A 57,671-nucleotide genomic window follows, 5' to 3' on the forward strand; every position below is an offset into this window, starting at 1 on the left:
AAATCAAAAGACAACCGAGAACACTGGTTTACCTTAGCATACTGGTATCTTTAACATGAGGAGCCGTGTACGGATCCGTACGCACGGTTCTGTGGGCAGTCGGGGCTAACCGCCCCACTGACCCGATGCATCTTATTTCTTATCTATCTTTATCTTAATCGCAATGAAAGCTACCCCAGTATTAATAAGAATAAAAGCACACGACAAAATGTTTTTATTTGGCTTGCCAGTCAATACAAAGCCGTGATTGCTGTGAGCCTTCTCACAACCATGGCGGCATCACTGTATTATATTGTCTTTACCTATTTAGTGAACTATCAAATTACTGAGCTTAATATATCTGAACAAACCGCCTTTTTAATTAATAGCCTCACTTTAGTATTAGCCTGTATTTTCTATCCTATCTTTGGACAACATGCTGATAAAATTGGCGCTAAACGACTTTTTTATATCGCTGCAATTTTGTTTTTCCTTTTGACCATTCCAATAATTTATTTGATTCAAACAAAGTCTCCAACATGGGTGTTTTTGGCAATCACCATCTTAACTCTGCTGATGGCAGCCATTCAAGGTGCTATCTCACCATTGTTTGCTGAAGCATTTGATAGTCAATGGCAAACAACAGGGTGCGCACTTTCCTATAGCATTGGCAATGGCATCAGTGGTGCCGCCCCTCTTGTAGCACTATCACTTGTACACATTCATCCAGTATACGGTTTAAGCATTCTCATTATGGGATTACTCTTTCTTGGCGGTATTGGACTATTGCTCATTGGACGCATTAAACATTTGAAAAAGCAATTAAGTTATCCAGTGAGCGTTAATTAACTAAGCGCTTGTGCAAGATCATCAATAATATCCTGTGGATGCTCACCACCCACACTTAAGCGAATAAGGTTTACTGGAATATCAGCAATATCACGTCCAGACTCTCCTTGCTGTTGATGCGTTGATATCGCAGGAATCGTTGCCACTGATTTAATGCGTCCTAAGTCCGTTGCTCTAAAGATCATTTGCAAACGACTTAATAGTGATTTAGTTTTCTCCAAATCACCTTTGACTAAAAAGGATAATAAGTGCCCATAGCGATTTACATGCTTATCTGCATCCACCAAAGTAAAATATGACCGCGCTAAATCATGCTGAGGGTGATTTTTAAGTCCTGGGTAAATCACCTTTTCAACCATCTTATGATCGTTTAAAAAATTCGCCACCGTAAGTGCTGTTTGCGACAACTGATCTACACGCATACGCAAAGTGCGCAGTTCAGACAAAGTAAGAAGCGAACTCATTGCTGACAAACACGCACCATTATCACGATTTGGTAATAGCTTAAGATATGATGCAAAGTCTTCTCTCATCTCATCAAGCAAATAAGCTCCGCGCATATTCGCTCGACTAATAACTGCACCTCCTATCACCATTCCAGAAGCACTTATAATTTTTGACAGCGAATGAATGACAATATCAGCGCCATATTGTAAGGGTCTTAATAAGGCAGGTGTTGCCAAAGTTGCATCAACAATTAATGGAATATCATAACTTTGGGCAAGATTGGCTAAAGATTTAATATCGCAAATGGTTAAGCTAGGATTTGAGGGAATTTCAATATAGATAAAACGTGTTTGCTCATCAATTGCCGCCTGCCATATATCAAGTGCCGAAGATGCTGCCACCCAACGAACCTCGCGCCCCTTTTCAAGCTGACGTACGCTAAATTGTTGAAATGTTCCAACATATACTTGGGAGCATGCAACAAAATTGGCGTTTTTTGCATTTGCCAGCAATGCATCCGCCACTGCCGTAATAGCTGCCATCCCTGAGCTCATCACACAACAAGAAGCCTCTTGTGATGTTTGATAGGACTCTAATAAAGCAAGCGTTGATTCTAAATAATAAACACTTGGGTTATGAATGCGTGAATATGCCCAACTTGGAATTTCATAGGCTAGCGCTTTTTGTAACTCGTCAGCACTGGAAAATGCCTGCGCTGTGGTCATATAAACCGGCTCAATAATTGATCCTTGATTTAACATCGCTTCATGTAAATCATAGATACCATGCGTAGCAATCGTATCAAATGACTTGGTTGAAATTGTTTTATAGGCTTTCTCTCGTGCGTTGATAAGCGCGGCTATTTTATCCCTATCCACAAACTGATCTCCTTATATATTGATTATTAAAGCGTCTCCTGCTTAATAATTTTAGGTGTAATAAAAATCAACAATTCTTTGTTTTCAGAGCTATTACTAACACTACTAAATAGCCAACCAAGTAATGGAATATCACCTAAGAAAGGGACTTTGCTTTTTGAGTGTGCAACTGTCTTCTCGTAAATACCACCCAAGACGACAGTCTGACCATTCTTAACCATAAGTTTTGTCTCGATTTCACGCTTATCAAGCGCGGGCTCGCCAGAAGATCCCGTTGTGCCATCAGTTGATGGCGCATCTTTTTTGACTGTAACATCTAAGACCACATGACCATTTGGCGCCACTTGTGGTTTTACTTTAAGCTCAAGTACCGCTTCTTTAAAAGCAATGCTGGCAGCCCCTGAGGCACTGCTCTCATTATAAGGGATCTCTTTACCTTGTTTGATATAGGCCTCTGTATTCTCAGCAACGACCAAATGAGGCGAGGATACAATCTTAGCATCGCCTTCGGTTTCAAGTGCTGATAACTCTAGACTCAAATCAATACCGCCAAACAAGCCACTAAATGCTAAAGTGGCATTGGTTGAGCCTTTCTTCTCATCAGATGGTCTTAAGTAATTCGGCAAAATGCTAATCGTACTGCCTTTTTTATTGTCTGCAGTATAACCAAGCCCTAAATCAAACGCTGACTTTCTAGAGACTTCAACAATACGCGCTTCAATGAGCACTTGATCGACCGGCTCATCTAAACTTTCAATCATCGAGCGCACCGAGCTAATATAATCTTTGGTATCAGTAATCACAATGGTATTAGTGCGCTCATCAGTAGCAATTGATCCACGTGATGATAAAAATCCAGACTTCCCTGCTTCAATTACTTTCATCACCTCTTCTGCTTTAGCATAGTTAAGATGAATATACTCGGTAACAAGTGGTGCTGCTGCCTGATTCGCTTTTTGCGCTGCAGCCGCTTCTTGATCTTGCGCTGCAATTTCTGAATTAGACGCGATATATAAAATATTACCCATCAAACGCTTTCCAAGACCTTTGGACACAAGAATAATATTTAGCGCCTCTTCCCATGGCACTTGAGTCAAATTTAATGAAACATTCCCCTCAACCCCCTCACTAACGACAAGGTTAAGACCTGCAAACTGCGCCATTGTTTGCAATAACGCGCGCACAGAAACATCCTGAAACTTTAACGATATCTTCTTATTAACATTAAAACCATCGACCTCTGTTTGTTGATTGGTTAAATCAACTTCAAGCATCTTATCCGTCGTTTTACGGGTGAAGTTAAACGGCACTGCTGTATGAATAACAATAACGACATTATTGCCTTCTTGTGACAAATCAATCGAGTTGACAATCGTATTAAACACGGTTGTATCAATATTATGCAACCAGTAATCAGCAATGCGAGTATTTTTCAAAGTAATCAATAATGCGTTTTTATGCTCTGAGAACTCGACATGTTGTGGTTGTTTTTTCCAAAGAAGCTTCAACACACCGCCATTATTTAATGAACGCTGATAGCGAATATCATCAATATAAGCTTCTGAACTATTTAAATTAACTTTACCTGCTTCTTTAATTGATGCTAGTACGTCTTTCTCAACAACTGCTTTTTTGGCAATTGCTGTAGATAAATTGCTAGGTGAAGCAACCTTAGTTGCAGCAGAAATTTTAGCGGCATTTTCTAAGTAATGCGCCATATCCAAATCAAGCGTAACTTTACCAAAATGCAACGTATCCGCCGCAACAGGTGCCGCTATCGCACATGCTAAGACACATGCGGTTAACCTTAAGACGCTTGCCTTTAATAACATATCATTCCGCCTGATCTAACTTTAATACGGTATTTACTTTGAGCCATTGCCCCTCTTTTCCTTTCTTCCTTTCATCAATCTCCACATACTTTGCCGTAATTTTATCAACGCGTCCATAATCGCGACCAATATAATCGCCAACTTGAACGATATTTGCATGTCGATTTTTTACATTGGTTATAATAGCCCAAAAATGTCCACTTTGCTCGATAACACCGGAAAATTTAAGGTTTTCTAATGGAATTTTCTCTAGCGGGGTCTTGCGACGTGCTAAATCTGGCTCATATTGTTTATCATCAGCGATCTGCGTTGGCGTCTCTTTTACTCTAAGCTTTGCTGGCGTGTCAAATGGATTACGCAATCCCTTTGTATTCATGGCTTGAGTTTTAACCATTTTAAGCTCTGGCAGCGGCTGTATTTTATCAGCCAAGGTTTGCGCATTAGCCTTCTCAACAAAAAGTACCAAATCTTTTGGCGCGGCTAAGGCTGAATTTGCTACGCCAAAAGCAACAATAAAGAATACAGCACGAGCCAACATTTACGCACCCTCCTTGCCCGGTTTCGCTTTTAGGCTAAAGGTTTGTAAATTCATACTCATCTGCAAAATGCCATTTTCACTCACAGTGTTATAAGGAACAATACGATAGTTTTCAATCAAAATAATTCGTGGTAATGTTTCAAGCTTATTAACAAAATTCGTTAGCTGCTCAAAAGTTCCATCACACGCAAGTTGAATATTCAGCACGGCATAATTATCTTTATAATCCAGCGGTTGCGGGTTTAGCACTTTTACACGTAAGCCATTTTGAAATGCCAAATCCGATAATTGCTCGATCAATTGTGGCAATTCACTATCGGTTGGTAAGGCTTGCAATGATGCATTGAATTTATTTTGCAAGATCTCTACTTGTTGCTGTAAAACAGGTAATGATTTACTGCGCGCAATATTTTTAACCAGCTCATTTTTATATTGTTCTTCCAAGGCAAAAGCATTTGTTCTTTCCTGATAACGCATACTCACAACCGTTGAGTATCCCAAGAGCACAACCAAAAGCAAAACAATCGCTGATATAATCAACTTCAACCATAAGGGTTGCATGCTGAGTTTATCTAGCAACAAAATGAGCTTTTTTTTCATTTTGGCACCTCCTGCTTAACACTTATTTTAAAAGCATTCTCAGCACCAAAACCAGGCTTGCCAATTAAACTGATATTCGCCAAAGTAGGTCGATCAAACTCAGGTGAATCTTCCAAAGCACGCATAAACTGCGCCACTGATTTACTATTCTCAGCACGCCCTTCTAATACCAGTTCGTCTTTATTTTTTTCGATACTAATTAAGTAAGCAGTATCTGGCAAGGTTTGCGATAACCCAAACCACACACCTAACACTTTTTGCCGTTCTTTTTCTAAATTATTCAACAGCTCAATTTTGCGAATGAGCTCTAGCTTTTCTTTTTCAAATTTTACCAACTCAGCATTGCTCTTCAAAAAATTGATATTCTGTGTCCGCAAATACTCATTACGTTCGTATTGGTTAGACAAACCCTCTGATGCAATAACAAGCCAAATAAACGTAATGATCACACCAATAAGCACGACAAAACCAAAATCAAGTGCCAAAGATTTTAAATGCTTTTTCTGACGCATTTCACGCCATGGTAAAAGATTAAAATGATGCATCAATTCACCTCCGGTCGCGTTGCCAGAGCAATGGTTAATAGATATGATGCTTTGTGTGTGATATTCGCTGCTGCTTGTGGGTTCCCTAAATGTGCAAATGGATCTAATACCATCACATCTAATTGCATCATATCTTTAAAGCTGGCAATGATATTATCTATCTCAACACGATCACCATATAACACAATTTTTTGCGGCTTTTTACCACGGTTAGATACTTCAAACATCTGCATATTGCGCATTAACCAAGCATTTAATGCATTTAAGTACTCTGCTTCACTTAAGCCCGCTGAAATTGTTTTCTGCTCAGAAAGGTAAATTTGATTTTCATCTAGAATGTGTAATTTAAAACGTTTAAAGTTCAAGCAAATCAGTGCCCAACAGTCTTGTTTTTCTTCCGGATAAAAAATCTCAACAAAACGCTGCAACACGTAATTATCAATATCGATAATCTCAAGATGTAACCGACATATTTTCGCTAATTGCTCATATTGTCCAATTTGATCTTTATGTGCCGCGATAAACAATACTTCTTGTTTGCTAGAATTAGTATTTTCTTCTTTTTTTTGCACCTCAAAATCATAAAAAGTTTCTTCCGGTGGGTAGGAAACGTGCTTGTTAAAATCTATCACGATCTCATCATGAATTTGTGCCTCAGTTAGTCCCTCATCAAAGCGCAAACGCTTACTAATAACATTCGCACCATTAATGACAAAGGCTGCTTGTTTATGCTTAATCTTATTGCGTTTTAAAAGTCCTAGTAAGCTCTCTGCCACCTCAGCAAAGTCAACGATCTGTCCATTTTCAATCATACCATGCTCAAGCTCAGCACTATCAGCTGCAATCAATTCATAACCTTGATTTTTTTTTCTTAAGACAACAATCCGCAGGAAATAATCTGACCAATCAATGGCGACCAATCCTTTGCTTTTCAAGCGTGTCATCATATAAGAAAGCGGCATGCTCATTCGTCCTTTTAACTTCAACTTCTGACAGTATAGCCAAGCTTAAAGCAAAAAACAGCGTCAATACTATATTTTGTAGGGTTTTAAAAGATATTCACCACTTTCATAACCCGACAATTCAACCAGGTCTGTAATTTTACGCTTACCCGCTTTATCTCGCGCAATAAATACAATCAGATCAAGTGCTTGTAAAATAAGCGTTCTAGGTACTGTAACCACCGCCTCCTGAATCAAGTCTTCAAAACGATAAGGTGCTGACTCAACGCTATTGGCGTGAATCGTGCACACCCCGCCAGGATGCCCTGTATTCCAGGCTTTCAACAAATCAAGCGCTGAACCATCTCTTACCTCACCGATAACAATTCTATCTGGGCGCATCCTTAATGAGCCTTTAACTAGGTCACGCATTGTTACTGATGTTGTCGTTGTCATCGTCACCAAATCATCAACTTCCACTTGAAGTTCAGGCAAATCCTCAATCACTAAAATACGATCTTGACTGCCTTGCAGCTCTGCTAATAACGCATTACAAAAAGTTGTTTTACCAGAACCTGTGCCGCCAACAACGACGATATTTTTGCGCTCAATAACCGCACGCCTTAAGCCTTCTGCTTGCTCGTGTGTTAAAGCGCCTTGCTCGACATATTGATCTAAAGTAAAAATCGCAATGGCACGTCTACGAATTGAAAAACATGCACGATTCACTACTGGCGGTAACCAACCTTGGAAGCGTGCTCCTTGAAAGGGAAGCTCTGCTGAGACTTCAGGATGCTCATCATTCGCAACATGATTCTTAAAAGATGCAACAAGTTTGACAATATTCTCACTTTGCTCCGCCGGAATATAAATATCAGTTGCCACTTTACCTTCACCGATACGCTCATAATGCAAGCGACCATCTGGATTTAGCATAATCTCAATGATTTTTTCATCATAAAGATATTCCATCACCTCTTTACCAAAGGCAGTTTTTAACATATTTAACTGCCGCTCTTCAATCAATGCTCTTTGTATCATAATTTTACTGCCTTACTCATAATCTGTGACTTATTAACCAGTCCATAGTAGCGACTATCGAATGAATGAGGATTTGCAACACCTTGCATAAAGTAGTTATCTTTAGGTATTTTTCCACAAAAATCAAATACCGGCAGTGTGTTTCCTTTACCATCTGTTTGATAGATTTTGCCAATCCACTGTTCATTAATATAGACATTTTGTGCTTTTGTGCATAAGAAATCCCCTGGAACACCGACTATTTTCTTTAAAAGCGGAACATCCTTAGGTAACCATTCTCTTGCCAAAATATAATCTTCCGTTTGCGCATTAGGAGTAAACACCACATTGTCGCCTTTGTGATAGCCTGATACCGGATAGGTAAAATACCAGCCTTCGGGCATGCTTGGCGTCAATTGTTGAATAAACCCAATATGTAAGGCTTTTAACAGCCACAATAAAGCATAAAATATCGCTAAAACAGCAAGAATCTTATATAAAAATGTAAGCCTTGCCACAGTGTTATCAATCTTCTTTTATTTTGCGAATGGTGCTATCAGAAATACTCTTATTAACATTGGAGGCATCAGAAACCTTATCTTGTTTCTTACCAGCCATAGCCCCGCCTTGCACCGTTGTTGAGACGTTGACATTAGTACTTCCTCCACCTACTGAGCCTCCGCCAGTAACAACTGTGGCACCTGATTGGACGGATCCACCCATTGCCGTGCTCGATCCGGCAACACCATGCATTGAAGAAGCAGCTCCGACCGATGAGACGGATACGGAAGTTGATTGCGCAGGCTGATTAACCACAACATGCGCTGCTGCAGGGGATGACATATTCTGGAAGATATTACCACCTGGCTTACCAACGGCTTTAGCAAGATAATTTGGCAAGGTATAAATCAAGATCAACAAAATAAAGGAAGTAAAGAATAATGCCAATGGTTTTTCTAGACTTGTGGAATCACTAATCGCTGTTATTTTTAAGCTTTGGAATAATGTAAATGCTACACCCAGAATAAATATCACAGCAAGCAACCTCACTCCCGCTCTTAATAAATGTTGTATTGACTTATAAAATAAATCCTGTATTGGCTTAAATACACCAAGCGGCACAACAATAAGCGACAATACTGCCACGAAATAAAATAGCACGACTGAAATAATAATCTGCGCACCAATGGCAGCAAAGATAAGTAAAAGCCCCATGCCCAACACCAGATAAAGCATGGACAGTCCCATGTTAAATGTCCCATATTGCACAGAAATCTTAAGCATCGACACGCCCGCTTTAAAACCGATCCCCCACAACTTTCCTGGACTATATAACAAGGCTTGGGATTTCTCAGGTGCTACGATATAACCCACCTTTATAAAGGTTGCCAAGATCATTTGCAGCAGTTCAGGGAAATATTTGACAATGGTAAAAAACAAGCCAATTTTAATAATCTTAACAATAAGATTACCGACACCTTCATCTTGCTTAATAATCCAAACAAGTCCAAAAATCACAAGCTCAAGACTGGCAACAATTGCCAAAAGTGCTAATGCAGAACCTTGCAATGCACTAAATTTCGCATTGATTTGCTCGATAAAGCCAAACTGGATTTTATCAAGTAGCTGTGTTCCTAACACACTGGTTACATCTGCCATATCTTACCTATTGGTTACCTTGGGCATCATTGCCTAAAATTTTCGCAAATGGATTCTCAACTGGGCCACCACTGCCATCACCACCTTCAAACTGGTCTGCCGTTGGGTTTTGACCAACATCTGCAAAGAAATCTTGTTTTGATTGCCCATCATCTTGCAACAACTTATCAAACACCTTAAGCCCTTTAGATGTTTTTTTGTTCATATCCTGTAATAGGCCTTGATTACTATTGTTTGTACTATTATTTGTTGAATTGGTTGTATTATTAGTATCACTATTTGAGCTATAGGGATTATTGTAATTATTACTACTATCCGACGAGCTATCATAGGCAAAGACATGCGCACACAAAGCCATTGACATCAAAACAACGCACAAAAAACGCATTATTCACTCTGCCCGTATGGTGGTAAATAAGTATCTTTAGTGACTAATACTGAGAACTCTTTACCGGAGTTAATGGTAATTGTCGGTTTTAAATTCATTGCCCTATCGGTAATCTTACCACCCACTTGTGTTGCAGTTTGTCCTAAACTTTGCAATACAGAGTTCTGCGCCACATTACTATAGTTTGGAACAAATTGACCATCAACATACTGCCCTGTTTGACCCTGAGAAGCCACTTGAGCCGCCACCGCAGGCACATTAAAGACGGTTGACAAGGCTGCAGCACCAATTAACTGACCCCAGTGATTATTAACTTCATCTGTCAACCCTGAAACGCCTGAGTCATCCATACCTTGCTGGTTTGGTAAGATAATGGATGTACCATCTGGGCGAATTAAACGAATAAACTTAACCTGCACACTGGTATCACCATAAACCGTACTTGAATTATACTGCCCAATCAACGAGCTTCCTCTTGGAATTAACAGTACCGAACCTGTTAATGTATCATAAACATCTTTCGCAACACGCGCGACAATAGTCCCTGGCAGATCCGATACAATTTTCGTCTGCAAAATGGCAGGAATGGAATTGCCAGCCATAATTACATTATCTGAAATCGGCTTTTGAATGGTATTCTCATTGGTAATGTCTTTTGCCGTTAAGCCACCTTTCATAAAGTTTTCACGCTGTTCTTCAGGTGTTTTAGCCGCCTGCTGTCCATCTTGCTTGGCTTTATCTTTATCCTGTCCATCTTGAGGAATTGGACGCGGCGCACCACCACCAAAGAAAATTGGCGCATTCATCGCCTCGCGATCCATGGGTGAGTAACTTGGTTCTGCTGGCTTTTGCACAGATCTTGGCTGATTTTTCAAACTATTAATTTGTGTTTGCAACTCTTGTAGTTGCGAGCGCTGTTGATTAATCATACGCTGTAGTTCTGGGTTTTCTTGTTGCACCACTTTAACAGGCTGATCCATCCCTAAACGCTTACGAATCGCTTGTGCATCTTTATAACTGGATAGTTCATCAGAGACTTTGAGGCTTGCTCCTGAAGCATTCGCGCTAAGATCAGAACTATTCATGCCAGTCGAGCTTTTCTTTGGTGCATTAATCGAAAAAATAAATGCCACAATAATAATTAAAAGCAACCCGCCACCAACAATAGTGATTAACTTTTTGTTTAGCTCTGATGATTTTGGCGGTGACGCCCTTAATCCCAGTTTATCTTGTTCTTTCTTAGCCATAATAACCCTTGATTATGCTTACTTTTGTGAAATCTCAACAACTGTTTCACCTGACTGCTTAGTGCCTACTTTTAAATAGGCATTTTTAATAACCGTGTCAATCACCATATAGTCACCCTTCATGCGCCAGTTAAAGTTTGCTGTGCCATATTCACCATCATTTGATTGAACAAATGGCACTGGCATTGTTGCATTACTAACTACCACCTCATGCGGAAACTTAATAAAGGTCTGATGTCCTGAGCTAAATATCTGCTCTGGATACCATTTTGGTGTGTCACCTTTTAACATACTCCAATTATAGTTGAAATTCATATTAGATAAACTCAAGTCAAGACCGCCATCTTGCTGTGGTGGTGGCAATAATTTGCTATCGCCATCGGACGCATTCATATCACCTAGATTACCACCATTAAATCCTTGAACCATCGCGCTTGGATATTGCCATTTAACCGATACCATTGCTTGATCTTGATCCACTGATTTTAAAATCAAATGATAGGTGCGTTTATTCGTTGTGATAATCATTGAGTTAGTTAGATCTGATTTTTGCGGCTTAATCAAAATATGCCAACGTAAGTCTTTACCTTCACCACTATAGGTTGAAGCGATCTGCCAACGAAGCGTATCACCAGCTGCTTGTGAGATAATTTTCTCACCCAGCTCAAACACCACATCAGTAATATTCAAAGGCGCGGTATAAATCGTATACATCGCCCCTGGCATGTAGCTATAAGTCATCATCGCATTAAAAAAGTCGCTTTGATCAGGGAATTGCTGAGCATCTTTGTTAGCTTCAGCAACTGCTGCTTCTTTGGTCAAAACTGGCTTTTGCGCTGCTTTCTCAGCTTTACTATTTGGCACAGGACGAAGTTGCCCTGGCATTGGTACTGGAATATACTCACGCACTACCTTGGTCCCTGCGGCATCTGCAGGTTTTGCTTGCACAAATTTACCTGAGTCAATGTCACCTTGATAACTATTTGTCGCACAGCCTGCCATTGCAATTGCAGTAAGTGGTAATAAACGGCTAATTTTATTTAATTTCATTGACTTGATCCTTTTTCGCTAAATGAGAAGAAACCTATTTTTAAACCCAGTGGGTTAATGACCATTTGATTTAATGTCTTAGGCGGGAAGCTTGGTGAGAAAGTGAATATACCACTATATGTTTTCACACTCTCGACACCGCCATCTTTATTGTATGTCGTTGACTGGAAGGTCACCTCAAAGCTATTATTGCTCGCCTCATTGGCATTGGTTACCACCGTCGTAATTGTTTTATCACCAACAAGCTTTAATGGGTTAATCGCTTGATAAACCTGCTTTAATTGGTCTTCTGCCCGACCTGATACCGCAAGTAATGCTGACTGCCACTGACGATTAAGAACGACTGGATCCAAAGGAATCTCAGTAATATTTTTAATAAAATCACTGACAAATGCAATTTTTTGCGCGACCGTCGGCGTATAGCTCTGTGATGCAGTTTGCACGTTTACTACACTTTCCTGCGGCTTAACCTCAGCAACATAAACGTACATTTGCTGGCGGTTTGCTTCAATAATAATCGCAAGCAATAATAAGATACAAACGATCAAAATAGCAATTGCTGCCATCATCCAATTGCGCGCTTGTTTTTTAGCACTACCAATGCGCAGCTCCCACTCTTCATAGGCTTTCTGATAGTCTGTTTTCTGCACTTTTTGTGCCTTTTGCGCTTTTTGCGTTTCTTGTATTTCTTTTTCCATCTACAATAACCTTTCAATTGCTAGATTTTGAATATAGATTCCTAAAGGATTAATTTTCACCTGCTCTTTCGTTGTCAACGGTTGATGCCCAAACTGTCCAGAAACAACTAGTATTGCCGTACCTTTTTTATCAACCAACTCACCGCTGAAATTTAAATCATTCATCGTAAATTTATCAAATGTTGCTGCTTTGAGCTCACTCTGTGAGATTCCAGCAACACCTTGCTTTAATGCAAGCTGTGAGGCTTCATCTAGGAAATTGTTATAAATACCACCTGATTGATCGCTGATTAAAAGTGATTGAATAAACCCCTCTAACACTGTTTGACTAACGGTATAATTAGGACTCAAAAACTCAGGCGGGGACTTTAAAAAACCTTTACTTGTGACCTGTTCAACCAATATTTTATACGGGATTGAGTTTAAGTAACCCACTAAAATCAGTGATAAAAAAAAGCTTAATCCCGCCCCACTAAAAAAGACAACACGCCAAATATACGCTTTATAAATCAGCTGTCCAATCGGTTTGTCAAACAACTGATTTTGCTTCTGAAAGGGTGTAACCACTTCAGTTTGACGATAAGACTGAACTTCTTTACCAAAAGGGAAACCACTAGGTTGCATCTACGTCCCCCTTATAGTGTTCTTTGACAATGTCATATGCCCAATCAAGACCTCTGCCATGCAAGTAACTTTTTAGGAAATAATCATAACCCTTATGTTGCGCCAAAATCTCTCTAATGTGCTTACGATCCTCAGGGCGACTCACTGCACAAAAAGTCAGAGCTATAGGCCCTAAGCCTAGATCAAATAAGCAATTACCTTTATGTGACTGGAAATAATACTGCCGCTTTGGCATTGCATGAGCCAGAATTTGCACTTGCCTTAAGTTAAGTCCAAGCGACTCATAGCCTTGTGAAACCGCAGGTTCCATCGCGCGATCATTTGGTAAGAAAATACGTGATGGGCAAGACTCATTAAGCGCTGACACTAAGGGTGATTTCACCGCATCATCGACTGATTGTGTTGCAAAAATCACTGACACATTAAGCTTTCTTAATGTCTTTAACCATTCTTTAATTTTTGAGGCAAAAATTGGATGATCTAAAAATAGCCACGCCTCATCAAGGATCATTAAACTAGGTCGACCATCAAAGCGCTTCTCGAGAATATGGAAAATATAAGCTAGCACAGGGGCGATAATATTTGGCATTGCCATCAAGCGCTCCATCTCAAAACACTGCCAATTAGCATCACTGAAGTGCTCTTCATCACAATCGAGTATCTCACCATATGGACCACCCAACACATAGGAGTCAAGTGCCATTCTTAACGCTCTATCCTGCACAAAAGAACGAAGACCTGTCAGTGTGCGCTGCTCTTTTGGCACCTCAGATAAGTTCATCAAAGCAAGCCAAACGGTTTCTTTAACCTCAGGTGTAATTTCCACCTTTTCATTTTCTAAAAGTCCAAGCACCCAATCATGTGCCCAAACTCGTTCAGTGGTTTCATCAATCTCGGCTAATGGCTGGAATACCAAACCGCCTTTACCGACATCACCTACTTCATAGAAATGACCTTTAACCCCTTGCGTTAATGCAAAGAAACTACCGCCTTTATCAAAAATAAATACTTGCGCGTTATCATAACGCAAAAATTGCGCTGCCATTACGTTCAACAATACGGATTTACCCGCACCAGTTGGCCCTAAAATCATTTGATGCCCAACATCACCAATATGATTAGACAATCTAAATGGCGTATTACCGGCTGTACGCGCATATAACAATGGTGGCGCTTTTAAATGCGCATTAATCTCAGGTCCTGCCCACACTGCTGAAAATGGCAATAAATGCGCCAAGTTTAAACTATGCATCAATGGCGTACGCACATTGGCATTTGCTTGCCCAGGAATCGATGATAACCATGCTTCAACTGAGTTAATCGTCTCTGACACAGTGACAAAACCAAGGCCGTTGACAACCCGCTCTACTTCACGCTGCTTCTCATACACTTTATCTTTATCGGTATCCCATACGGTCACTGTTGCCGTGTAGTAACCAAATGACACTAAGTCATCAGAAAGCTCAGATAGCGCCTCATCGGCATCATTGGATTTTTGTACAGCAGCACTATCGACCATCGCACTTTCGCTTTTTGACATCACTTCTTTTAAAATTGTCAATCCGCCTTTGCGCTTAGCAAACCATTGACGCTTATAACTTTTAAGCACTTTTTCGGCATCGGTTTTATCCAATGGCAAAAATCGTGTCACCCAACGGTATTGTAAAGGTAAATGATTTAAGCCATCTAAAATCGCAGGCACTGACGTTGTTGGAAACCCTAAAATAGAAATCGTTTTCAGATAATACTTACCCAACTTTGGCTCAAGTCCACCAAGAAGTGGTGTATCCGCTAACACCCCATCTAAATAGCTTGGATTATCCGGTACATTGACTTTATGTGCGCGCTCTGAAACGCAATTATGTAAGTAACTTAATGTTTCTTCATCACTTAGCTCAGCAATTTCATACATGTAATCCTGCATGATGTCATACAGTTGATTAACCGTTGCTGAGAAATAGTTCATAAGCTTCTTATAACCGGCATCATGCTCATCATCACCCTTCTTCTCTTTAACAAAAAGACCTGAAAGCTTAGAAACCGATTCTTTTTGCGGCAAATATTGAAAGGTTAAAAAATATTCACTCTCATAGTTCTCGCCTTTGCGTTCAAAAAGATCCTTGCGCTCAACATCGATTAGCCAACTCACTGGATCAGGGAAATAGTTCTCTGAAGGGTAGCTCATTGCTGCTTTGCGTCGCGCCTCAACATATAGCGCCCAACCAGAGCCTAAGCGCTTTAAGGTATTATTAAGTCGCGCGGTAATGGATACCAATTGTGACTGCGTTGAAGATTCAAGATCGGGTCCTCTAAACGCAAATGTTTTTTGAAACGAACCATCTTTATTCAATATCACGCCTTTATCGACAAGCACAGCCCAAGGCAATAAATCACTTATTCTGTCAGGCTTCTTTCTATACTCTGCGATATTGAACATATTAGCTATACACCATAATAATTTCGTTGTTTAACATGACGCACCATGACTTGGAAAAACTGCGGGTCTTTTTTGGTCATCAATACGGCAACAGTATGCATAATAATAAAGATAGGAATGCCATACCAAGACTGCATACCAAGAACAATAGCCGCTCCCAAAGTACCATTTAAAATAAAAAACTGTCTGGGCACACCTGCCGTTAAAAGCGGTGTTGTTAGAGAGTTGTGTATCTTTATCACAAATCCAGGCACTGCCATTGTTACGCATCCTTTTTTAGTTGTTGAGTTTTGTATTTTTTAGCTATTAAAAAATATTAGAAAATCAACCCTGATCCACGGTTAAATAATCCAGAAATCAAGCTGGCTGCAGTAAAGGCAATTGCAAGCCCCATCACCACTTGAAATAGACGTCTAACACCACTACCACCTTCACCAAAGGCGATACCCAAGCCTGCAATTACGATACAGATCACACCTGCCATTTGCGCAATCGGCCCTGAAATTACATCCATAATCTGTTGTAAAGGTCCTGTCATCGCCGAAAATGCATTATTCTGCGTATCGGTTGCAAAACTCACTGCCACAGTTAACGGCAACATTGATAATGCAAATAGTGCACGCTTTAAAAACTCAAGATAATGCTTCATTCTTTATTTCTCCTTTTAAAAGGGTTCCTGACTAAATGTTTAAGGTTATATTAGTCAAATATATTGGCAAATCAAGAATTGGATGCTGCAAAATAGGATAAATATCTGATTAAGTAATGTTAGAAACACGCCCATAAATGACGGTTAAAGATATTATTAAAACATTAAATGTATATTATTTTCTCTTAAGACTTTTGCCTGCGTCCCCAAAAGATAAGCATCAAGCAGCATCTTTTGTGCAGAAAGCGTGACATCGTAATCATCAGACTGGATATACAACTCGACACTTTTAAGTTCCGCCTCATTAGATGATGCCACTAACTCTGTAAGCAGGGTCTGCACTGTTGCTATTTGTTGTTGTGAAAAAGACAATTTCAATGACTTAATATTTTTATCAACATACTTAGCAATCGGTTCAATTGATAACGCATTAATTCGTAGCTGATCATTGTAGGCATCGATACTTGCCTCACCTTCAACAATCACTGTTTCATCAACAGAGATCAAATGCTTAACCGCGTCATATAATTCACTAAAGATCACCAACTCTAGGCGCTCACAACCATCATCAATCTGCAAAACCCCCATTAGTTTTCCTGACTTCGTTTTACGCTGCGCCATCGCGACGACAACACCCGCAAGCAAAATCGACTCTTTACGCGTTGTTGCAGTAATACGACTTAATGATTGCACTTTAAAGTGGTTAAGCCACATTCTATCTTCATCGATAATATGCCCTGATAAGAACATGCCCAATACCGATTTTTCAAAAATCAACTTATCCTTAGTACTCCAGCTTGGCACATTGATATGTGATATGTCACGCGCTGTGTCATTTGAGGACTCAGGTTCACTAAAGCCGAATAAATCAAGCTGCCCGCTATTTTGCATCTGGCTTTTTTGTTCAGCTGCCTTCATAGCATCTTCAATCGTTGCCACAAGCGTTTGCCTGTTTTTGGCAAAACCATCCATTGCACCTGCGTAAATAAGTGCCTCACAGACACGTTTATTGGCTTTACGCGTATCAACACGCGCACAGAAATCATATAAATCCTTAAATACCCCATTTTGCTGGCGCTCCGCCAAAATCCCTTCAATTGCTGCAAGACCAACGCCTTTGATCGCACCAAGACCATAGACAAGCTCCGTCTGTTGATTGACGGTAAAGTAATAATCACTGACATTGATATGTGGCAAAATGAGCTTTAATTGCATCTTTTGGCATTCTGAAATGAAGTTCACCACCTTATCCGTGTTATCCATATCCGACGATAATACCGCTGCCATAAAGGCTTCTGGATAGTGCGCCTTTAAAAAGGCAGTTTGATAAGATACCAAAGCATATGCCGCAGAATGTGATTTATTAAAGCCATATTTTGCAAACTCTTCCATCAAATCGAAAATTGAACTTGCAAGCTTGGCGTCAATGCCATTTTCAGCCGCCCCTTTTTCAAAGGTCTCACGCTGCTTTGCCATCTCTTCAGGGATTTTTTTACCCATCGCCCTGCGCAATAAATCTGCACCTCCTAGCGAGTAATTCGCTAGAATCTGCGCAATCTGCATCACTTGCTCTTGATATAAAATCGTCCCATAGGTTTCTTCCAATACATCTTTCAAATCAGGATGCGGATAGCTTACTTCTTGTCTGCCGTGCTTACGATTAACAAAGTCATCTACCATGCCCGAGCCTAAAGGTCCAGGGCGATACAACGCCACCAAAGCGATAATATCTTCAAAGCAATCCGGTCTTAGGCGTTTGATCAACTCCTTCATACCGCGTGACTCCAGCTGAAAGACACCGGTTGTCTCGCCATTTTGCAAGAGCTGAAAGGTTTTTTTATCGGTCATTGGAATCAGCGCGATATCAAGTGCAGACTCATTTTGTAAGTGTCTTTGTTTATTAACAATTTTTAAAGCATTATCAATGATGGTTAAATTTCTTAAACCCAAAAAGTCAAACTTAACCAAGCCAACTTCTTCAACGTCTTTTTTATCAAACTGTGTGACCAGTTGCTTGGTACCTTCTTCACAATAAACCGGAGAAAAATCCGTGACTTTTGAGGGTGATATTACAACCCCTGCAGCATGCTTTCCAACACTGCGCGTCAAACCCTCAAGCTTTAGCGCAATCTTAATAATCTCACTTGCTGTTTCATCTTGTTGGCATAAATCATGCAGTGGCGTTTCAGGTGCACAAGCCTCTTTAAGCTTAATCCCAAGATCATTGGGAATTAACTTGGCAATCCTATCAACAAAACCATAAGGCTGCCCAAGCACACGCCCAACATCACGCACTACGGCTTTGGCTGCCATCGATCCATAGGTAATGATTTGTGAGACGCTCTCACTACCATATTTTTGCGCAACATACTCAATCACGCGATCACGACCATCCATACAAAAATCAATATCAAAATCGGGCATAGATACCCTCTCAGGATTTAGAAAGCGCTCAAATAGCAAACCATAAGGAATCGGATCAATATCGGTAATCTTAAGCGCATAAGCAACTAACGATCCCGCACCTGAACCTCGCCCTGGACCTACAGGAATATCATGATCTTTTGACCATTGAATAAAATCTGCAACGATTAGAAAATACCCTGGGAACCCCATCTGACAAATTACATCAATTTCAACTTGCAAGCGTGCTTTATAACTTTCGATAATGGCGGCTCTATCTTCATCTTGTTTGCCCATTAGGACAAAATCAAAGCGCTCATCCAGACCTTTAAAAGACACTTCAGCAAAATATTCCGCTTCAGTCATACCTTGTGGGATATCAAAACGTGGTAACACCGCATCACCCAAATTAAATGTGACATTGGCATTTTGTGCGATATATACACTATTACTTAAACTTTGCGGGATATCCGCAAATAGCTCGCACATCTCATCGGCTGAGCGCAAGTATTGCTTAGGCGTGTATTGACTTTTACGCGCTTGATCTAACAAGGTATAACCTTGGTAAATACCGACACGCACCTCGTGATCCGAGTACTCATCTTCATTTAAAAAACGCACATCATTGGTTGCTACCACCGCCACTTGATGATCCTGCGCTAAAGCAACTGCCTTTTGAATATAATCCTCTTCACCGTCATAACCAATGCGCTGAAGCTCGATAAAGAAGTTTTCTTTTGGAATAATTTTAAGGTATGCCTCTAAAACACTTTCTGCTTCAGCATCTTTTTGCGCTAAATAACTCTGCGCAATTTCACCTTTAACGCCACCGCTTAATACAAAAACATGTGTGAAATCAAAGCTTGCTAATGTGCTTTTTGGCAACACCGGAATGCCATTGACTCTATTGGCATAAAGATAAGCATGTGAAATCAAATCAACAATGACTTGATAGCCTTGATTATCTTTAGCAATTAACGTTAACGGATAATGCGCACCATCAACCTCAATCCATATTTCACTGCCAAATATCGGCTTAACACCACTGGCAAGTGCCTCCTTATAAAACTTCACTGCGGCAAACATATTGCACATATCGGTTAACGCAACCGCTGCTAATTCGCGCTTAACACATTCCTCAAGCAATGGCTTAATGCGGATAATGCTATCCATCAACGAGTACTCGCTGTGCAGTTTCAAATGAACATAACGTGCCGACATAATCTTACTCTCTACTGATTTTCAAATACACTACCAATGGTATCAAATTTAACAGGGACAGGCTTATCTTTAAGCGCTTTAATTTTTGACGCATAAGCTGGCATGACTAACCGCTGCCAATTATCATTAAAAAATGTTAATTCTTTGTACCTAGATAATACTTCGTCAATATAATGCATCACACGTGGCAAATAACACAGGTAATTTTTACGTTTGTTTTGAATGTCTTGCCGCGTGAAAATCCCCAAACATTTTAAGTGTCGCTGCAGCCCCATAAGATCAAACCAGTATCTAAACTTATCCAAGGTGATTTCTTGATTTAATAAGCCTTGCGCTTGCGCCCTGTGATAACATGAGCTTACACCTTGATCGATAATCGACTTTGGCAGGGTTAAATAACAATCTTTTAATACCGATACCAAATCATAGGTAATTGGACCATTCACTGCATCTTGAAAATCAATTAACCCTAATGTTTGATTCGGCAAACACATCATGTTTTTACTATGGAAATCTCTAAACACAAACACATTGGGCTGCTCAAGTGCGTTAACAACAAGAAGCGACTGCAATTGATGATAAGGCGCCTCCAATAGATGCAAGGTCTCTGCATCAAGTCCCAACCATTGCCAAAACCAAAGCTTCATCACATCAAGTTCAGAGGCAAATTTTGTTTTTTCATAATTAGGGAAAAGCGCTTTATCAATCTGCCAAAACTTTGGAATCAACGCCAACACCTGTTCATATTGCTTAATATTTTTTTCAGCATGCACCGCATGATAAAGTTGAGTATCGCCAAAATCATCTAATAATAAAAAACCACTTTCTTGATCATAGGCATAGCATTCTGGCGTCTGTAAATTAAAGTAATGCAAAAGGCGCGTAACCCTAAAAAACACATCAGGTTTCTCTCGATCCAATGGCGCATCCATCACAACATAACTTTTATTGTCAAGATTAACGCGATAATACTGACGGAAACTGGCATCACCAACAATTGGCACCAAGGTAGGCTCCGTGTTGGGGAACAGCGTTTTTAGCCATTCGATAATTTGCAAAAACCTAGATTGCACGACTTTTTCCTAGAAATCTAACAACAACGCGATAGAATAGCAGTAGTTTTGGTTTGATGAAACCTAGAATTCCTAGCAAACAGGCAAAAGGATATTTTTTATTCAATGAACAAATTAATGAATTTACACCGAAAAATTTTGCCTTTGGCAATGCTTTGCGCCATTCCAGGCATTGGTCTTAGCAAGATTACCATTGAAAATCCTTTGCAAAAATCTTGGCAATGCAGTGCCAACGGTGACACATGGCAATGTGTTGAGATTAACAGTAATAATGCGGACTTATTTAAAAAAGGCGTGTTACCCAAAGAGAAAAAACAAATTATCGCTGATGCCTTAGGCTGGGTACCAACCAACGATCCTAATAACATTTGCGGTGGTTACTATTATCAAGTACCGATTAACAAGAACCCTTCAAATGAAGCCAAAATCAATGCTCAGCAATATCAATATGCCAGAAGCGGCACGATTACTGCCGAAGGCGCAGTTGAAGTAAACAAAGGCAATCAATATCTTGCTGCTGACAAAGCGGTTTTAAAACAAAACAAAGACAAAAAGATTGATCAGATTGATTTAACTGGCAATGTTAACTTAAGCCAACCAGGGCAACTAGCAATTGGTTCACAGGGGCAAGCCAATATTAGCAATAACACTGCAACACTTGATGACACCTACTATCTAATTCGCGTACGCCAAAAACCTGGTGGATCAATGGCGAATTTAACCTCTGACGAAATTGATAATAAAGCGAGTAATTTCACGGGCTATGCGCATGGTCATGCCAACCAAATTATTCAAAAAAGCAAAACAGATTACACGCTAAAAAAAGCAACCTATGCCACAGATAGTCCCTACGGCAATGACTGGATGATGAGTGCGACAACGATTGACCTTGATCGAGAATCAGGTCTTGGCACTGCTTACAACACCCTGTTCTATGTCAAGGATGTACCTATTTTATATTGGCCATATATGACTTTCCCGATTGACAATCGTCGACGCACTGGCTTCTTGTATCCCACAGCGGGCTACAATAGCAACTCCGGCTATTATTTATCGACTCCTTTTTATTGGAATATGGCACCCAACTATGATTTGCTATTAACACCAACCATTTATAATCACCGCGGAATCCTACTAGATGGAAACTTCCGCTATCTAACTGAAACGCAAAGCGGCAATCTTGATGTGCAATATATGCCACATGACAGACGTGATAACACTGATCGCAAGGCACTTTCTTTTACTGATAATGGTCAATATGGCAGAAACTGGTCAAGCTACATCAATTATCAATATATTGGTGACAAAGACTTCTACAACGACTTTGATAGTGACAACATTGGTCTTTCAACACAGACCTTACTTGATCGCCAAGCGTCTGTCAGTTACAACGATCCTCACTGGACCTTTAACACCACGGTGCAGTCCTATGACGTCATTGATGATACGATGTTTCTGGCAAACCGCCCTTATTCAACCTTGCCGCAAATCAATGCCAATGCTGCATACCCCGGACTCTTGCCGCACATGGACTTTAATTGGGATAACCAGTTCATCTACTTTGCAAAACCTGGATTAAACGGTGTATCGCAAGTTGAAGGTCAACGTTATTATAGCGCACCAAAAGTAAGCTTCCCTTTCCAGAAAAGCTGGGGCTTTTTTACACCATCACTGACGCTCTCTGAAACAGCATATACCTTGCAAAATAGAAGCGCTGCAAGCACAACTGGTTTCAGTCAAAACCAATACCCTGAGCAAAATATCATTAGAAGTTTACCCATTATCAACATTGATACTGGTTTATACTTTGAGCGAAAGTTTAGTTTCAATAATCATAATTACACGCAAACACTAGAACCACGGCTATTCTACACGTATATCCCGTATCAAAACCAAAGCAATATTCCGCTGTTTGATACCTCATTGAGTAATTTTAGTTACGCATCTTTATTCCAGACCAATGTCTTTACGGGAATTGACCGCATTAATAATGCCAATCAAGTTTCTTACGCACTGGAAACTTCAGTCAATGATCAAGATACAGGCATGAGCATATTAAGTGCCGGTATTGGTCAGATTCTTTATTTTGCTGATCGCAAAGTATCGTTATGCTCTGGCACAAACGCTGATTGCGCTAACTCGTACGTACCTTTCCATGACAGTACCACATCAGATGTTGCCGCATTTTTTAATTATCGCTTTTTGCCACATTGGCAATTAATGACCTCCGGTACTTACAACCCAATCAACAACAATGTCGACTCACAGACTTATCAAGTCCAATACATGCCTGATAATAACCACATCTTTAATGTGGCATATCAAAATATTAAAAATAACTACGCAGCTTTAACACCTGCGCAAATTCAAGCAGGCACTTTACCCGACCCATTATCACAAGTGACGGTTTCTAGTATTTGGCGCTTAACACCACATTGGTCAGTCACCGGTCTTTGGAGTTACGCGTTTAACTCAAGACACACGACCAATATGTTTGCCGGCATTCAATACGATGCTTGCAGTTGGGCGGTTCGTTTCTTAGCACAACGTTATGTTAACTCCTCGAGTGATCCAAATAATCCAACCAACATTACAGGACCACTGACCAATGCCTTTATTATTCAGTTTGAATTAAAAGGCTTAGGCGGTAGTAGTGAAAGCTCGCTTGATGAGCGTCTGACCATGATCCCAGGCTACACACCAAATGGTGGGTTTAACTAACGCTGAGAAAGACTATTCAACACTTGGCTATGGGTATATAATGCTTGGCATTACTAAGCTTTAGTTGACTTTTTCATGCACTTACGCACTAAATTTATAACGCTTACTAGCACTCTTATTCTCAGTTCTTTGGCATTTGCTGATACGCCTCCTGCCCTATTGCAAAAACCGGGCGTCACACATGCGCAAAACACCACCATCAAAGGTAAACATTTAATCAATGAGATTGTTGCCATCGTCAATGATCAGGCGATTACCTTAGATCAATTAAATATCGAAGTTGCTAAAACCAAAGCACAATTAGATAGCAATCCTAATGCACAAATACCGGATAATCTCACCTTGCAACGCCAAGTCTTGCAACAACTGATTAACCAGACCATTGCACTACAAATGGCAAAGCGCCAAGGCATTAGCGTCACTGACGATGAAGTTAATAACTCAATTACCGAAGTAACGGCGCAAAACGGAATTACGTTAGCACAGCTCAAACAAAAGCTTAAAGCATCAAATCTTGACTACAGCACCTATTATCAAACGGTCAAAGATCAGCTTATCATTAACAAACTGCAACAACGTGCCGTTGCGGGCAAGGTTTATATCTCACCAACAGAAGTTGATAAGTACATCAAAAAGCATTTTAGTGATAATCAAACTGAATATTTAGTTAACAATATCGTCTTATCTCTACCTGATAACCCAACGACTGAAGATCAACAAAAAGTTATAGCGCAGGCGAAAGAGATTATTCGATCAATCAAAGATAAAAAAACCACCTTTGCCGATGCTGCTAAGAAATATTCACAAGCAGGCAATGCAAGTAGCGGTGGCTCACTTGACTGGAAAACACTTAATAAACTACCAAGCATCTATCAAAACGAAGTTGAAGCACTGCAAAATGGACAAATCAGTGCACCATTTATTGCTAATGGTAGCGTTCAAATTATTGAACTCGCCGACAGTAAAACACCGGAAAGTGCCAAACACTTTGTTGAACAATATCACGTTCAACAAATCGTGATCAACACCTCTCCAGTTGTTACCGACAATGATGCAAAAGCTAAATTAATGCGCATTTTAACCGCACTTGACAACCATCAATCATTTAGTGACCTTGCCAAGGCAAACTCTGATGCGCTTGATAATGCCGATAGTGGTGGCGACATGGGCTGGATTAGCTTAAATGCTCAACCACCAGCATTAGCACAAGCGATTAAAGCCGCTAAACTAAAGAAAGTAAGCGCGCCTTTTAAGGTAAACAATGGCTGGCAAATCATTGAGGTACTCGCAAAACGCAAACAAGATGACACTGCGAATTATCAAAAAGAACAAGCGATGATGGCTTTATTTAATGAAAATGCGCAGCAAGCCTTAAAAACGTGGATGTTATCATTACGTGATAGCGCGTATGTTGAAATCGTTGATCAAAATTTAAATTTGCCTGAGGCATAAAAACACAAGAGACATTAAATGCATAAAGCCAAAAAGTCTTTAGGGCAAAATTTTTTACAGGATGAAAGTATTATTGCCAATATCGTTCACCAATCTGGGATAAAGGCAGATGACGATGTTATCGAAATTGGCCCTGGTCTTGGCGCATTAACACGCCATATTCTTCAAATCACCAAAGCTATCCAAGTTATCGAATTTGATGAAGATGTGATCCTGCCATTGAAAGCTGCTTGTGCGGTGTATGGTAAGCTTAATATTTGCCAACAAGATGTATTAACCGTTAACTTTAATGACTTTTATCATGGCACAAAAATAAAGCTCATTGGTAACTTACCCTATAATATTTCCTCACCTATTCTTTTTCATTTAATCGAATATGCAGCGCTTTTCAAAGATATGCATTTTATGCTGCAAAAAGAAGTGGTTGATCGTGTTGCTGCTGCGCCATCGGAGAAAAACTATGGTCGCTTAAGCGTCATGCTGCAATACCACTTCAAATGTGAAGCATTATTCACTGTTCCAGCCACTGCATTTAAGCCCGCACCAAAAGTCGAATCGCGTATTTTACGCTTAACGCCTTATAATGAATTACCATTTATTGCCAATGACTATACGCTTTTTGCCAAAGTTGTTAAACAAGCTTTCCAGATGCGTCGCAAGACTTTGCGTAACAACCTCAAGGCACTTGTGCCTGCGAGCGAACTAGATAATTTACCCGTTGATTTGAGGCTTCGCCCAGAGAATCTAAGCGTTGCCGATTTTGTCAAATTAAGCAATCACATCGGAGCACTGTAAATGGCAAGTTATGTGATTGGTGATGTTCAAGGGTGCTATGCTGAATTAATGCAATTAATTGATAAGATTCAATTTAACCCTGACAGTGATAAATTGATCTTTACCGGTGATCTTGTTAATCGCGGACCGCAATCGCTTGAAGTATTGCGTTTTGTTAAATCTTTAGGCAAGTCTGCCAAAGTGGTTTTAGGCAATCACGATTTATATCTTCTTGCCATTGCCTATGGCTATTTACCGACTGCTAAGAAAGACACACTTAACCCCATTTTAGAAGCTGAAGATAAAAACGAATTAATCCAATGGTTGCGGCAACAGCTCTTTCTATATAGTCACAAAAAACACCTTATCACTCATGCGGGCATCCCACCAATTTGGTCACTTAAAAAAGCCAAACGTTTGGGGTTAGAGCTTGAGTTTGTACTGCAAACCGATATGTGCTTTCAGCTTTTTATGAGCAACTTATTTGGTAATGAGCCCGATCTTTGGCAAGATAATTTAGAAGCTGTTAATCGTTGGCGCTGCATTGCTAATTATTTCACACGCATGCGCTTATGTGATCAAAATGGTCGCTTGGATTTTTCTTTCAAAGGTGAGCTTAATAATAAACCTGACCACCTTGATGCATGGTTTAACATTCCTAATGCCAAAATTGACGCAAAATATACACTTGTTTTTGGACATTGGGCAGCATTAAATGGTGTTAGCAACAACCCACGCTGTATCGCAATTGACACGGGTTGCGTTTGGGGTGGCAAGCTAAGTGCTTACTGTATTGATACACAAGAGATTCATCAGGTCGATGCAATTAATTTAATTAAGGAGATCGAATAAATGGCAAAAATACTAGTTATTCATGGACCTAATTTAAACTTACTAGGTCAACGCGAAACGGATATTTACGGCACTGCAACATTAGACAATGTAAATAACAAGCTTATCGAGCTTGCCGAGTCAAAAAAAATGCATTGCAGCTGCTTTCAGTCAAACCATGAAGGCGCGATTGTTGATCAATTGCAGCAAGCTCAAGGTAATTATGACTTTATTATTATTAATCCAGCAGCTTATACACATACCAGTGTTGCCATCCGTGATGCACTTCTTGCCATCAATATCCCTTTTATTGAAACACACTTATCAAACCCTGATAAACGCGAGCTTTTCCGCCACCATTCATACCTTTCTGACATTGCTTACGGCATCGTTTCAGGCATGGGTGCTAAAAGCTATGAACTGGCAATGCATGCGGCGATTGATTACTGTCAACATAACTGTATATGACGGTTTACTAAATAATAATTAGATATAACCCACACCTAAAAAGCGAAAACAACACGTGACATTTTGATCGTTTGCCGCAACAATGTCTGGTTGGAATGAGTTAAACAATAGTTAAATCTAAACAAAGGTTAATTAAAACAGATGGATATTCAAAAGATTGAACAACTGATCGCATTGATTGAAAAGTCAAATGTTAACGAAATTGAAATCAAAGAAGGCGAAACTTCCATTCGCATTACCGGTAGTCATCCGCAGCCGGTGCATGCTTTAGCGCCACAACAATTTATTCATCACGCCCCTGCTGCTATGCCACAACAGCCTGTTGCTGCTGAACCACAAGCGCAACATGCAGCACCTGCAGCAAAGCCTGCTGATAGCCTACCACAAGGCAAACAAGTTAAGTCGCCGATGGTTGGTACTTTCTATCAATCACCTTCACCAGGTGCGGCCTCTTTCGTTACCGAAGGTCAAGCCGTTAAAGCAGGTGATACCTTATGTATTATTGAAGCAATGAAGATTATGAATCAAATCGAAGCTGATCACTCTGGTACCGTACTTAAAATTCTTGTGGAAGATGGTTCACCCGTTGAATACGATCAACCACTTTTCATCATTGGCTAGGCCAATTCTTATTGTATAGATATAAAAACAGTTTTTGACAGGCTTGATATGATTAAAAAACTCTTAATTGCAAATCGCGGTGAAATTGCGCTTAGAATCCTTCGCGCATGCCGTGAATTAGGCATTAAAACCGTCGCCGTTCACTCGACAGTTGATCGCGATTTGATGCACGTGAAACTCGCGGATGAAACTATTTGTATTGGTCCTGCGAGCCCTACAAACAGCTATTTGCACATTCCTGCAATTATTGCTGCCGCTGAAGTCTCTGGCGCTGATGCGATTCACCCAGGTTATGGCTTTTTATCCGAAAACGCTGACTTTGCCGATGCCGTTGAATCTAGTGGTTTTATCTTTGTTGGTCCACGTGCGGAAAGCATTCGTGTGATGGGCGACAAAGTTGCCGCAATTAAAGCGATGAAAGAAGCAGGTGTGCCATGTGTACCTGGCTCTAATGGCCCAATCAGCAAAGATCCACAAAAAAATCTAGCGATGGCTGATAGCATTGGTTATCCGATCATGATCAAAGCCGCTGGTGGCGGTGGCGGTCGTGGCATGCGTGTTGTGCGTAAAAAAGAAGACTTGCTGAAGTTTATCGAAATGACACAAGCTGAAGCGAAAATGGCATTTAATAATGACATGGTTTACATGGAAAAATTCCTTGAAAACCCGCGTCATATTGAAATTCAAGTCTTTGGTGATGGTGAAGGCAATGCCATTCATTTATTTGAACGCGATTGTTCAACACAACGTCGTCATCAAAAAGTCATTGAAGAGGCGCCTGCTGTCGGTCTTACTGACGAGCAACGTGCTGAGATCGGCAAACGCTGTGTCGATGCTTGTAAGATGCTTAAATACCGTGGCGCTGGAACTTTTGAGTTCTTATACGAAAATGGTGAATTCTACTTTATTGAGATGAATACGCGTATTCAGGTTGAGCACCCAGTGACTGAATCGATCACCAATATCGATTTAATCAAAGAGCAAATCCGCATTGCCTCTGGTGGTTCACTGACATTTAAACAAGAAGATATTAAGATCACAGGACACGCAATTGAATGTCGTATTAATGCGGAAGACCCTGAGAAGATGATGCCTTGTCCTGGCAAGATTGATATCTATCACGCACCAGGTGGTCCTGGTGTGCGTGTTGATTCACACATATATTCTCAATACTTCGTGCCACCTAATTATGACTCGATGATTGCTAAAGTAATCGTCCATGCTCGCACACGTGATATCGCTATTCAACGTATGCAAAGCGCGCTTGAGGAGATGATTATCAGCGGCATTAAAACCAATATTCCATTGCATCATAAAATTCTTGCTGAGCGCGACTTCCAAAATGGTGGCACCAATATCCACTATCTTGAGAAAATGCTCGAGCGTGATAAAGCGTAACCCCATGCTGTGGAAAGAGCTATCCCTTACTTGTCTTAAAGCCAATCTTGAAGCATTAGAAGACTATCTTTTAGCACAAGGCGCTTGTTCTGTGACTTATCAAGACGCTAAAGATCAACCTATCCTTGAGCCAAAGCCCGATGAAAACCCTTTATGGGATGAAGTGGTTTTAGTTGCACTTTTTACTGAAGAATATCAGCTATCTGATATTGCCACATCACTTGATCAAAGTGCGTTAAAGCCCAACATTATTGGCGACATTCATACACGTGAGTTTGCTGATCAAGATTGGACACGCACATGGATGGATGATTTCAAACCGATGCAGTTTGGACGTCGCTTATGGATTTATCCAAGCTGGTGTACACCAGAGATCCACAGTGATGATCAGGTAAATATCCTCCTCGATCCAGGGCTTGCCTTTGGCACAGGCACACATCAAACAACTGCTTTGTGCCTTCAATGGCTTGAGCAGCATGTCACCGCCAAAGATCGTGTGATCGATTTGGGCTGTGGCTCTGGCATATTGGCAGTTGCTGCCAAGAAGCTAGGCGCGCATGACGTCATTGCCATTGACAATGATCCTCAAGCGATTTTAGCAACGCACGCTAATGCTGAGAAAAATGCTATTAATGCTAATTTCACTGCTTACCTACCAGATGAAGCACCTAAGTTAGTCAAAGCGGATATTTTAATTGCCAATATTCTTGCAGGCATCTTAATTGATCTTAAAGAAGTTATTGCTGATTTCATCAAACCGCATGGCAAGCTTGCTTTATCGGGTATTTTACAAGAGCAAGTGGATGATATTATCAAGGCATTCTCACCCTATTTCATATTAAATGAACCTACTTTCAAGGATGAATGGACACTAATTTCCGGCATCCGCAAGCCATAAAAAAGCATGAAAATAGGTCAATTTCACTCAGATAACATTTTATTCTTAGCACCAATGGCAGGGGTGACTGACTTGCCATTTCGTAAGCTGTGTAAAACGCATGGCGTAGGCTGGGTTGTATCAGAGATGGTCTGGTCACACAAGCATCTATATGAAACACCTAAAACACAGCGTCGTATTGATCACAACGATGAAGTCGCCCCCAAGATTATTCAAATCGCAGGTGGGGATCCTATCATGCTTGCTGAATCCGCTGTTTTAAATGTTGATAAAGGTGCCGATATTATCGATATCAATATGGGCTGTCCGGCTAAAAAAGTCTGCAATAAACTAGCAGGTTCTGCACTGATGCAAAATGAACAATTAGTCGATGAGATTCTCTGTACAGTTGTCAATGCTGTGAATGTCCCTGTGACCTTAAAGATCCGTACTGGCTGGAGCAAGGATAATAAAAATGCCTTAAAGATTGCGCAAATTGCAGAGAATGCAGGCATTCAAGCGCTTACCATTCATGGACGCACGCGCGATCAGAAATATACAGGTAATGCTGAGTATGATCTTATTGCTGAAATCAAACAACGCATTCATATACCCGTCATTGCTAATGGTGATATTACCACACCTGAAAAAGCCAAAGAGGTGCTTGCTTACACCCAAGCTGATGCTCTAATGATTGGCAGAGGCGCACATGGCAATCCTTGGCTATTTCAGCAAATCAATGATTTTTTGCAAACTGGTCGCTACCAGCCAGCACCTAACCTCACACAAAAATTAGATACCATCATTGAACATGTCAAAGCTATGCATAGCTTTTATGGTGATTACATGGGTGTGCGTTTTGCGCGCAAACACATTACTTGGTACTTTGAGCAAGTCACGGAGCTTGATCTGACTAAGGCACGTCAACATTTTAATAAACTAACAACGCCTGAAGCGCAGATTGATTTTTTAGCTTACACATTTTAACTACAATAAGTGAGGTTACGCAATTCATCTATTTCAACACCCCGCCTCGCAAGCTCGGCACCCCTCTTGCAAAGAGGGGAATATCAAATCGCCGTCGCCCAATTCCCCTCTTTGCAAGAGGGGTGGCAGCCGTAGGCTGACGGGGTGTTTATAAAATCATAGTCTCCGCCAAACAATAATCACATGCATTAGCTCAATTAAGTTATTTCCGATGGGGATAAAATCCGCTATTCTAACCTGCATATTTTATATTATGTACTCAACGTTAAAATGCTTATCAACTCTGATACAATTGCCGCAATTGCCACAGCCCCTGGAAAGGGTGGCGTGGGCATTATTCGCATTTCCGGCAAAGACGCCTATGCCATTGCGCATAAGATCACACAAACACCTCTTAAGGCGAGACACGCCCATTTTCTGCCATTTAAAGACGTCAATAATGAAACATTAGATCAAGGCATTGCATTGTATTTTAAAGCGCCACACTCCTATACGGGTGAGGATGTTGTTGAACTGCAAGCTCATGGTGGACCTGTAGTATTAAACCTTATCTTACAAACGGCTATTGAGCACGGTGCGCGCCTTGCTAACCCTGGCGAGTTTACCGAACGTGCTTACCTTAATGACAAAATTGACTTAGCTCAAGCTGAAGCGATTGCCGATATGATTGATGCGTCATCTGAGCAAGCTGCTAAATCAGCCATGCGTTCATTGCAAGGAGACTTCTCTCAACATATTGATACTTTAGTTGAATCGTTAATTCAGCTACGCATTCATGTTGAAGCGGCGATTGACTTTCCTGAAGAGGAAATCGACTTTTTGGCTGATGAACATATCAAAACGCAATTACTACACGTACAGCATAATGTTGATTCAGTACTGCATAACTCCAAACAAGGGGCATTATTACGCGAAGGCGTTGAGATCGTTATCGCTGGCAAGCCAAATGCGGGTAAATCAAGTTTATTAAATGCCTTAGCAGGCAAGGAAAGTGCGATTGTTACTGACATTGAGGGAACCACGCGTGATACCTTACGCGAATATATCCAAATCAATGGCATTCCTGTGCATATTATCGATACTGCAGGGCTTAGAGTCAGCAATGATGTGATTGAAACCGAAGGTGTAAGACGCGCGCTAGAGGCAATTAAAAAAGCGGATCATATTCTATTAGTCGCTGATATTAACGATACCAAAGATAAAAAAATCACCGATCTTGCCCCTGAGTTTTTCACGCATATTCCATCACATATCCCGATTACTTATATCTACAATAAAGTTGATCTAACTAATAACAACAATGAGAATCACGACAATCACCTATATATTTCTGCCAAGCATGATATTGGCATTAATAAATTACGCGATTATCTGCTTAAAGCCATTGGCTATGAGCAAACCACTGAAGGCGTTTTTACCGCAAGAAAACGTCATATTAATGCCTTAACTAAAGCACAGGATCACCTAGAGATGGCTTTTAGTCACCTGATGCATAAAGACGGTGAGCTATTAGCGGAAGAATTAAATCTTGCCCAAAAGCAGCTTTCATCGATTACTGGTGAGTTTAGCGCTGATGATCTATTAGGTGAGATATTTAGTAGCTTTTGTATTGGGAAATAAATTCACTGAGCTAACGCACTATCAAACATAGCTTTCAGCCTCTACTTCCTGCGCATTATCAATATGCACATCAATCCACAACATTCGTGAAAATGTCGTATATACATTACTCAACCAAACCTCTGCCTGTAACTCTTCTTTTTCGATCGTATCTTTGGCAATCTCTTTTGCCTTATTGTAACATGCAAATTTATCAAACAAATGGTTTTTAATGCACTGCTCCAACTGTAAACGTTTATCACTAAATGCCGTCTCGCCCTTAAGATAAGACACATAGCAGGCATCCTCCCCAACTTGTTGCAATAAATGCTGATAGTTTTCTTGCCCTTGCCCTATTCCCTCTTGCGGCAACCAATGAGTTTCCAAATCTAGTGGCACAACCGTCACATTACTCCAACGATTAGGCGCATTCTTATTTTTCTGCTCCATTTGAGTCATCTCAAAGCGATGATCTGAATTAGCTGTACTTTTTTCTTCTGGTAGCTTCAACAGACTATAGGCATCAAGACACATTAATTGCGCATCGTTAAAACTGCTTAAAATCGCAAGCTTGGCAACCCCGCGAAGTTTTGTCACATCCAAGATATCATTATGCGCCACACGCTGTTGCCATAGCGTTTGCTCAGCCAGCTCCCATGCATCTTCTTTGGCCTTACTCTGCAAATAGCTTTTTAAGGTTGTTGCATTGATATTGCCAATACACTCGCGCCAAAAAGCATCTAGCATCGTTTTGATTGGTGCATTTACAACTCTTAATTTTGCCAAAACAATAAAAGCCGCTAATGCTCTTATGCCCTCTTTAAAATCATGTTGTGAATTTAAACGCAGCGCACTTATCAATGGACGGACGATATTCCATTCATTTTCTTTTAAAAAGTTCAGGAGTAATGCATCTTGTGGTAAGAGCCCATCATACACAAAGTTTTCACTCACCTTTTTATGATTGATAAAAGCATAACCAAACATTAGATGATCATGAATTGTTTGCACAAACTGTGTTTTTGCTTCACGCGCATCAGGATCAATTGCTAGATATTGCTCAATTAGAAATTGTCGCTGCGCTTTTAAACTTTTGTTAACCTTGCTGGCACCACCAGTAAAAATATAACCAAAGTCGGCAATCAACGCTTCAAGCAATTTAGGCTTTGTTTTATTCGGCTTAGCATTTAATAGTGCTTGAATCGCTTCAAACAGTTGGTACTCAGCTGAATGCTGATAGGCTTGATGTCCCACATAACGAATGACTTCGGGCTTAAAGGTATCAATGGCATTTAATGGCTCACCCGTTGTATTTAAAGCCTGAAAAATATTATGTGAATAAGAATTTTTTGTCACACTAATTACCGTAAATGCACATCGGTATAAAATAAAATCCGTAAGATATAATAAAGCAGCCGCTTCTTTTAAAAGCGCATACTTCTCACCCTTAAGTGCTAAGCTATCATCAACGATTTGCACCAAATCAAAGCCCTGCAAATAGGCACGTAAATGGCTATCTTCCGAGTCAAATGCCAATATCATCTCGTCAGAGTGCACCGTCTCTTTGATTTCTGAATCGATACTTTTAAACAAATCTTTTAATGCGCCATTATAACCGCGATCTGTTGGGCGCAACTCAAATAAGTAAGAGGCGACATCTGAAGTATATGATGCCTTTGTTTGAGCAGTTGACCAGCAATCATCATACATCCGAATGATGCGCGGATAAAAACCATAAGGATTATCCTCAAAACTGCTCTCTGCCATGCGAATACGACACACTTCAACAGTCGCCCCAGTTGCTGTACCAATACAGGCACTCAGATCATTGTATATACCTACTATTTGTGCTTTATCAATCAGCTTATCATCATCAAGCTTCTCAAAGTAACGCTTATCTTCTTTAAGCTTTTTATTGATTTGATGCAAACGTTGATAAAGCCTTGCTGCCACTAAGGTGAAAGTTGTCAAACGCTGCTGACCATCAACAACAACAGAAACCTGTGATGGCATTGAGCGTGGATCACAGGGCTCAATATCCAAGTTGCCATTATTATCTTCAACCAACACAATCGCTCCAAAGAATACTAATGCGGATAAATCATCAGAGAACATTCCCTCTTTGATGCTATTAAATAAGTCATTCATATTCGTTTTTGCATCAGCATCCCAAGCATAAGGGCGTTGATAGCTTGGAATATAATAGCCATTTTTTTGCGCTAAAGTCATATAGACATTCTTAGGGGTTGAGGTGAATATACCATCAACATTGATTTTCATTCCTTCATAACGTGTCATTGACATCTCCTAATACTAAAATTTTGTACTGTTTCTATTTCAACACCCCGCCTCGCAAGCTTAAGCACCCCTCTTGTAAAGAGGGGAATTAGGCAAAAGGTGATGTGTTACATTCCCCTCTTTACAAGAGGGGTGGCAGTCGTAGGCTGACGGGGTGTTTTTAAAATCATCACTTTTTAAAAATGTCACCTCAATAATTAACATCATAATCAGATGATGCGACATATAATGTCTCATTGTTTATTTATTTATTTATTTATTTTTTTGCTGACTCCCAGACGACTTTGAATCCTTTTTCATTAATTTGCTTAACATATGAAAAAATCAGATTACTACGACTTAAGCGCGTTTGCTGCCAAAATGCCTGATACATCTCTTTGATCATATCCAACTTTTTAGCAGTGGATTTATTACTATTAAGCCTGTTGATAACTTCCTCAAAACAAAAAAGCTTTTTGCAATATTCATCATAGCCATAAAAGCGTGGTAATTGCTCACGCTCTCCATAGCTACGAATATACTGAGCTTGTTGTTGTCCAATCACCTCGCTAAAGCAGAAATTCAATATATCCTTATTGTAAGTACGTACAAACAATACATCAACGTTCTCTAACTGCGGGTTATATTGAGCACCATCTGGGGATAACGGTAGCTTTAATGACATGTCACTTAATCGTCTTTGCGTATTGATATCACCGATTAATGCATACTGTTCATGGTGTATCAAACAAAGCTTATCATGTAAGAAGTTTTTCGTGCCATCCAAGCTATTTTGCAACAATGACTGTGAACAATTAAAGACTAAAGCATCTCGAGCACCATATAATTCGGTCATTGAGCAAAGTCCGGCTTTTGCTACAGCGCCAAGTGAGGGTAAACTCATATTACACCTTTAGATAATCATTTAAATTGCGCTAAATAATAAGGGGCTTAGCGTTTTTTTCAACTTAAAATTACTAAAGCATGGTATCATGGCACGCATAATTTAGTATGGAGCTAAGCACATGATGGATTCTAACTTCTCATTTTTAAGTAAGCACATGACGCATGAATTGGTTATTATTCAATATGCTGAAAAATATTTGGATAGCGACCCTAATGGTAGTGCCACAAAATCACGTACGTTTACTGAGATGCTTGTTAAGCGCATGTATCAAGCCTATCATTTACAGATTCCTTATACCAACAACTTAGCTTCACTACTACAAAATGATGACTTCACCGACTTTGTTGGCAAAGAAGTCATAAGCCACTTAACCCGTGTACGTTTCTGCGGTAATGATTCAACGCATGAGCATAAAGCAACAGCAAATCAAGCTTTTGAAGCATTGCAAAGTGTCTATCTAGTATCGGCATGGTTTGCTATCAGCCAAGGCTGGGTTACTAAAGATCAATTGCCGCGCTTTAAAAAACCAACACCTCACAAAGTAATTACTTTGAAAGAGGAGGAAGTAAAAAAAGCAAAAGAAGATAAAAAAGCATTAGAAGATAAAATCAAACAACTTGAAGCCAAGCTTTTAGAACAAAGTAATGCCCTAGCTAAGCAAGAGGTCACCAGCTTAGCCACTGAAGAAATTGCGGCTATCAAAGAGCGCGGCAGATCAAGCCAAAGTACACTGGACCTTAAAGAAGTTAGTACTCGCGATATCATTAACAGCATGCTAATTGAAGCTAACTGGCGTCTGCCACAAGATAATGATCCCAACGTGATTGATGAATTTCGTATTGCTGAGCAATATCGCAATAAGTCAAATCATGGCTATGCCGATTTTGTCCTCTTAGGTAAAAATGGCAAAGTCATTGGCGTAATTGAAGCCAAATCACCCAAGAAAGATGCAAGCGCTGGAAAATCACAAGCTCAGCTCTATGCCGACGGTATTGAAGCAAAGCAAGGCTTGCGCCCTGTGATTTTTTACAGTAATGGATATGAAACTTATATTTGGTTTGACAATACAGAGCAAACACCTCGCCGCCTTTATGGCTTCTACTCACAGGATGATCTTGAGTACGCACTACAAAAACAGATATATCGCAAGCCTATCGCAAACTTAAGCAAAAACACTGAGATTGCTAATCGTGCTTATCAGCTTAGTGCTGTTGCTACCGTTGCTGAACAGTTTGGTCGCGGTCTTACCATCAAAGATCGTAAAGCTCTACTTGTTCTGGCAACAGGCACCGGTAAGACACGTGTTGCTATCAGCATTTGTGACATGTTACTGCGCGCGGGATTAGCCAAGCGAATTTTATTCTTATGTGATCGACTTGCCCTGCGCAATCAGGCTGAAACACGCTTTAGAGAGTTTTTAACCAACGAACCGATTGCCTTAATTGATGAGAAATCTGCAAGCACACAAGATGCACGCATTTATCTTGCAACCTACAACACGATGAATAATTACTTTAATCGTTTCAGCGTTGGCTTCTTTGATTTGATTATTAGCGATGAGTCACATCGCGGCATTTACAATACCTATCGCAGTTTATTTTTGTACTATGACTCTTTTCAGCTTGGATTAACGGCAACGCCTGTTAACTTCACTCACCGCCATACCTTTGAGTTTTTTGAGTGCGAAAATGGTGTTCCTACTTTTCATTACAGTTATGACCAAGGTGTTGCCGAAGGCTTTCTATGCGACTATAAAAACATCGAAAACTCAACCCAATTTACCCGCGATGGTGTCAAATATCATGAGCTCACCGCTAAACAAAAGCTCGAGTTTGAAGAGTCGTTCAACCTAGAGGAAGATGCGAGCGACGAAGACAAAGAAAAGCACAATATTGAAGCATCACATATCAACAAGAAGATCTTTCTAAAAAGTACTTGTCAGCAAATCATGCGTAATCTCATGGATAATGGCATCAAGTCAGCTGTTGATGGGCTTGTTGGCAAAACCATTGTCTTTGCACAAAATAATAATCACGCATTAACACTTAAAGAAGTGTTTGATGAGCTATACCCTGAACTTCAAGCACGCAATTTTTGCACGGTAATCACCTCTAAAGAAGAACATAGTGCCGAGATGTTCTTGCCATATTTTACCGGTGAAAAAACAGATCATAACAAAGATGTTCGCATTGCCATTTCGGTAGATATGCTTGACACGGGTATTGATATTCCTGAGATCGTTAATCTGGTGTTTGCCAAATCCGTGCGTTCATATACTAAGTTTCTGCAAATGATCGGTCGTGGCACACGGACTTGCGAGAATCTATTTGGACCTGATAAACACAAAGAGTATTTCCAGATTTTTGATCATCATGGCAATTTTAACCACTTTGGCGAGCGCCAAACTATTGCACAGCCTTCACGTTCTCGCTCAACCTCTGAGCGTATTATGCTAAAGCGTATAGCACTGGCTGAGCTATTTAACTCACGTGATCAAAAGGCAGATTTTGATCATGTTATCGCACTGATCAAAGAAGACCTTATCGCTTTGCCACGCAATAACATTTGTATTAAAGAGCGCCTAAGAGATATCGACGCCATACTTGCTGCTAATACGCTCAAAATATTCAAACCGCAAACAATTCACACCCTTAAAGATATCGCCTACTTAATGCAGTATTTGCCTAAAAACGGTCACTCACAAGCTAATGACTTTGATCACCTGATGACTCAATACGCGCTTGAAGTTGAAAAAGGTGGAAGCAAAACACCTAAAATTGCCGATGGCATCAAAGAATTGTTAAGTCGACTTAACCCTGATATCTGTAAAACGCATTTTGAGCAGATTAAATCCTTGGTTGAAACCGATGCACTTGAAAATGCTAAATTTAATGAGCTTGAGACAATCCGCAACCAATTGCGCGACCTAATGGCAACGCTTAATCGCACTGATTACACTGAGTACCTTAATCGTATTGTCATCGATATCGAAGAAAATCCCGATAAGATTATTTACCGCGAATGCAAATACCGAGCCTATGGTGAACGCACGATAGATTACGCCAAGTGCAAGGATGACTTTCAAACGAAGCTGTTGCCGCTTTTTGATCAATATGCCTTGTTAGATAAAATCTTTACCAGCGATGACCAGTTAAGCGGTGATGAGATTGCCCAAGCGATGATTATCATTGAAAAAGATGCCAACATCCCGTTAACAGAGGCCTATGACTTTTTCCCTGAATCAAAGGATAATATCTCCAAGTTATTACGCGCTATTTTCCCACGTAACCCGCTAGAGATTAACAAAGCTTTTAATACGTTTATTGAAGCACATCCAAACCTTAGCGCAACCGCCATGCAAGCGATTAATATGTTGAAGCGCCAAATTATTCGTAATGGTTTTGTTGCTGCCGAAGAGCTTACTGGTGCACCATTTAACAGTTTATCGAATGCTGGACTTTATGATGCATTTGAAAGCGATGAAATTACTATTAAAGTAATGCGTAATCTTGTGACGCCATTTTTACATAAACCCGCAGCTAACTAAGCTTGTGCAGTTTATGCCAACACCCCGTCAGCCTACGGCTGCCACCCCTCTTGCAAAGAGGGGAATTTTTCACCATTGCCATGGCTTCTATGTTGCTCATTCTATGTAACATTACAGACACCCCATTGAGTGAACTGCCCACACACCTAAAAGCTTACCCCCTCTTTGCAACAGAATGGTTATTAACGATTATTCAAACACTTGCAAAATCATAACGTCACACCACCCTACAACCTGTAGCTTTAAGCAGCACGCTTAATTCCCCTCTTTGCAAGAGGGGTGCCGAGCTTGCGAGGCGGGGTGTTGGACAAAGCAGCAGCATATACCGATAATCACGTTTAAAAATCTATTTACAATCCTTAGCCTTTTACGTTATAACAACTGCCATTAATAAAGCATCTACTCTAAGACAAATCACACATGATTACAGGCGATTTAAAAAGCAAAATTGATAGCATTTGGTTGCATTTTCACACCGGTGGCGTCACCAATCCATTAACGGTTATTGAGCAGATTTCTTTTTTGATGTTCTTGCGTCTTCTAGATATCAAAGAAAGCAATAATGAACTCCAAGCACGTTGGGTCAATACCGAATTCACCCCAATTTTCAAAGCCAATGAGCAACATCTACGTTGGTCACACTTTAAAAACCTACCTGCAGGCGAGGTATTTGAAACGGTGCGTGATAAAGTGTTCAAGCATATGCGTGAATTAGCTGATGGCACAGATAACAAGCTTGGCAAGTATATGAAAGACGCGCAGCTGATGATCCAAAAACCATCGCTATTAACCAAAGCGATTGAGATGATCGATAACTTACCGATTACCAATAATGACGTCAAAGGCGATTTGTACGAATATCTCTTATCCAAGCTCACAACAGCAGGCATTAATGGGCAGTTTCGTACACCAAGGCATATTATCAACATGATGGTGGAGATCATGGATCCAAACCCAGAATATGAACGTATCTGTGATCCGGCATGCGGCACTGCGGGCTTTCTGGTTGCGACCATGGAGTATTTACAAAAGACCTTTACCTCAAAAGATGGCATCATCAGCCATGAAGATGGACAAATAACCTATAGCGGCGATCTGTTGACACCTTATCGCCAGCATATCCAGAGTGATCTTTTGCACGGCTTTGACTTTGATGCAACGATGCTAAGAATTGCTGCGATGAATCTCATGCTTCACGGCATCGATACTCCCCTTATTCACTATCAAGACACCTTAGCGAAAGGCTTTAGCAAAGATGACAAAGGCAACAGACAACTTTACGCGCATGAGTATTTTGATCTAATCCTTGCCAATCCACCGTTTAAAGGGAGTCTGGATGCCGATGATGTTGCCGCTGATATTTTAAATGTTGTTAGCACCAAGAAAACTGAACTATTATTTTTAGCGCTGATTTTACGCATGTTGAAAAACGGTGGCAGATCGGCAACGATTGTCCCTGATGGTGTATTATTTGGCTCATCCAAGGCCCATGTTGCCATTCGCAAAAAGCTCGTCGAAGAAAATGCGTTAAAAGGGGTTATTGCTCTGCCTTCTGGCGTGTTTAAGCCATACGCTGGTGTTTCCACTGCGATCTTGATTTTCCAAAAAGCGGGCAAAACCGACAAAACCTTTTACTATAACGTCAAAAATGATGGCTTTTCATTGGATGATAAGCGTAATCCAATCACTGATAATGACCTACCAGATTTAATCGACAAATGGCGCCAGCAAACAACACTTGATCTAACGGATAAAACCAAGCAAGCCTTTGTTGTCGATATCGAAGAAATCCGTGCGAATAACTACGATCTATCGATTAACCGCTACCAAGAGATTGAGCATCAAGCAATTGAGTATCCACCAACGACAGAAATCCTTGCTGAGATTAATGACCTTGAGCGTCAGATTCAGTCAGGATTGAGCAATTTACAGCAATTATTGGAGGAGAAGTGATGTATCCAATGGTTGCTTTGGGAGATGTAACTAATATTATTTCAGGAAGCACCCCATCAACATCTAATGAAACATACTGGGGTAATAATTACTTTTGGATAACACCCGCAGACATTAATGAACATACTGGAAAATTCATTTCTACTACAGCAAAGATGATTACTCAAAAGGCTGTAGATAAATGCAACTTGAAAAAACTGCCCATTGGTAGCGTATTATTATCAAGCAGAGCACCTATAGGAAAAGTTACGATAAATCAGAACGAAATGTATTGTAACCAAGGTTTTAAGTGCTTCGTATGTGACAACAAACTCATTGACAATAACTTTCTATATTATTTCCTGAAAAAAAACACTGACATGCTAAACAACTTAGGAAGAGGGGCAACTTTTAAAGAAATATCTAAATCCATTGTTTCCGAAATACACATTCCCAAGCCAACGATTACAACCCAAAAAAAAATAGCTGCTATTCTTGATCAAGCACAATCTTTAATTGATTGCCGCAAACAACAAATCACAAAGCTTGATCAACTGGCACAAAGCACGTTTTTGGAAATGTTTGGTGATCCGATAACAAATCCGATGGGGTGGGAAAGCATACCACTTGGCAAACTTATGACTATCGTCCGTGGCGGTTCCCCCAGACCAATAGATGAATACTTAAATGGTACTATTCCTTGGATCAAAATTAGTGATGGGACTACCGAAGACAGTATGTATATATCTCAAACAAAACAACATATCATTGAAAAAGGACTAAACAAAACCAGAGTAGTCAATCCTGATGATGTAATTTTTGCTAACTGCGGAGTTAGTCTGGGATTCGCTAGAATTATGAAAATTCAAGGCTGTATTCATGATGGCTGGTTGGCATTTAAAGATATTTCACCATCTTTAAACAAAATCTTTTTGCTAAAACTTATTAATTTACAGACTGCTTATCTACGCAGCATTGCACCAGATGGTACACAACCAAACCTCAACACTACTATCATGAAGGCACATATTATTATGCTACCTCCACTGAGTAGACAAACCCAATTTGCCTTGATCATTGAAGCAATTGAAGCGCAAAAAGCACAACTTAAACAAAGCTTGGTACAGCTTGAGACACAATTTAATGCTTTAATGCAACGGGCATTTAATGGTGAGTTAATCCCTGAGTAAGCAACACCCCGTCAGCCTGCGGCTGCCACCCCTCTTGCAAAGAGGGGAATTTATGATCATTGCCATAGCTACGATGCTATGTTTGATCTATTTCACCAACATCACAAATATGCCGTACAACTAAACTCAAATAATCACAGGTCTTAACTGCCCTATAACGCTCGTGAATCATTTTGTCGTGTTTAATGTCAAAGAAGTTTTTGATAATTTTAAGTCATTGGATTGCCGGTAATAGCTTGGGTTTAAGCGACACGCCCCCATTCCCCTCTTTGCAAGAGGGGTGCCAAGCTTGCGCGGCGGGGTGTTGGAAGAGCAGCTCTAAATTCTTGGCATATACCGCCCATCAATCGATTGCAAACGAAACGCTAAAACGCACTTAAGATAATCCATCACACCTTGAAGATTGCGTTTTACATCTTGATCCAAAATATGAATTACTTGCAGCTGATATTGTCGCAAATAGCTTTCTCTTTCAGCATCATATGCCACTTTAAAATCATGACTGTAGCCATCCACTTCAATCACTACACCTAAGCTGTGGCAGTAAAAATCAACGATATAATGACCAATAATTTTCTGCCGATCGAACTTAAAACCAAGTAACTGTTTTGCCTTTAACTCTTGCCATAACAGCACCTCTGATAAATTTCCAGACTTCCTCAGCTCGCGAGCATAGACCTTTAAACGATTATTTTGTGGTAACTTATCCCACGGATACATGACAAGTCCAATATTGCTATACCATAGCAACAGTATAGCTAGCGGTTTAAATTCTAGATGCTATTTTTAAAACACCCCGTCAGCCTGCGGCTGCCACCCCTCTTGCAAAGAGGGGAATTTATAACCATTGCCATATTGACTATATGATATGCCATTGATTTTATAGATACCCCCGGGTAAACCCGGGGTTCTAAGGCAGCAAAGCTGCCAGTTATTACAAATAGAGCGCCGAAAATACAGCACCATGCCATTAGCTCATATACTTTAACCAATCACTAACCTTAACCTCCCTCTCACAATAAGAATGGATGCCAAAAATTGCCCGAATATTTAAAAGCCATCATACTACACCACTGTATTACCTTTATCATCCGTCGTGGTTGTCTCGTGTTTTGTTTCATAAAAGTATTCAAATTTAAGATGCTTCAGCCCACCTAATTCGCTATCAACACACATATGAAAACCATTTGAGCGATCACCAACGGGAAAACGTTTGAATTGTTCACGCAGTTTTTTGGCGCTAAATGACTCATTTTTAGTAATGCCATATCGCAATTTAAGCATTTTATTGAAACTACATTTTGTGAGCCTGGAAACAGCATGGCTTAATGGGTATACAAAGTGCATATAAATACATAGTGCGACAAGAAAACTAAGTCCTGACACCACCAAAAGCCTAACCTGCCATTCTTTAGCATATAGCTCAAACGCGCTATAGCCGACAGTAATACCTAATGCGACAAATAACCAAATAAAACCCCATGCTTTCGTTGTGCCAAAAGAGATATCATCGCCATACATTGGCAGATCTTCTGCCGCGGCACTTAGACTTTTTTCAACCTTTGCCAACGTCGGGGCATTATTAATTGCATTGATCGTACTGTGTAATGTTGCTAAAACTTTATTATTCATCACAAGCTCCTTATTGCGTTGATAAGCAATAAGATAAACGGCATTTGCGACATATAGCGTCGCATCTTGTGATTTTTTGAGATATTTTTACAAATTCTGCGCTTTGTGCTGCAAATAGTGATCAACAAGCACTAATGCCAACATCGCCTCAGCGATCGGCACACCGCGAATGCCGACACATGGGTCATGGCGTCCTTTGGTAATGACCTCACATTGATCGCCATGAATATCAATTGAGCGCCCAGGCACTAAAATGCTTGAGGTGGGTTTAAAGGCAATACTCGCCAAAATATCTTGCCCTGAGGAGATCCCACCTAAAATGCCACCGGCGTGATTAGTTAAAAAGCCTTGGTCTTTAATGTACTCATCGCGATGCTCACTACCTTTTTGGCTAACAACATCAAAACCATCACCAATAGCTACTGCTTTAACGGCATTAATACTCATCAATGCTTTGGCAATATCAGCATCTAAGCGATCAAATACTGGTTCACCCAATCCAACAGGGATATTGCGTGCAACAACATTAACCTTTGCACCAATAGAATCCCCTTGTTTGCGAATGGACTGCATCAACTCCTCAAGCTGTTGGATCTTTTGAGGATCCGCACAGAAAAAAGGATTCTGCTCAATAAAACTTTGATCTTTAAGCTCAAGTTCAATATCACCAATTTTTGAAACATAGCCAAATATTTCGCTATTAAATCGCTCTTTTAATATCTTTTTAGCAATCGCACCTGCTGCTACACGCATCGCTGTTTCTCGAGCTGATGAGCGTCCACCACCACGATAATCGCGAATACCATATTTATGAAAATAGGTAAAATCAGCATGTCCAGGGCGAAACTGATCTTTGATCTCGCCATAGTCTTTGGATTTTTGATCGGTATTTTCAATAATTAAACCAATCGGCGTACCTGTTGTTTTACCTTCAAACACACCGGATAAAATCTTGACCTGATCGGGTTCGCGTCGCTGTGTGGTAAACTTTGACTGCCCTGGTTTACGTCGATCTAAATCTACTTGAAGATCCTCTTCACTCAATAATAGTCCTGGCGGGCAGCCATCAACAATGGCTCCTAGTGCCAAACCATGACTCTCACCAAAGGTGGTGACCTTAAATAAGGTTCCTAATGTATTACCTGGCATCTTGATAGCCCTCGGTAAATATTGCTCGGTAAGTTTTGAGTTCATCATAGGTCAATAAGAACACACCATCGCCTCCATCTTCAAAGTTAAGCCAAGTGAAAGGCACGCTTTGAAAGGCTTCTTGTAACGCATATTGGCTATTGCCGACTTCAACGATTAACACACCACCTTCATTCAGATAATCAAGCGCTTCAACTAAGATCTTGCGAGTGATATCTAAGCCATCATCACCTGAGCCTAATGCCAATGCCGGCTCTTTTAAATATTCTTGTGGCATCGATGCTAAATCATTCATGTCAACATACGGTGGATTAGAAATAATCAAATCAAACTTTTGCCCCGCTAGATTTGCAAACAAATCCGATTGTACGGCAGTGACACGTTGCTCCATATCATGCTGCTTGATATTACGCTTAGCAACCTCGAGTGCGTCTTCTGAAATATCACTTAATATCACTTCTGCATCAGGAAATACATGTGCCGCCGCAATACCGATACAGCCACTTCCAGTACATAGATCCAATACGCGCTCAACATTATGATGATTCACCCATGGCTCAAACTCATTGCGAATCAGCTCGCCAATTGGTGAACGTGGCACGATAACGCGTTGATCAACATAGAACTTCATCCCCGCAAACCATGCCGTTTTTGTCAAATATGGCAATGGCACACGATCAACCACGCGTCTGTAAACCCACTTAATGACTTTTTGACGCTCCAAATGGGTTAAACGCGCATCCAAAATACGATTATCAATATCCAATGGCAAGTAAAGCGCTTGCAACACTAAATGTACTGCTTCATCCCATGCCGAATCCGTACCATGCCCATAAAAAAGCTCTGCCTCTAGAAAACGAGATGTCGCCCAACGCAAATAATCACGAATTGTATGTAAGTCCTGCGCTAATGCATCGACATTAACATCGCCACCAAATATATCACTCATCTTTTATCCTCTTTCACGCTTTATGTGCCTTACGCTCTTTTCCAGATTGTGCCCGTTGCTGAGTCTTCAAGCAACACACCTTGCTCTGCTAGCGTTTGGCGAATCTGGTCTGCTTTGGCATAGTCTTTATTCTTTTTCGCATCAATACGCTCAGCAATCATAGTTTCAATCACCTCATCACTTAGGTCATTATCACAGCTATGCTTAAAATAGCTCTCTGGCGAGTGCTTAAGGATGCCTAATACATTAGCAAGTTCTAATAACAACTTAGCAAAGCCAGCTGCTTTTTGTTGGTCACTTGCGCGATATTTATTGATCTCTTTGGCAATGGCAAATAACACTGGCAAAGCCTCTGGTGTATTAAAGTCATTATTCATCGCTTGTTTGAAGTCATTCACATACTGTGCTGCTTCTGCTGCTTCTACAGTATTTTCAGTAATCTCAAGACCACGCAATGCCGTGTATAAACGCTCAATTGCTGCTTTTGCCTGATCTAAGTTCTCTTTAGAGTAATTAATCTCACTGCGATATTGCCCTGAAATCAAAAAGAAGCGCACCACTTCAGGGTGATACTCAGATAATACCTCTTTAATGGTAAAGAAGTTATTCAATGATTTGGACATCTTCTCATCATCAACCTGCACCATGCCAGAGTGCAACCAATAATTAGCAAAGCTGCAACCATTAGCCGCTTCCGATTGCGCGATCTCATTCTCATGATGCGGAAAGCGTAAATCTGAGCCTCCTGCATGAATATCAAAATTATCACCCAAGAGTTTTTTAGACATCGCCGAGCACTCAATATGCCAACCAGGGCGCCCCTGCCCCCATGGTGAGTCCCAACTTGGCTCACCGGTTTTGGCAGCTTTCCACAATACAAAATCTAAAGGATTTTCTTTTTGTTCATTACTTTCAATCCGCGCACCAACACGCAAATGCTCTAAACTCTGCTTACTTAATTTGCCATAGTCTTTAAACTCCTCAACGCGATAATAAACATCGCCATTGCCAGGTGCGTAAGCAAAGTCCTTAGCAATCAGGCTTTCGATCATCTGGCACATCTCAGGAATCGTTTGCGTGGCTCGTGGGTCAAAGTCAGGTCTTAGGATATTTAAACGATCTAAATCGTCATACATGCTTTTGATCGTACGCTCAACGAGTGCATCGGTTGATTCACCGTTTTCATTGGCACGCTTAATAATCTTATCATCAATATCGGTGATATTGCGCACATAAGTCACATCGTAATTGCAAAAGCGAAAATAACGCACGATGACATCAAAAGCAATCTGCGTGCGTGCATGTCCAATATGACAATCATCATAAACCGTCATACCACAGACGTACATTTTTAATTTTTGTGGGCTAATCGGCTGAAAAAGCTCCTTTTTTCCAGATAATGAATTGTATAAATAGATACTCATGAATCTTGCATTGGCATGGTTATAATAAGCTTATGTTACCATCGCCTTAGCAAGGTTGAAATACACAATTCACAATTGTGTCATTTTATGCTTTAAGCTCTGGCGTCGGCTGACCGATATCGTTATAAAATTCTTGCACAAAATCCTCAAAACGATCTTCATCTAGCGCGTTACGGATATTCTTCATCAAGCGCTGATAATAAGTGATATTGTGAATCGTGTTTAAACGCGCACCCAGGCTTTCCTTGGTTTTATCCAAATGATGTAAATAACTTCTTGAGAAATTCTTGCAAGTGTAACAATCGCAACTCTCATCCAAAGGTGAGGTATCTGTTTTATATTGACTGTTGCGAATACGGATAACACCGCTTTTCACAAACAAATGACCATTGCGGGCATTCCTTGATGGCATCACGCAATCAAACATATCTACACCTCGGCGCACACCCTCAACCAGATCTTGCGGCTTACCAACACCCATTAAATAGCGCGGCTTATTTTCAGGCATTTGATGTGCGGTATGATCTAAAATACGAATCATGTCAGGCTTTGGTTCACCAACAGACAAACCACCAATCGCATAACCATCAAAGCCAATATCCGTTAATGCTTTTAAGGATTGATCACGTAAATGCTCATACATCCCACCTTGGATAATCCCAAATAAGGCCGAGGGATTATCGCCATGCGCGATTTTACTTCTTAGTGCCCAACGCATCGACAACTCCATCGATGCCTTTGTTTCAAGCTCTGTTGCCGGATACGGTGTACACTCATCAAAACACATCACGATATCAGATCCTAGATCACGCTGAATCTGCATTGATATCTCAGGATCTAAAAACACTTTAGAACCATCAAGTGGCGAGCGAAAGGTAACCCCTTCCTCAGTAAGCTTTCTAAGCGCGCCCAGACTAAACACCTGAAAGCCACCCGAATCCGTTAATATCGGTCCTTGCCACTGCATAAAATCATGCAAATCACCATGCATTTTGACAATCTCAGTTCCTGGGCGCAGCCATAAGTGAAAAGTATTGCCAAGTAAGATCTCAGCACCCGTAGCTTTAACATCTTCAGGTGACAAAGATTTAACCGCACCATAGGTTCCTACTGGCATAAACGCAGGCGTTTGTACCTGCCCACGCTCAAACGTTAAGGTGCCGCGACGCGCTTTGGCACTCTTTTTTAATAAAGTAAATTTCATGTTATGCGACCACTATCGACAATAAAGGGCTCATAATATACCCTCAGATAAAAAGGGGAAACGTTATTTTAATGATTATTCTAAAATAGCGATCATATCTTCCAAGGGGCGCGCAATGGCAGCTTTGGCTGTCGTTTCCAATATTGGGCGCTGCATTAATTTAGGTGTTTTTACTAAAATCTCTGCAATTTCACTATCTGAGAGTTTCTCAACATCATTGATATTCAAAGCTTTGAAATCATCATCACCACTGCGAATAAGCATGTGTTTGGCAACGGTCAACTTCTCTGAAATTCGCAATATATCTGCTTGAGATAACGGGGTATTGAGATACTCAATCACTTCAACGTCATAATTATTTTGCGTTAAAAACTCGAATGCCGCACGCGATTTACTGCAGCGGGGGTTATGATATAGCCTATACATATTGTTTTATTCTGAGGTTTATTTATTTGCGATACCGCAATGCTAAACTACCATAGTGTGATCAACAATATCTTTCGTCACATTATTTATAATCATTTGAAATTTCACCAGAAACGGTTTTGAGAGTGGTAGCTACGACTGGACTTGAACCAGTGACCCCAGCATTATGAATGCTGTGCTCTAACCAACTGAGCTACGTAGCCACAACAGGGAGGAATATTAGCAAGATTGGCTTTGTTGTCAATGATTTTTTTTATTTTTATCCCAGCACCCGCAAAATTAGCCGATAGGTGCTGATTTTTGCTGGGATTGTGTCTATAATGTCCGCCTTATTGCTGCAGAAAGATTGACTGGCAAGCGTTTTCACCACTGCCCATAGATCTAAAAACAGTTGTCGCGATAATGTATAAAACAAAATACGAGTAAACACAAAGTAGGAACATTTTAGATGTCTGACGGTAGAAATAAACTTAATGATTTTTCATTACTAAAATCATTGGTCGGTGGCAAAAGCATCAAAGACAAAACAGATCGCTTACGTAAAGCGCATGCGGCAAAACGTAATGAACCAAGCGATACCAAAGCGCCAAGCTCAACACCTAGACCAAATACTGCTACCAAGCAAGCCCCTCAGACAAGACAAGAGCGTGTCAATCAGCAACGCACACCGTTTCGCATGCCACAATATGGTCAAAAGCAACATGAAGAGCTAGTTGTTGACATGCCCGATGCTCAAGAAGATGAACTGATCATTGAGATCGATCTACAAAAAGAACTCTATAAAGAAGAACAACGCCTATTTAAATGGCTTTGCGCACGCTTTCCAAAATGCTTCAATCCACGCGATAAGCGTCCATTAAAAATCGGCATTAGTGACGATATCGAAGTGATTTATTACAACGAACATTTTTCGCCGATTGACCAATATGTTCTAAAGAAAGTGATTAAACGCTATGTTGGCGACACCCGCTATCAGCGCTCAGTGCTTGAGCACAAGCAACGCTTTAACCTTTATGGCAAGCCAGTTGAAAGCTTTAGTGATGATCATGTTGCCTATGCTAAGCAGCGTTTAGATGAAATTGCCGAGAAAGCTTACCTGCGTTCTCAAGGCATTGATATTAAAACATATTATCAACAAAAGCGTGAACAAGAAAAGCAAGCGCTAGAGCAGACTGAAAACATCAATCAAGCAACTGACAGTAATGCTCAAACTAACGATACCAAAACAAACTCATAACGTTTTACCCTGATCTTTTATCTTCTTCTTATTCCAATACTTTAGCACGACTGATTTCAGGCAATCAAAGTTACACACTTTTTCTATTTCAACACCCCGCCTCGCAAGCTCGGCACCCTTGCTTGTACTTGGTTGAACAATTGATCAATAAATGCTAAATTGGACAAATGTTCTATTTATTGCGTTTGCATTTATGACTAATCATAATCTTTCTAACGACAAACCAAGCATCTTGCTATTAAGCATTATTAGCGTATTGCTTGGCTGCAGCTACTTTATGGCATCAGATATGTATGTCCCAAGCTTGCCAAGCATGAGTCATGCATTATCTGCAAGCTCAAGCATGGCGCGCATGACAATTGGCGCATTTTTAGTGGCATTAGCTTTCTCCCAATTATTCTACGGTCCCGCATCTGACAAGATGGGACGCAAAAAAATCATTTATCTCGGTGCGATTATCTATCTTGTTGGTAGCATATTTTGTATGTTTGCTTGGAGCATTGACACATTAATTGTTGGACGGATTATTCAGGGCGTTGGCACAGGCGCATTGCTGCCATTATCACGTGTCATCGTCCAAGACTCTGTTAGCAAAGATAAATTCATTCAAATCGTTAGCTGGATCAGTTTGTTTTTTATGCTTGCACCTGCTGGTGCTCCGGTGATTGGTGGCTTAATACAGACCTATGCCAACTGGCGTGTTAGCTTTCTTGTGATGTTTATACTTGTTCTTGCCGTCGCTATTGTTGTTTTTAGCATGCTGCCTGAAACGCACCCTATTGCCAAAAGAAATGTCAATGCACTAAAACCTAAGCATCTTATCAGTAGTTATTTTGAGGTTATTACCCATGCCCCCTTTGTTATCTACACTTTTTGCATGATTGCCGGATTCTCTGGGCTTGTTGGCTTTTACACCGTTGGACCATTTATCTTGATCAAAAAATTTGGTGTTAGCCCACAGGATTTTGGTTTTTTCTCAATTGCTATTGTTGGTTCGGCATTTGTAACACGTCTTTACATGTCGATGATTTCGTTGAAAAAATTTGGAACCACTGCCACTCTGTTCCAAGGTCTATCACTAATGGTTATTGCTAGCTGTATCTTATTAATCAGCTCAGCTGCAAGGTATGCCGGCAGTAAGACCCTAGTCATATGCGTCGCACTTTACGCCATGGGTGGCAGCATGGTTGGTCCCACTGTTGTCGGTGTTGCTTTATCTTTCTTTAGTCACAAAGCCGGTGCCGCAGGTGCTGTTTATGGTTTCTTGCAGATGTTTGGCTTGTTCTTGGTGAGCACTGTCGCTGCCATGATCCCCGAAAAAATAGTTGATTACTCAATCATTATTTTTGTGATGTCTTTGACTGCATTCACACTCTTTAGTCTACTGACTTTCAAGCAACGTTATCTTTTAACCAATCAAACCGCATGTGCCTCTTGAATTAAAACAATATTCTCAAAGCACAATGCTTGACAAGCAAAAGGGCTTGGCGGGATACTAGTGCGATATAAAATATCTGTACGCAATGACGTGATGCTGCCTATTCTTGATAAATTTTCCACTGAACATGCTCACTGCAAAGAGTTTACCAATGAACTACTAACCTTAGGCTTTAAAGGTGATATACAACACGATTACGCCACCCGAATCAGTAGCTCAATTGATAATAGTATCTATCAAGTCGTGCCTGAGCTTGTTCTTTTCCCTAAAGAGCAAGCTGATATTCTCAAGATTTTTACCTTGGCAAATAGCAAAGCCTTCCAGACACTTAAATTTAGCGCACGCGGTGCTGGCACTGGCACCAATGGTCAATCGCTAACTTCTGGCATCATTATTGATACTAGTCGCTATATGAATAATATTTTAGAGATTAATCTGAAAGAAAACTATGTTTTAGTTGAGCCGGGCGTTGTCCTTGATCAACTGAATGAAATGCTGGCACCACACAAAGTGTTTTTCGCACCTAATTTATCACCAAGTAATCGTGCTACGATCGGTGGCATGGCAAGCACAGATGCTTGCGGCAAAGGCTCACGTATTTATGGGCGCACCAGTGAACACTTATTGGAATTAGAATGCGTACTTAGTGATGGTGAAGGTGTATCATTTGAAAAAATAGATGCCAATAATCTAGATACACTTATCGATGAGCACTCTAGGCGACACTCATTGTTGAGCAAGATCTATCAATCCGTAGCAACTGAAGTGATTGCCCAATATAACAAGATCACTGCGCAATTTCCAAAACTTGATCGCTTCATGACAGGATATAATCTTGCTAAGTGTTATGATCCGCATAAACAGAGTGTTAATCTTAATTATCTGATTTCAGGTGCTGAAGGCACGTTGGCATTTATTACTAAGCTTAAGCTAAAGCTCACTACCATTCCAAGCCACAAGGTCCTATTTGCTATTAGCTATAGTGATTTTGACTTAGCATTACGCGATGCTAAAAACCTACTAAGTTTAAACCCTGCAGCAATCGAAACCATTGATGATAATATCCTTAAATTGGCTAAAGAAGATGAGATTTACCCACAAATTCGCCCTATGCTTGAAGTCCACGCCAATCATGACATTGCTGCCATTAACCTGATTGAATTTATTGCCCATAGCGATGAAGAATTAAGTGCTAAAACTCAACAAGCCAAAGACCATCTAGACACGCAAGAACGTAGCTACTATCTTGCAACCGATAGTGATGAGATGGCTGTATTATGGGAGCTTCGCAAAAAGGGAGTCGGCTTATTAGGTGCAATGAAAGGTGCGAAAAAGCCAATTCCATTTATGGAGGATACGGCTGTCCCACCTGAAAATCTTGCTGATTACATTGTTGAACTAAGAGCGCTTTTAGATAGTTATAATCTGCGGTATGGGATGTTTGGTCACGTTGACGTTGGCTGCTTGCATATGCGTCCCGCATTGGATATGAACGACCCGAAAGATCAAGCACTGGTTGTCAAATTAACTAAAGAGGTCAACGATCTTGTCAAAAAGTACGGTGGCGTTTACTGGTCAGAGCATGGCAAAGGCTTTAGAAGCGAATACGTCAAAGACTATTTTGGTGATGAGCTGCATACTTCTTTGCAGAAAATTAAAAAAGCATTTGACCCGTATAACAAATTAAACCCAGGCAAAATTGTTGTGCCTTTTGCCAGCGATGATGAACTGGTCAAAGTCAATGGTCCCTTTCGCGGAACCGAAGATGCCAAGGTTGATAATAGCACCCAAAAACTGTTCTCAGGCGCATTTGATTGCAATGGCAATGCCGCTTGCTTAAATTACCATCCTGATCAAGTAATGTGCCCATCGGCAAAAGTGTCACATAACTGGGTATACTCACCCAAAGGACGTACCGCGCTTTTACGTGAATGGTTAAAACAACTTGCTGAAAAAGACTATAAGCCTAGTCCATTTTCGACTGCTTCATCCACTAAAAAACAAAGCGTCAATAAGAATGACTTTTCTTACGAGGTCTATCAATCACTCGATAAATGCTTAGGCTGCAAAGCTTGTGCCACTGCTTGCCCAATCAAGGTTGATGTGCCAGCGATGAAACCGATGTTTTTAGCAGAATATCATAAACGCTACAAGCGCCCTTTAAAGGACTATGCGATTAAATATGTCGAACAAACGGCTAAATGGCAAAGCTTAAGCCCATCGTTTATGAACTCAGTACAGTCCGCGCCATTTATAAAGACATGGATCAACAATAAACTTAAGCTTGTTGACGCGCCACTGCTCTCTCAAGAAACCCTAAAAGCAGGTCTTAGAAAGCGTAATGCGCCAAGCTTTAGTATTGAAAAGTTAAAAGAAAAACAAGCAATCAACCCACAAAAAACAGTTTGTATCGTTCAAGATGCGTTTACTAGCTTTTACAACGCTGAAGTTGTCTTGTCAGTATATGACTTATTAACAAAACTTGGGTTTTATGTCTTTGTATTGCCCTTTTATGAAAATGGTAAAGCCGCACACGTTAAAGGGTTCTTGACTTACTTCCACAAAAAGGCTGCACGAGCCACTGCCTTTTATAATCAAATTGCACGTTTAAATGTCCCGCTGATCGGTATTGATCCGAGCATGACCTTGGTTTATCGTGATGAATATCCCACGGTGTTAAAAGACCAAGTACAATTTAAAGTTGAGCTATTACAGGAATGGCTTGTCAAACAGCTGCCAGCTATTAATATTAAAGCCAAAGATCATGCGACAACATTATCCTTACTAGCCCACTGCTCAGAGCGCTCACTTGCTGCCATTTCGATGCTTCACTGGCAAAAAATATTTAAAGCCTTTGGCGCTAAGCTTATGATTGAAAAAGTTGGTTGCTGTGGCATGGCAGGCACTTTTGGACATGAAAAAGATAACCTTGCATTATCCAAAGAGATTTATGCTTCAAGCTGGCAAAAGAAAATAGACTCAAGAGATCAAAGCAAGCAATATCTGGCGACAGGCTTCTCTTGTCGCTGTCAGGTTAAACGGTTTAGCAACAAACAATTACAGTACCCCGCCGTTCACCTTTTAGAGTTGCTCAATTAAGTTAAAAAATCAAAATCTTTGTGGGATTAGGGCATATGTTACTGGATTTTAATGGCGATTTTTGCTAACTTCACAGCCCTGCAAGGTTATTAGCTTGCAAAGTTATGCACCCGTAGCTCAGCTGGATAGAGCGTTGGCCTCCGGAGCCAAAGGTCGGACGTTCAAATCGTCTCGGGTGCGCCAGCTTTAAAGCTTAATAAGCAATGGAAAAGAAGCCTATTTGATTTCAACACAAATCAAGAAGATACAACTTCCAACGCCATACTCATACCATGACCTTGGCGCAGTAGATACTGTAAGCGCTTTTGTTTCTCTTTTAGATCTTGTGCTTTATCATGATATTTTTTTTGATAGCACAAATGTGCTTGTTCAAACCAATCGATATCAAGGGAGTTAATGATCTTTTCAAAAATAGCAATATCTATACCTTTCTCGTATACAAGCTTTTGTTTAATCCGCAACAAACCATAGTGTTTATACAAAGCACTTTTAATCATAAGCTCGGCACAGCGCTCATCTGATTGCCACTGATTATCGACAAACTCTTGTAATAAGCTCTCAATCTCGGTCAACGGGATATGGTTGCGCTGAATTAATTTTTGCTTTAGTTGCGCATAGGAGTATTCTTGCTTGGATAACAGATAAAAAAGATAATCGCGCTCGCTATTATTCTTCGGCATCGCTGGCTACTGATTTTTCCTTTGCCGTATTCGGTAGCAAGGTCGTCATTAATGCTTTGTGTAAACTCTCCTTAACCTGAGGATTTTCTTTCAGATACACACGCACATTATCTTTCCCTTGTCCAATTCGATCACCATTGTAGCTGTACCATGCACCAGCTTTATCGACTAGGTTATACTTTACACCTAGGTCAATTAACTCTCCTTCAAGAGAGGTTCCTTCACCATAAAGAATATCAAACTCTGCCTGCTTAAATGGTGGTGAGACTTTATTTTTAACAACTTTAACCTTGGTCTCATTCCCTAAAATTTCCTCGCCTTTTTTAATCGGGCTACCACGACGAATCTCTAAACGCACTGAGGCGTAGAACTTCAAAGCATTACCACCTGTGGTTGTTTCAGGGTTGCCAAACATCACACCGATCTTCATACGAATTTGGTTAATGAATACAACTAATGTATTAGAACGCTTAATATTTGCTGTTAATTTACGTAAGGCTTGTGACATTAAACGCGCCTGCAAGCCCATATGTGAATCACCCATTTCACCTTCAATTTCGGCTTTTGGTGTCAATGCAGCAACCGAGTCAACAACAACAATATCAACACCACCTGAACGCACCAACATATCAGTAATCTCAAGCGCTTGCTCACCTGTATCTGGTTGTGACACGATCAGGCTTTTAAGGTCAACGCCCAAAGCTTCGGCATATACCGGATCAAGCGCATGCTCAGCATCAATAAAGGCAGCTGTTCCGCCATTTTTTTGGCACTGGGCAATGGCTTGTAGTGTCAGCGTTGTTTTACCTGAAGATTCCGCGCCATAAATTTCAACCACACGTCCTTTTGGTAAACCACCAACCCCTAGAGCGATATCTAAACCAATTGATCCTGTGGAAATAACATCAATATCTTTAGCTAAATCGGTATCACCCATACGCATAATTGAGCCTTTGCCAAACTGTCTTTCAATTTGCGCTAACGCTGAGTTTAATGCTTGTTCTTTATTGCTCATAAACTTCCTCGAATAGATAAATATTTAAGATTTAAAACACGGGAATTAATGTAACATTTATGCGGAATGAACAAAAGGGATAATGCTCTACACGCGACAAAAAGAAATATTGTAGCTTGCAGCATCTGGTGTTGGCGCGCTAAAGGTAATCATCTTTTGTAAATCACCATACACCTCTACTGGCGTCCATGGCTGTGGTTGTCCGACATTAAAGCCACTTTTATCTAGCCATTGCACTTGATAATGGAAGTTTTGAGTTACTGATTTTTTGTTTTGCACCAAAACTTGCCCTTGGATGGTATCACCTGCTGATGTTCTTACCACTGGCTGCATGGCTTTTAGCTGACCAAATCCAGAACCAAAACTCTCTGCAGATGTTGCATTGGCTGGAATTGTAATACAGCGACTGGCGCACCCTGTTAACCCTAACGCTAACAAGGTAGCAACACTTGCATATTTAAGCTTAATCATATCCATTTTTATAACTCCTTTGATATGTAAATAAACAGTATTAGCTGAAAGAAAAAACACACCTATGATGATTCAGACAAGAAACTCTTTAACGTTTCTGAGCGCGATGGGTGTCTTAATTTGCGCAATGCCTTTGCTTCAATCTGACGAATACGTTCACGCGTTACATCAAATTGCTTACCGACTTCTTCTAATGTGTGATCGGTATTCATATCAATACCAAAGCGCATACGCAATACTTTTGCTTCACGCTCGGTTAGTGTGCTTAGAATATCCTTCGTCACTTCA

At 40.5% G+C, this 57,671-nt stretch carries 49 protein-coding genes and 2 tRNA genes (1 of these 51 running past the window's edge); 18 read left to right on the forward strand and 33 right to left on the reverse strand.

Annotated features, from left to right (window positions below; genetic code table 11):
- The first annotated feature begins 141 nt into the window (after positions 1–141).
- Complete coding sequence (locus DNJ75_RS07635) at positions 142–828, forward strand: MFS transporter (protein WP_267897272.1); 687 nt, start codon at positions 142–144, stop codon at positions 826–828.
- On the opposite strand, the gene DNJ75_RS07640 is transcribed toward DNJ75_RS07635, so the two are convergent.
- From DNJ75_RS07640 to DNJ75_RS07730, 19 genes are all read right to left on the reverse strand, one after another.
- Positions 825–2,153 carry a trans-sulfuration enzyme family protein gene (locus DNJ75_RS07640; protein WP_224742343.1) on the reverse strand — a complete coding sequence of 443 codons (1,329 nt, stop codon included), beginning with the start codon at positions 2,151–2,153 and terminating at the stop codon, positions 825–827. The genes DNJ75_RS07635 and DNJ75_RS07640 overlap by 4 nt on opposite strands.
- A gap of 26 nt (positions 2,154–2,179) precedes the next feature.
- Positions 2,180–3,985 carry a type IV pilus secretin PilQ gene (locus DNJ75_RS07645; protein WP_117002860.1) on the reverse strand — a complete coding sequence of 602 codons (1,806 nt, stop codon included), beginning with the start codon at positions 3,983–3,985 and terminating at the stop codon, positions 2,180–2,182.
- Position 3,986: 1 nt separating this feature from the next.
- Positions 3,987–4,523 (reverse strand): pilus assembly protein PilP, encoded by a 537-nt coding sequence (locus DNJ75_RS07650; RefSeq protein ID WP_117002861.1) that lies wholly within the window; start codon positions 4,521–4,523, stop codon positions 3,987–3,989.
- Positions 4,524–5,123: a type IV pilus inner membrane component PilO gene (locus tag DNJ75_RS07655; protein WP_117002862.1), complete on the reverse strand. Its 600-nt coding sequence runs from the start codon at positions 5,121–5,123 to the stop codon at positions 4,524–4,526.
- Positions 5,120–5,668: a PilN domain-containing protein gene (locus DNJ75_RS07660; RefSeq protein ID WP_117002863.1), complete on the reverse strand. Its 549-nt coding sequence runs from the start codon at positions 5,666–5,668 to the stop codon at positions 5,120–5,122. Before DNJ75_RS07660 ends, DNJ75_RS07655 begins: the two co-directional genes overlap by 4 nt.
- Positions 5,668–6,630, reverse strand: a complete 963-nt coding sequence (gene pilM / locus DNJ75_RS07665) for a type IV pilus biogenesis protein PilM (protein WP_157968261.1) — start codon at positions 6,628–6,630, stop codon at positions 5,668–5,670. The genes DNJ75_RS07660 and pilM overlap by 1 nt, the downstream gene beginning before the upstream one ends.
- A gap of 69 nt (positions 6,631–6,699) precedes the next feature.
- Positions 6,700–7,650, reverse strand: coding sequence for a P-type conjugative transfer ATPase TrbB (gene trbB, locus DNJ75_RS07670; protein WP_117002865.1), 951 nt, complete (start codon positions 7,648–7,650; stop codon positions 6,700–6,702).
- Entirely contained in the window at positions 7,647–8,147 is a 501-nt protein-coding gene (lepB, locus tag DNJ75_RS07675; RefSeq protein ID WP_117002866.1) for a signal peptidase I, read from the reverse strand. The genes trbB and lepB overlap by 4 nt, the downstream gene beginning before the upstream one ends.
- A 7-nt stretch (positions 8,148–8,154) precedes the next feature.
- Positions 8,155–9,288 carry a type IV secretion system protein gene (locus tag DNJ75_RS07680; protein WP_117002867.1) on the reverse strand — a complete coding sequence of 378 codons (1,134 nt, stop codon included), beginning with the start codon at positions 9,286–9,288 and terminating at the stop codon, positions 8,155–8,157.
- 7 nt (positions 9,289–9,295) lie between these two features.
- The gene (locus DNJ75_RS07685) at positions 9,296–9,676 is read right to left on the reverse strand and encodes a hypothetical protein (RefSeq protein WP_117002868.1); all 381 of its coding nucleotides are present in this window, start codon (positions 9,674–9,676) and stop codon (positions 9,296–9,298) included.
- Entirely contained in the window at positions 9,676–10,923 is a 1,248-nt protein-coding gene (locus DNJ75_RS07690; RefSeq protein WP_117002869.1) for a TrbI/VirB10 family protein, read from the reverse strand. The genes DNJ75_RS07685 and DNJ75_RS07690 overlap by 1 nt, the downstream gene beginning before the upstream one ends.
- An 18-nt stretch (positions 10,924–10,941) precedes the next feature.
- Positions 10,942–11,973: a TrbG/VirB9 family P-type conjugative transfer protein gene (locus DNJ75_RS07695; protein ID WP_117002870.1), complete on the reverse strand. Its 1,032-nt coding sequence runs from the start codon at positions 11,971–11,973 to the stop codon at positions 10,942–10,944.
- Positions 11,970–12,671 carry a type IV secretion system protein gene (locus DNJ75_RS07700; RefSeq protein ID WP_117002871.1) on the reverse strand — a complete coding sequence of 234 codons (702 nt, stop codon included), beginning with the start codon at positions 12,669–12,671 and terminating at the stop codon, positions 11,970–11,972. Before DNJ75_RS07700 ends, DNJ75_RS07695 begins: the two co-directional genes overlap by 4 nt.
- The gene (locus tag DNJ75_RS07705) at positions 12,672–13,295 is read right to left on the reverse strand and encodes a hypothetical protein (RefSeq protein WP_117002872.1); all 624 of its coding nucleotides are present in this window, start codon (positions 13,293–13,295) and stop codon (positions 12,672–12,674) included.
- Positions 13,285–15,732, reverse strand: a complete 2,448-nt coding sequence (trbE, locus tag DNJ75_RS07710) for a conjugal transfer protein TrbE (protein WP_117002873.1) — start codon at positions 15,730–15,732, stop codon at positions 13,285–13,287. The genes DNJ75_RS07705 and trbE overlap by 11 nt, the downstream gene beginning before the upstream one ends.
- A gap of 5 nt (positions 15,733–15,737) precedes the next feature.
- Complete coding sequence (locus DNJ75_RS07715; protein ID WP_117002874.1) at positions 15,738–15,992, reverse strand: VirB3 family type IV secretion system protein; 255 nt, start codon at positions 15,990–15,992, stop codon at positions 15,738–15,740.
- Between the two features lie 56 nt (positions 15,993–16,048).
- A complete protein-coding gene (locus DNJ75_RS07720) occupies positions 16,049–16,381 on the reverse strand; it encodes a TrbC/VirB2 family protein (protein WP_117002875.1) in 333 nt (110 codons plus the stop codon).
- 156 nt (positions 16,382–16,537) lie between these two features.
- Positions 16,538–20,005 carry a DNA polymerase III subunit alpha gene (gene dnaE, locus DNJ75_RS07725; RefSeq protein WP_117002876.1) on the reverse strand — a complete coding sequence of 1,156 codons (3,468 nt, stop codon included), beginning with the start codon at positions 20,003–20,005 and terminating at the stop codon, positions 16,538–16,540.
- An 11-nt stretch (positions 20,006–20,016) separates the two neighbouring features.
- Positions 20,017–21,078 carry an aminoglycoside phosphotransferase family protein gene (locus DNJ75_RS07730; RefSeq protein ID WP_117002877.1) on the reverse strand — a complete coding sequence of 354 codons (1,062 nt, stop codon included), beginning with the start codon at positions 21,076–21,078 and terminating at the stop codon, positions 20,017–20,019.
- 117 nt (positions 21,079–21,195) lie between these two features.
- On the opposite strand from DNJ75_RS07730, the gene DNJ75_RS07735 reads away from it, so the two are divergent.
- The 10 genes from DNJ75_RS07735 to mnmE all read left to right on the forward strand — a co-directional run bounded on the left by DNJ75_RS07735 (position 21,196) and on the right by mnmE (position 32,827).
- Positions 21,196–23,799, forward strand: a complete 2,604-nt coding sequence (locus DNJ75_RS07735) for an LPS-assembly protein LptD (protein ID WP_170137205.1) — start codon at positions 21,196–21,198, stop codon at positions 23,797–23,799.
- A 75-nt stretch (positions 23,800–23,874) separates the two neighbouring features.
- Positions 23,875–25,251 (forward strand): peptidylprolyl isomerase, encoded by a 1,377-nt coding sequence (locus DNJ75_RS07740; RefSeq protein ID WP_117002879.1) that lies wholly within the window; start codon positions 23,875–23,877, stop codon positions 25,249–25,251.
- 18 nt (positions 25,252–25,269) lie between these two features.
- Positions 25,270–26,046, forward strand: coding sequence for a 16S rRNA (adenine(1518)-N(6)/adenine(1519)-N(6))-dimethyltransferase RsmA (rsmA, locus tag DNJ75_RS07745; protein WP_117002880.1), 777 nt, complete (start codon positions 25,270–25,272; stop codon positions 26,044–26,046).
- Positions 26,047–26,877 carry a symmetrical bis(5'-nucleosyl)-tetraphosphatase gene (locus DNJ75_RS07750; RefSeq protein ID WP_117002881.1) on the forward strand — a complete coding sequence of 277 codons (831 nt, stop codon included), beginning with the start codon at positions 26,047–26,049 and terminating at the stop codon, positions 26,875–26,877.
- Positions 26,878–27,324, forward strand: coding sequence for a type II 3-dehydroquinate dehydratase (gene aroQ, locus DNJ75_RS07755; RefSeq protein WP_117002882.1), 447 nt, complete (start codon positions 26,878–26,880; stop codon positions 27,322–27,324).
- Between the two features lie 141 nt (positions 27,325–27,465).
- The gene (gene accB, locus DNJ75_RS07760) at positions 27,466–27,945 is read left to right on the forward strand and encodes an acetyl-CoA carboxylase biotin carboxyl carrier protein (protein WP_117002883.1); all 480 of its coding nucleotides are present in this window, start codon (positions 27,466–27,468) and stop codon (positions 27,943–27,945) included.
- A 48-nt stretch (positions 27,946–27,993) separates the two neighbouring features.
- Positions 27,994–29,343 carry an acetyl-CoA carboxylase biotin carboxylase subunit gene (gene accC, locus DNJ75_RS07765; RefSeq protein WP_117002884.1) on the forward strand — a complete coding sequence of 450 codons (1,350 nt, stop codon included), beginning with the start codon at positions 27,994–27,996 and terminating at the stop codon, positions 29,341–29,343.
- Positions 29,344–29,347: 4 nt separating this feature from the next.
- Complete coding sequence (gene prmA, locus DNJ75_RS07770) at positions 29,348–30,241, forward strand: 50S ribosomal protein L11 methyltransferase (RefSeq protein ID WP_117002885.1); 894 nt, start codon at positions 29,348–29,350, stop codon at positions 30,239–30,241.
- Between the two features lie 6 nt (positions 30,242–30,247).
- The gene (gene dusB, locus DNJ75_RS07775) at positions 30,248–31,207 is read left to right on the forward strand and encodes a tRNA dihydrouridine synthase DusB (RefSeq protein WP_117002886.1); all 960 of its coding nucleotides are present in this window, start codon (positions 30,248–30,250) and stop codon (positions 31,205–31,207) included.
- Between the two features lie 270 nt (positions 31,208–31,477).
- Positions 31,478–32,827 carry a tRNA uridine-5-carboxymethylaminomethyl(34) synthesis GTPase MnmE gene (mnmE, locus tag DNJ75_RS07780; RefSeq protein WP_117002887.1) on the forward strand — a complete coding sequence of 450 codons (1,350 nt, stop codon included), beginning with the start codon at positions 31,478–31,480 and terminating at the stop codon, positions 32,825–32,827.
- Between the two features lie 21 nt (positions 32,828–32,848).
- Here mnmE and DNJ75_RS07785 read toward each other — a convergent pair whose 3' ends face one another.
- Together DNJ75_RS07785 and DNJ75_RS07790 are read right to left on the reverse strand one after the other, a co-directional pair.
- The gene (locus DNJ75_RS07785) at positions 32,849–35,104 is read right to left on the reverse strand and encodes a DUF262 domain-containing protein (RefSeq protein WP_157968263.1); all 2,256 of its coding nucleotides are present in this window, start codon (positions 35,102–35,104) and stop codon (positions 32,849–32,851) included.
- Between the two features lie 256 nt (positions 35,105–35,360).
- On the reverse strand, positions 35,361–35,987 hold the full coding sequence (locus DNJ75_RS07790) for a hypothetical protein (protein WP_117002889.1): 627 nt from the start codon (positions 35,985–35,987) through the stop codon (positions 35,361–35,363).
- A 121-nt stretch (positions 35,988–36,108) separates the two neighbouring features.
- On the opposite strand from DNJ75_RS07790, the gene DNJ75_RS07795 reads away from it, so the two are divergent.
- From DNJ75_RS07795 to DNJ75_RS07805, 3 genes are all read left to right on the forward strand, one after another.
- Positions 36,109–39,537, forward strand: coding sequence for a DEAD/DEAH box helicase family protein (locus DNJ75_RS07795; protein ID WP_117002890.1), 3,429 nt, complete (start codon positions 36,109–36,111; stop codon positions 39,535–39,537).
- A gap of 420 nt (positions 39,538–39,957) precedes the next feature.
- A complete protein-coding gene (locus tag DNJ75_RS07800; protein ID WP_117002891.1) occupies positions 39,958–41,490 on the forward strand; it encodes a type I restriction-modification system subunit M in 1,533 nt (510 codons plus the stop codon).
- Complete coding sequence (locus tag DNJ75_RS07805) at positions 41,490–42,659, forward strand: restriction endonuclease subunit S (RefSeq protein WP_117002892.1); 1,170 nt, start codon at positions 41,490–41,492, stop codon at positions 42,657–42,659. The genes DNJ75_RS07800 and DNJ75_RS07805 overlap by 1 nt, the downstream gene beginning before the upstream one ends.
- 318 nt (positions 42,660–42,977) lie before the next feature.
- Here DNJ75_RS07805 and DNJ75_RS07810 read toward each other — a convergent pair whose 3' ends face one another.
- The 8 genes from DNJ75_RS07810 to DNJ75_RS07845 all read right to left on the reverse strand — a co-directional run bounded on the left by DNJ75_RS07810 (position 42,978) and on the right by DNJ75_RS07845 (position 49,646).
- On the reverse strand, positions 42,978–43,379 hold the full coding sequence (locus tag DNJ75_RS07810) for an endonuclease domain-containing protein (RefSeq protein WP_117002893.1): 402 nt from the start codon (positions 43,377–43,379) through the stop codon (positions 42,978–42,980).
- Between the two features lie 345 nt (positions 43,380–43,724).
- Complete coding sequence (locus DNJ75_RS07815; RefSeq protein ID WP_117002894.1) at positions 43,725–44,291, reverse strand: hypothetical protein; 567 nt, start codon at positions 44,289–44,291, stop codon at positions 43,725–43,727.
- A gap of 87 nt (positions 44,292–44,378) precedes the next feature.
- Entirely contained in the window at positions 44,379–45,440 is a 1,062-nt protein-coding gene (gene aroC, locus DNJ75_RS07820; protein WP_117002895.1) for a chorismate synthase, read from the reverse strand.
- Complete coding sequence (gene prmB / locus DNJ75_RS07825; protein ID WP_117002896.1) at positions 45,430–46,389, reverse strand: 50S ribosomal protein L3 N(5)-glutamine methyltransferase; 960 nt, start codon at positions 46,387–46,389, stop codon at positions 45,430–45,432. The genes aroC and prmB overlap by 11 nt, the downstream gene beginning before the upstream one ends.
- A gap of 29 nt (positions 46,390–46,418) precedes the next feature.
- Positions 46,419–47,807 carry a cysteine--tRNA ligase gene (gene cysS / locus DNJ75_RS07830; RefSeq protein WP_170137206.1) on the reverse strand — a complete coding sequence of 463 codons (1,389 nt, stop codon included), beginning with the start codon at positions 47,805–47,807 and terminating at the stop codon, positions 46,419–46,421.
- A 91-nt stretch (positions 47,808–47,898) separates the two neighbouring features.
- Positions 47,899–49,017 (reverse strand): tRNA guanosine(34) transglycosylase Tgt, encoded by a 1,119-nt coding sequence (gene tgt, locus DNJ75_RS07835; RefSeq protein WP_117002898.1) that lies wholly within the window; start codon positions 49,015–49,017, stop codon positions 47,899–47,901.
- 75 nt (positions 49,018–49,092) lie between these two features.
- Positions 49,093–49,443 carry an ArsC/Spx/MgsR family protein gene (locus DNJ75_RS07840; protein WP_117002899.1) on the reverse strand — a complete coding sequence of 117 codons (351 nt, stop codon included), beginning with the start codon at positions 49,441–49,443 and terminating at the stop codon, positions 49,093–49,095.
- 126 nt (positions 49,444–49,569) lie between these two features.
- Positions 49,570–49,646, reverse strand: a tRNA-Met gene (locus DNJ75_RS07845).
- Positions 49,647–49,891: 245 nt separating this feature from the next.
- Between DNJ75_RS07845 and DNJ75_RS07850 the strand changes: the two genes are divergently transcribed.
- The 4 genes from DNJ75_RS07850 (at position 49,892) to DNJ75_RS07865 (ending at position 55,400) form a co-directional block, all read left to right on the forward strand.
- Entirely contained in the window at positions 49,892–50,680 is a 789-nt protein-coding gene (locus tag DNJ75_RS07850) for a ProQ/FINO family protein (RefSeq protein ID WP_117002900.1), read from the forward strand.
- Between the two features lie 193 nt (positions 50,681–50,873).
- Positions 50,874–52,118: a multidrug effflux MFS transporter gene (locus DNJ75_RS07855; RefSeq protein WP_157968264.1), complete on the forward strand. Its 1,245-nt coding sequence runs from the start codon at positions 50,874–50,876 to the stop codon at positions 52,116–52,118.
- 93 nt (positions 52,119–52,211) lie between these two features.
- On the forward strand, positions 52,212–55,217 hold the full coding sequence (locus DNJ75_RS07860; RefSeq protein WP_117002902.1) for an FAD-binding and (Fe-S)-binding domain-containing protein: 3,006 nt from the start codon (positions 52,212–52,214) through the stop codon (positions 55,215–55,217).
- Between the two features lie 106 nt (positions 55,218–55,323).
- Positions 55,324–55,400, forward strand: a tRNA-Arg gene (locus DNJ75_RS07865).
- Positions 55,401–55,453: 53 nt separating this feature from the next.
- On the opposite strand, the gene DNJ75_RS07870 is transcribed toward DNJ75_RS07865, so the two are convergent.
- The 4 genes from DNJ75_RS07870 to rpoD form a co-directional block, all read right to left on the reverse strand.
- Complete coding sequence (locus DNJ75_RS07870) at positions 55,454–55,897, reverse strand: regulatory protein RecX (protein ID WP_117002903.1); 444 nt, start codon at positions 55,895–55,897, stop codon at positions 55,454–55,456.
- On the reverse strand, positions 55,884–56,912 hold the full coding sequence (gene recA, locus DNJ75_RS07875) for a recombinase RecA (protein ID WP_117002904.1): 1,029 nt from the start codon (positions 56,910–56,912) through the stop codon (positions 55,884–55,886). The genes DNJ75_RS07870 and recA overlap by 14 nt, the downstream gene beginning before the upstream one ends.
- 87 nt (positions 56,913–56,999) lie before the next feature.
- Positions 57,000–57,389, reverse strand: a complete 390-nt coding sequence (locus DNJ75_RS07880; RefSeq protein ID WP_117002905.1) for a DUF1425 domain-containing protein — start codon at positions 57,387–57,389, stop codon at positions 57,000–57,002.
- 56 nt (positions 57,390–57,445) lie between these two features.
- Positions 57,446–57,671: the 3' portion of an RNA polymerase sigma factor RpoD gene (gene rpoD, locus DNJ75_RS07885; RefSeq protein ID WP_117002906.1), read on the reverse strand. It continues 1,688 nt past the right edge of the window; 226 of the gene's 1,914 nt are visible here — the last part of the coding sequence; its start codon lies off the right edge, out of view — the gene reads right to left on this strand; its stop codon occupies positions 57,446–57,448.

It is taken from the genome of Cysteiniphilum litorale (genome assembly GCF_003428165.1).
GTDB lineage: Bacteria > Pseudomonadota > Gammaproteobacteria > Francisellales > Francisellaceae > Caedibacter > Caedibacter litoralis.

Excerpts from the sequence above, each read along its gene's own strand:
- DNJ75_RS07790 (WP_117002889.1), bottom strand. The coding sequence starts at position 35,987 with ATGAGTTTACCCTCACTTGGCGCTGTAGCAAAAGCCGGACTTTGCTCA.
- prmB (WP_117002896.1), bottom strand. The coding sequence starts at position 46,389 with ATGAGTGATATATTTGGTGGCGATGTTAATGTCGATGCATTAGCGCAG.
- DNJ75_RS07805 (WP_117002892.1), top strand. The coding sequence starts at position 41,490 with ATGTATCCAATGGTTGCTTTGGGAGATGTAACTAATATTATTTCAGGA.
- tgt (WP_117002898.1), bottom strand. The coding sequence starts at position 49,017 with ATGAAATTTACTTTATTAAAAAAGAGTGCCAAAGCGCGTCGCGGCACC.
- DNJ75_RS07720 (WP_117002875.1), bottom strand. The coding sequence starts at position 16,381 with ATGAAGCATTATCTTGAGTTTTTAAAGCGTGCACTATTTGCATTATCA.
- pilM (WP_157968261.1), bottom strand. The coding sequence starts at position 6,630 with ATGCCGCTTTCTTATATGATGACACGCTTGAAAAGCAAAGGATTGGTC.
- DNJ75_RS07740 (WP_117002879.1), top strand. The coding sequence starts at position 23,875 with ATGCACTTACGCACTAAATTTATAACGCTTACTAGCACTCTTATTCTC.
- recA (WP_117002904.1), bottom strand. The coding sequence starts at position 56,912 with ATGAGCAATAAAGAACAAGCATTAAACTCAGCGTTAGCGCAAATTGAA.
- DNJ75_RS07810 (WP_117002893.1), bottom strand. The coding sequence starts at position 43,379 with ATGTATCCGTGGGATAAGTTACCACAAAATAATCGTTTAAAGGTCTAT.
- DNJ75_RS07650 (WP_117002861.1), bottom strand. The coding sequence starts at position 4,523 with ATGTTGGCTCGTGCTGTATTCTTTATTGTTGCTTTTGGCGTAGCAAAT.
- rsmA (WP_117002880.1), top strand. The coding sequence starts at position 25,270 with ATGCATAAAGCCAAAAAGTCTTTAGGGCAAAATTTTTTACAGGATGAA.
- DNJ75_RS07855 (WP_157968264.1), top strand. The coding sequence starts at position 50,874 with ATGACTAATCATAATCTTTCTAACGACAAACCAAGCATCTTGCTATTA.
- DNJ75_RS07850 (WP_117002900.1), top strand. The coding sequence starts at position 49,892 with ATGTCTGACGGTAGAAATAAACTTAATGATTTTTCATTACTAAAATCA.
- DNJ75_RS07870 (WP_117002903.1), bottom strand. The coding sequence starts at position 55,897 with ATGCCGAAGAATAATAGCGAGCGCGATTATCTTTTTTATCTGTTATCC.
- accC (WP_117002884.1), top strand. The coding sequence starts at position 27,994 with ATGATTAAAAAACTCTTAATTGCAAATCGCGGTGAAATTGCGCTTAGA.
- prmA (WP_117002885.1), top strand. The coding sequence starts at position 29,348 with ATGCTGTGGAAAGAGCTATCCCTTACTTGTCTTAAAGCCAATCTTGAA.
- trbB (WP_117002865.1), bottom strand. The coding sequence starts at position 7,650 with ATGATACAAAGAGCATTGATTGAAGAGCGGCAGTTAAATATGTTAAAA.
- DNJ75_RS07880 (WP_117002905.1), bottom strand. The coding sequence starts at position 57,389 with ATGGATATGATTAAGCTTAAATATGCAAGTGTTGCTACCTTGTTAGCG.
- dnaE (WP_117002876.1), bottom strand. The coding sequence starts at position 20,005 with ATGTCGGCACGTTATGTTCATTTGAAACTGCACAGCGAGTACTCGTTG.
- aroQ (WP_117002882.1), top strand. The coding sequence starts at position 26,878 with ATGGCAAAAATACTAGTTATTCATGGACCTAATTTAAACTTACTAGGT.
- DNJ75_RS07735 (WP_170137205.1), top strand. The coding sequence starts at position 21,196 with ATGAATTTACACCGAAAAATTTTGCCTTTGGCAATGCTTTGCGCCATT.
- DNJ75_RS07715 (WP_117002874.1), bottom strand. The coding sequence starts at position 15,992 with ATGGCAGTGCCTGGATTTGTGATAAAGATACACAACTCTCTAACAACA.
- DNJ75_RS07660 (WP_117002863.1), bottom strand. The coding sequence starts at position 5,668 with ATGCATCATTTTAATCTTTTACCATGGCGTGAAATGCGTCAGAAAAAG.
- DNJ75_RS07680 (WP_117002867.1), bottom strand. The coding sequence starts at position 9,288 with ATGGCAGATGTAACCAGTGTGTTAGGAACACAGCTACTTGATAAAATC.
- DNJ75_RS07750 (WP_117002881.1), top strand. The coding sequence starts at position 26,047 with ATGGCAAGTTATGTGATTGGTGATGTTCAAGGGTGCTATGCTGAATTA.
- mnmE (WP_117002887.1), top strand. The coding sequence starts at position 31,478 with ATGCTTATCAACTCTGATACAATTGCCGCAATTGCCACAGCCCCTGGA.
- DNJ75_RS07860 (WP_117002902.1), top strand. The coding sequence starts at position 52,212 with ATGCTGCCTATTCTTGATAAATTTTCCACTGAACATGCTCACTGCAAA.
- DNJ75_RS07700 (WP_117002871.1), bottom strand. The coding sequence starts at position 12,671 with ATGGAAAAAGAAATACAAGAAACGCAAAAAGCGCAAAAGGCACAAAAA.
- DNJ75_RS07645 (WP_117002860.1), bottom strand. The coding sequence starts at position 3,985 with ATGTTATTAAAGGCAAGCGTCTTAAGGTTAACCGCATGTGTCTTAGCA.
- DNJ75_RS07800 (WP_117002891.1), top strand. The coding sequence starts at position 39,958 with ATGATTACAGGCGATTTAAAAAGCAAAATTGATAGCATTTGGTTGCAT.
- DNJ75_RS07840 (WP_117002899.1), bottom strand. The coding sequence starts at position 49,443 with ATGTATAGGCTATATCATAACCCCCGCTGCAGTAAATCGCGTGCGGCA.
- DNJ75_RS07705 (WP_117002872.1), bottom strand. The coding sequence starts at position 13,295 with ATGCAACCTAGTGGTTTCCCTTTTGGTAAAGAAGTTCAGTCTTATCGT.
- dusB (WP_117002886.1), top strand. The coding sequence starts at position 30,248 with ATGAAAATAGGTCAATTTCACTCAGATAACATTTTATTCTTAGCACCA.
- aroC (WP_117002895.1), bottom strand. The coding sequence starts at position 45,440 with ATGCCAGGTAATACATTAGGAACCTTATTTAAGGTCACCACCTTTGGT.
- trbE (WP_117002873.1), bottom strand. The coding sequence starts at position 15,732 with ATGTTCAATATCGCAGAGTATAGAAAGAAGCCTGACAGAATAAGTGAT.
- DNJ75_RS07795 (WP_117002890.1), top strand. The coding sequence starts at position 36,109 with ATGATGGATTCTAACTTCTCATTTTTAAGTAAGCACATGACGCATGAA.
- DNJ75_RS07655 (WP_117002862.1), bottom strand. The coding sequence starts at position 5,123 with ATGAAAAAAAAGCTCATTTTGTTGCTAGATAAACTCAGCATGCAACCC.
- DNJ75_RS07695 (WP_117002870.1), bottom strand. The coding sequence starts at position 11,973 with ATGAAATTAAATAAAATTAGCCGTTTATTACCACTTACTGCAATTGCA.
- accB (WP_117002883.1), top strand. The coding sequence starts at position 27,466 with ATGGATATTCAAAAGATTGAACAACTGATCGCATTGATTGAAAAGTCA.
- DNJ75_RS07690 (WP_117002869.1), bottom strand. The coding sequence starts at position 10,923 with ATGGCTAAGAAAGAACAAGATAAACTGGGATTAAGGGCGTCACCGCCA.
- DNJ75_RS07815 (WP_117002894.1), bottom strand. The coding sequence starts at position 44,291 with ATGAATAATAAAGTTTTAGCAACATTACACAGTACGATCAATGCAATT.
- DNJ75_RS07685 (WP_117002868.1), bottom strand. The coding sequence starts at position 9,676 with ATGCGTTTTTTGTGCGTTGTTTTGATGTCAATGGCTTTGTGTGCGCAT.
- DNJ75_RS07785 (WP_157968263.1), bottom strand. The coding sequence starts at position 35,104 with ATGACACGTTATGAAGGAATGAAAATCAATGTTGATGGTATATTCACC.